This window comes from Hydrogenophaga sp. RAC07 (genome assembly GCF_001713375.1).
In the GTDB taxonomy this organism is placed as follows: Bacteria; Pseudomonadota; Gammaproteobacteria; order Burkholderiales; family Burkholderiaceae_C; genus Hydrogenophaga.
In genome coordinates this window covers 2,810,730-2,865,996 of sequence record NZ_CP016449.1, presented here as the reverse complement: position 1 = coordinate 2,865,996, position 55,267 = coordinate 2,810,730, and the positions used below count along the sequence as shown (strand labels likewise).

At 63.7% G+C, this 55,267-nt stretch carries 54 protein-coding genes, 1 tRNA gene and 2 pseudogenes (2 of these 57 only partly in view); 16 read left to right on the top strand and 41 right to left on the bottom strand.

The window, feature by feature from the left end:
• The 4 genes in view from BSY239_RS13360 to BSY239_RS13345 are tightly spaced (at most 46 nt apart) and all read right to left on the bottom strand, a layout consistent with a single transcriptional unit that may run on beyond the window.
• On the bottom strand, positions 1–723 hold the 5' portion of the coding sequence (locus tag BSY239_RS13360; protein WP_069048986.1) for a PDR/VanB family oxidoreductase. 249 nt of this gene lie to the left of the window's left edge; 723 of the gene's 972 nt are visible here — the first part of the coding sequence; its start codon is at positions 721–723; its stop codon lies off the left edge, out of view.
• 44 nt (positions 724–767) lie between these two features.
• Entirely contained in the window at positions 768–1,547 is a 780-nt protein-coding gene (locus tag BSY239_RS13355; RefSeq protein WP_056272130.1) for an SDR family NAD(P)-dependent oxidoreductase, read from the bottom strand.
• Positions 1,548–1,553: 6 nt separating this feature from the next.
• Positions 1,554–2,534, bottom strand: a complete 981-nt coding sequence (locus BSY239_RS13350) for a Bug family tripartite tricarboxylate transporter substrate binding protein (RefSeq protein ID WP_069047274.1) — start codon at positions 2,532–2,534, stop codon at positions 1,554–1,556.
• A gap of 46 nt (positions 2,535–2,580) precedes the next feature.
• The gene (locus BSY239_RS13345; protein WP_056272119.1) at positions 2,581–3,855 is read right to left on the bottom strand and encodes an aromatic ring-hydroxylating dioxygenase subunit alpha; all 1,275 of its coding nucleotides are present in this window, start codon (positions 3,853–3,855) and stop codon (positions 2,581–2,583) included.
• Between the two features lie 152 nt (positions 3,856–4,007).
• Between BSY239_RS13345 and BSY239_RS13340 the strand changes: the two genes are divergently transcribed.
• Complete coding sequence (locus BSY239_RS13340; RefSeq protein ID WP_069047273.1) at positions 4,008–4,757, top strand: IclR family transcriptional regulator; 750 nt, start codon at positions 4,008–4,010, stop codon at positions 4,755–4,757.
• Between the two features lie 36 nt (positions 4,758–4,793).
• Here BSY239_RS13340 and BSY239_RS13335 read toward each other — a convergent pair whose 3' ends face one another.
• From BSY239_RS13335 to BSY239_RS13295, 9 genes are all read right to left on the bottom strand, one after another.
• Positions 4,794–5,516 carry an ABC transporter ATP-binding protein gene (locus BSY239_RS13335; protein WP_416142256.1) on the bottom strand — a complete coding sequence of 241 codons (723 nt, stop codon included), beginning with the start codon at positions 5,514–5,516 and terminating at the stop codon, positions 4,794–4,796.
• The gene (locus tag BSY239_RS13330; protein ID WP_056272113.1) at positions 5,516–6,277 is read right to left on the bottom strand and encodes an ABC transporter ATP-binding protein; all 762 of its coding nucleotides are present in this window, start codon (positions 6,275–6,277) and stop codon (positions 5,516–5,518) included. Before BSY239_RS13330 ends, BSY239_RS13335 begins: the two co-directional genes overlap by 1 nt.
• Complete coding sequence (locus tag BSY239_RS13325) at positions 6,274–7,266, bottom strand: branched-chain amino acid ABC transporter permease (RefSeq protein WP_069047272.1); 993 nt, start codon at positions 7,264–7,266, stop codon at positions 6,274–6,276. Before BSY239_RS13325 ends, BSY239_RS13330 begins: the two co-directional genes overlap by 4 nt.
• The gene (locus tag BSY239_RS13320; protein ID WP_069047271.1) at positions 7,263–8,126 is read right to left on the bottom strand and encodes a branched-chain amino acid ABC transporter permease; all 864 of its coding nucleotides are present in this window, start codon (positions 8,124–8,126) and stop codon (positions 7,263–7,265) included. The genes BSY239_RS13325 and BSY239_RS13320 overlap by 4 nt, the downstream gene beginning before the upstream one ends.
• 87 nt (positions 8,127–8,213) lie before the next feature.
• Positions 8,214–9,401, bottom strand: a complete 1,188-nt coding sequence (locus BSY239_RS13315; protein WP_056272102.1) for an ABC transporter substrate-binding protein — start codon at positions 9,399–9,401, stop codon at positions 8,214–8,216.
• A 34-nt stretch (positions 9,402–9,435) separates the two neighbouring features.
• Complete coding sequence (locus tag BSY239_RS13310) at positions 9,436–10,470, bottom strand: aromatic ring-hydroxylating dioxygenase subunit alpha (protein ID WP_056272099.1); 1,035 nt, start codon at positions 10,468–10,470, stop codon at positions 9,436–9,438.
• A gap of 48 nt (positions 10,471–10,518) precedes the next feature.
• A complete protein-coding gene (locus tag BSY239_RS13305; protein ID WP_069047270.1) occupies positions 10,519–11,985 on the bottom strand; it encodes an aldehyde dehydrogenase family protein in 1,467 nt (488 codons plus the stop codon).
• Positions 11,986–11,993: 8 nt separating this feature from the next.
• Positions 11,994–12,776 carry an SDR family NAD(P)-dependent oxidoreductase gene (locus BSY239_RS13300; protein WP_069047269.1) on the bottom strand — a complete coding sequence of 261 codons (783 nt, stop codon included), beginning with the start codon at positions 12,774–12,776 and terminating at the stop codon, positions 11,994–11,996.
• A 9-nt stretch (positions 12,777–12,785) separates the two neighbouring features.
• Entirely contained in the window at positions 12,786–13,931 is a 1,146-nt protein-coding gene (locus BSY239_RS13295; RefSeq protein WP_236944067.1) for a TRAP transporter substrate-binding protein, read from the bottom strand.
• Positions 13,932–14,148: 217 nt separating this feature from the next.
• On the opposite strand from BSY239_RS13295, the pseudogene BSY239_RS13290 reads away from it, so the two are divergent.
• A pseudogene (locus BSY239_RS13290) lies at positions 14,149–14,451 on the top strand (ATP-binding protein); the annotation flags it as partial.
• A 45-nt stretch (positions 14,452–14,496) separates the two neighbouring features.
• Here BSY239_RS13290 and BSY239_RS13285 read toward each other — a convergent pair.
• The 10 genes from BSY239_RS13285 to BSY239_RS13240 all read right to left on the bottom strand — a co-directional run bounded on the left by BSY239_RS13285 (position 14,497) and on the right by BSY239_RS13240 (position 24,400).
• The gene (locus BSY239_RS13285; RefSeq protein ID WP_056272090.1) at positions 14,497–15,447 is read right to left on the bottom strand and encodes a PdxA family dehydrogenase; all 951 of its coding nucleotides are present in this window, start codon (positions 15,445–15,447) and stop codon (positions 14,497–14,499) included.
• Entirely contained in the window at positions 15,444–16,496 is a 1,053-nt protein-coding gene (locus tag BSY239_RS13280) for a TRAP transporter substrate-binding protein (protein ID WP_056272088.1), read from the bottom strand. Before BSY239_RS13280 ends, BSY239_RS13285 begins: the two co-directional genes overlap by 4 nt.
• A 75-nt stretch (positions 16,497–16,571) precedes the next feature.
• Entirely contained in the window at positions 16,572–18,020 is a 1,449-nt protein-coding gene (locus BSY239_RS13275; RefSeq protein WP_069047267.1) for an NAD-dependent succinate-semialdehyde dehydrogenase, read from the bottom strand.
• 14 nt (positions 18,021–18,034) lie between these two features.
• On the bottom strand, positions 18,035–18,790 hold the full coding sequence (locus tag BSY239_RS13270) for an SDR family NAD(P)-dependent oxidoreductase (RefSeq protein WP_056272082.1): 756 nt from the start codon (positions 18,788–18,790) through the stop codon (positions 18,035–18,037).
• 52 nt (positions 18,791–18,842) lie between these two features.
• Positions 18,843–20,018 carry an NAD(P)/FAD-dependent oxidoreductase gene (locus tag BSY239_RS13265; protein WP_056272078.1) on the bottom strand — a complete coding sequence of 392 codons (1,176 nt, stop codon included), beginning with the start codon at positions 20,016–20,018 and terminating at the stop codon, positions 18,843–18,845.
• Positions 20,018–20,341, bottom strand: a complete 324-nt coding sequence (locus BSY239_RS13260) for a 2Fe-2S iron-sulfur cluster-binding protein (protein ID WP_069047266.1) — start codon at positions 20,339–20,341, stop codon at positions 20,018–20,020. Before BSY239_RS13260 ends, BSY239_RS13265 begins: the two co-directional genes overlap by 1 nt.
• Positions 20,342–20,379: 38 nt before the next feature.
• Positions 20,380–21,600, bottom strand: coding sequence for a cytochrome P450 (locus BSY239_RS13255; RefSeq protein ID WP_056272071.1), 1,221 nt, complete (start codon positions 21,598–21,600; stop codon positions 20,380–20,382).
• 25 nt (positions 21,601–21,625) lie between these two features.
• Positions 21,626–22,660: a 2Fe-2S iron-sulfur cluster-binding protein gene (locus BSY239_RS13250; protein WP_236944066.1), complete on the bottom strand. Its 1,035-nt coding sequence runs from the start codon at positions 22,658–22,660 to the stop codon at positions 21,626–21,628.
• Between the two features lie 7 nt (positions 22,661–22,667).
• The gene (locus tag BSY239_RS13245; RefSeq protein WP_056272065.1) at positions 22,668–23,144 is read right to left on the bottom strand and encodes an aromatic-ring-hydroxylating dioxygenase subunit beta; all 477 of its coding nucleotides are present in this window, start codon (positions 23,142–23,144) and stop codon (positions 22,668–22,670) included.
• Complete coding sequence (locus BSY239_RS13240; protein ID WP_056272063.1) at positions 23,141–24,400, bottom strand: aromatic ring-hydroxylating oxygenase subunit alpha; 1,260 nt, start codon at positions 24,398–24,400, stop codon at positions 23,141–23,143. Before BSY239_RS13240 ends, BSY239_RS13245 begins: the two co-directional genes overlap by 4 nt.
• A gap of 152 nt (positions 24,401–24,552) precedes the next feature.
• Here BSY239_RS13240 and BSY239_RS13235 point away from each other — a divergent pair, with 152 nt between their 5' ends.
• On the top strand, positions 24,553–25,323 hold the full coding sequence (locus BSY239_RS13235) for an IclR family transcriptional regulator domain-containing protein (RefSeq protein ID WP_056272060.1): 771 nt from the start codon (positions 24,553–24,555) through the stop codon (positions 25,321–25,323).
• Positions 25,324–25,477: 154 nt separating this feature from the next.
• Here the strand turns inward: BSY239_RS13235 and BSY239_RS22100 are convergent, their stop codons facing one another.
• Positions 25,478–25,630, bottom strand: coding sequence for a DNA-binding protein (locus BSY239_RS22100; protein ID WP_082585723.1), 153 nt, complete (start codon positions 25,628–25,630; stop codon positions 25,478–25,480).
• A gap of 430 nt (positions 25,631–26,060) precedes the next feature.
• On the opposite strand from BSY239_RS22100, the gene greB reads away from it, so the two are divergent.
• Positions 26,061–26,624 carry a transcription elongation factor GreB gene (gene greB / locus BSY239_RS13230; protein ID WP_069047264.1) on the top strand — a complete coding sequence of 188 codons (564 nt, stop codon included), beginning with the start codon at positions 26,061–26,063 and terminating at the stop codon, positions 26,622–26,624.
• Here greB and BSY239_RS13225 read toward each other — a convergent pair whose 3' ends face one another.
• From BSY239_RS13225 to BSY239_RS13210, 4 genes are all read right to left on the bottom strand, one after another.
• The gene (locus tag BSY239_RS13225; RefSeq protein WP_069047263.1) at positions 26,625–28,883 is read right to left on the bottom strand and encodes a RelA/SpoT family protein; all 2,259 of its coding nucleotides are present in this window, start codon (positions 28,881–28,883) and stop codon (positions 26,625–26,627) included. It lies immediately after the preceding gene.
• Positions 28,884–29,028: 145 nt separating this feature from the next.
• The gene (rpoZ, locus tag BSY239_RS13220) at positions 29,029–29,232 is read right to left on the bottom strand and encodes a DNA-directed RNA polymerase subunit omega (RefSeq protein ID WP_069047262.1); all 204 of its coding nucleotides are present in this window, start codon (positions 29,230–29,232) and stop codon (positions 29,029–29,031) included.
• 28 nt (positions 29,233–29,260) lie between these two features.
• The gene (gmk, locus tag BSY239_RS13215; protein ID WP_069047261.1) at positions 29,261–29,881 is read right to left on the bottom strand and encodes a guanylate kinase; all 621 of its coding nucleotides are present in this window, start codon (positions 29,879–29,881) and stop codon (positions 29,261–29,263) included.
• 2 nt (positions 29,882–29,883) lie between these two features.
• Entirely contained in the window at positions 29,884–30,816 is a 933-nt protein-coding gene (locus BSY239_RS13210; protein WP_172823111.1) for a YicC/YloC family endoribonuclease, read from the bottom strand.
• A 60-nt stretch (positions 30,817–30,876) separates the two neighbouring features.
• On the opposite strand from BSY239_RS13210, the gene BSY239_RS13205 reads away from it, so the two are divergent.
• From BSY239_RS13205 to hemW, 5 genes are all read left to right on the top strand, one after another.
• Complete coding sequence (locus tag BSY239_RS13205) at positions 30,877–31,884, top strand: serine/threonine protein kinase (protein ID WP_069047259.1); 1,008 nt, start codon at positions 30,877–30,879, stop codon at positions 31,882–31,884.
• The gene (locus BSY239_RS13200; RefSeq protein WP_069047258.1) at positions 31,881–32,780 is read left to right on the top strand and encodes a PP2C family protein-serine/threonine phosphatase; all 900 of its coding nucleotides are present in this window, start codon (positions 31,881–31,883) and stop codon (positions 32,778–32,780) included. Before BSY239_RS13205 ends, BSY239_RS13200 begins: the two co-directional genes overlap by 4 nt.
• Positions 32,781–32,789: 9 nt before the next feature.
• A complete protein-coding gene (gene rph / locus BSY239_RS13195; RefSeq protein WP_069047257.1) occupies positions 32,790–33,527 on the top strand; it encodes a ribonuclease PH in 738 nt (245 codons plus the stop codon).
• Positions 33,524–34,147 carry an RdgB/HAM1 family non-canonical purine NTP pyrophosphatase gene (rdgB, locus tag BSY239_RS13190; RefSeq protein WP_069047256.1) on the top strand — a complete coding sequence of 208 codons (624 nt, stop codon included), beginning with the start codon at positions 33,524–33,526 and terminating at the stop codon, positions 34,145–34,147. The genes rph and rdgB overlap by 4 nt, the downstream gene beginning before the upstream one ends.
• A gap of 89 nt (positions 34,148–34,236) precedes the next feature.
• Positions 34,237–35,418, top strand: coding sequence for a radical SAM family heme chaperone HemW (gene hemW, locus BSY239_RS13185; protein WP_236944198.1), 1,182 nt, complete (start codon positions 34,237–34,239; stop codon positions 35,416–35,418).
• A gap of 12 nt (positions 35,419–35,430) precedes the next feature.
• Here hemW and BSY239_RS13180 read toward each other — a convergent pair whose 3' ends face one another.
• Positions 35,431–36,813 (bottom strand): heavy metal sensor histidine kinase, encoded by a 1,383-nt coding sequence (locus BSY239_RS13180; protein ID WP_083239968.1) that lies wholly within the window; start codon positions 36,811–36,813, stop codon positions 35,431–35,433.
• Complete coding sequence (locus BSY239_RS13175; RefSeq protein ID WP_069047254.1) at positions 36,810–37,490, bottom strand: heavy metal response regulator transcription factor; 681 nt, start codon at positions 37,488–37,490, stop codon at positions 36,810–36,812. The genes BSY239_RS13180 and BSY239_RS13175 overlap by 4 nt, the downstream gene beginning before the upstream one ends.
• A gap of 208 nt (positions 37,491–37,698) precedes the next feature.
• On the opposite strand from BSY239_RS13175, the gene BSY239_RS13170 reads away from it, so the two are divergent.
• Together BSY239_RS13170 and BSY239_RS13165 are read left to right on the top strand one after the other, a co-directional pair.
• On the top strand, positions 37,699–38,220 hold the full coding sequence (locus BSY239_RS13170; RefSeq protein WP_069047253.1) for a DUF4148 domain-containing protein: 522 nt from the start codon (positions 37,699–37,701) through the stop codon (positions 38,218–38,220).
• Positions 38,221–38,501: 281 nt separating this feature from the next.
• Positions 38,502–39,314: a hypothetical protein gene (locus tag BSY239_RS13165; RefSeq protein WP_069047252.1), complete on the top strand. Its 813-nt coding sequence runs from the start codon at positions 38,502–38,504 to the stop codon at positions 39,312–39,314.
• A gap of 3 nt (positions 39,315–39,317) precedes the next feature.
• On the opposite strand, the gene BSY239_RS22465 is transcribed toward BSY239_RS13165, so the two are convergent.
• The 10 genes from BSY239_RS22465 to BSY239_RS13125 all read right to left on the bottom strand — a co-directional run bounded on the left by BSY239_RS22465 (position 39,318) and on the right by BSY239_RS13125 (position 44,880).
• Entirely contained in the window at positions 39,318–39,626 is a 309-nt protein-coding gene (locus BSY239_RS22465; RefSeq protein WP_172823110.1) for a hypothetical protein, read from the bottom strand.
• 71 nt (positions 39,627–39,697) lie between these two features.
• Positions 39,698–40,036, bottom strand: a complete 339-nt coding sequence (locus tag BSY239_RS13160) for a hypothetical protein (protein ID WP_156775479.1) — start codon at positions 40,034–40,036, stop codon at positions 39,698–39,700.
• A 239-nt stretch (positions 40,037–40,275) separates the two neighbouring features.
• Positions 40,276–40,363, bottom strand: a tRNA-Ser gene (locus BSY239_RS13155).
• A gap of 24 nt (positions 40,364–40,387) precedes the next feature.
• Entirely contained in the window at positions 40,388–41,071 is a 684-nt protein-coding gene (gene ureG, locus BSY239_RS13150) for an urease accessory protein UreG (RefSeq protein WP_069047251.1), read from the bottom strand.
• Positions 41,068–41,787, bottom strand: a complete 720-nt coding sequence (locus BSY239_RS13145) for an urease accessory protein UreF (RefSeq protein ID WP_069047250.1) — start codon at positions 41,785–41,787, stop codon at positions 41,068–41,070. The genes ureG and BSY239_RS13145 overlap by 4 nt, the downstream gene beginning before the upstream one ends.
• Entirely contained in the window at positions 41,774–42,337 is a 564-nt protein-coding gene (gene ureE / locus BSY239_RS13140) for an urease accessory protein UreE (protein WP_083239967.1), read from the bottom strand. The genes BSY239_RS13145 and ureE overlap by 14 nt, the downstream gene beginning before the upstream one ends.
• An 11-nt stretch (positions 42,338–42,348) precedes the next feature.
• Positions 42,349–44,067 (bottom strand): urease subunit alpha, encoded by a 1,719-nt coding sequence (gene ureC, locus BSY239_RS13135; protein WP_069047249.1) that lies wholly within the window; start codon positions 44,065–44,067, stop codon positions 42,349–42,351.
• Between the two features lie 2 nt (positions 44,068–44,069).
• Positions 44,070–44,375, bottom strand: a complete 306-nt coding sequence (locus BSY239_RS13130) for an urease subunit beta (RefSeq protein WP_069047248.1) — start codon at positions 44,373–44,375, stop codon at positions 44,070–44,072.
• A gap of 11 nt (positions 44,376–44,386) precedes the next feature.
• A complete protein-coding gene (locus BSY239_RS22460) occupies positions 44,387–44,557 on the bottom strand; it encodes a hypothetical protein (RefSeq protein ID WP_156775478.1) in 171 nt (56 codons plus the stop codon).
• Positions 44,558–44,577: 20 nt separating this feature from the next.
• Positions 44,578–44,880: an urease subunit gamma gene (locus tag BSY239_RS13125; protein ID WP_069047247.1), complete on the bottom strand. Its 303-nt coding sequence runs from the start codon at positions 44,878–44,880 to the stop codon at positions 44,578–44,580.
• A 237-nt stretch (positions 44,881–45,117) separates the two neighbouring features.
• Between BSY239_RS13125 and BSY239_RS13120 the strand changes: the two are divergent.
• The 5 genes and pseudogenes from BSY239_RS13120 (at position 45,118) to BSY239_RS13100 (ending at position 54,131) form a co-directional block, all read left to right on the top strand.
• A pseudogene (locus BSY239_RS13120) lies at positions 45,118–48,546 on the top strand (hybrid sensor histidine kinase/response regulator).
• Positions 48,539–49,534: a response regulator transcription factor gene (locus tag BSY239_RS13115; RefSeq protein WP_069047246.1), complete on the top strand. Its 996-nt coding sequence runs from the start codon at positions 48,539–48,541 to the stop codon at positions 49,532–49,534. The pseudogene BSY239_RS13120 and the gene BSY239_RS13115 overlap by 8 nt, the downstream one beginning before the upstream one ends.
• Positions 49,535–49,826: 292 nt before the next feature.
• Positions 49,827–50,102: a DUF4242 domain-containing protein gene (locus BSY239_RS13110; RefSeq protein WP_069047245.1), complete on the top strand. Its 276-nt coding sequence runs from the start codon at positions 49,827–49,829 to the stop codon at positions 50,100–50,102.
• A 39-nt stretch (positions 50,103–50,141) separates the two neighbouring features.
• Positions 50,142–51,941, top strand: coding sequence for a BTAD domain-containing putative transcriptional regulator (locus BSY239_RS13105; protein WP_069047244.1), 1,800 nt, complete (start codon positions 50,142–50,144; stop codon positions 51,939–51,941).
• 426 nt (positions 51,942–52,367) lie between these two features.
• Positions 52,368–54,131 (top strand): AAA family ATPase, encoded by a 1,764-nt coding sequence (locus BSY239_RS13100; RefSeq protein ID WP_069047243.1) that lies wholly within the window; start codon positions 52,368–52,370, stop codon positions 54,129–54,131.
• Between the two features lie 289 nt (positions 54,132–54,420).
• On the opposite strand, the gene BSY239_RS13095 is transcribed toward BSY239_RS13100, so the two are convergent.
• Positions 54,421–55,267 carry the 3' portion of a tripartite tricarboxylate transporter substrate binding protein gene (locus BSY239_RS13095; RefSeq protein ID WP_069047242.1) on the bottom strand. It continues 122 nt past the right edge of the window, so the window shows 847 of its 969 coding nt (coding positions 123–969); the start codon falls outside the window, past its right edge — the gene reads right to left on this strand; the stop codon is at positions 54,421–54,423.

Here is a 55,267-nt window from a genome sequence, read left to right as displayed (position 1 = left end):
TTCTACGGTGCAGCCATTGGCGTTGAAGGGCGGCGTCCCCACAGGTTCCACGGCGGCGAACCGTTCCAGATGCACGTGGGTGTATCCCAGACCGTCGCACGCCTTCTGGAACGCGTCCAGCATGGGGCCGGGGCCGCAGCCATAGAAATGGGTATCGGCCGGATACGCTGCCAGCAGTGTTGGCAGGTCGGGAGACGCACCGACTTCGTCATCGAAGTGGTACCGCACTTTGAGCTGGCCTGACTCCATCGATTCCAGCACTTGCAAGAACGCAGCATCCCGGCGGGAACGAGCGAAATAGAGCAGCTCGGCAGATCGACCCAGCGAAGCCAGTCGATTGAGCATGCACAGCATAGGTGTGATGCCGATGCCACCTGCAACCAGCACGGACTGCTGAGCACGTTCTTCCATCGGAAAATTGTTGCGAGGCACCGAGATGTCCAGAACATCGCCCACGCGAACCTTCTCGTGGACATACTTCGACCCCCCACGGCTCTGACGATCCTTGAGAACGCCCACCACGTAGCGTTGCTTATCGGTGATCGGGTTCATCAGCGAGTAGCTGCGAACCAAGCCGTTTCCCAGATGAAGGTCGATATGTGAGCCAGCGGCATGAGGTGGGAAGACAGTGTCTGGTGTGGCTGGCCTAAATTCGACACTAACAACGCCGGGGGCTTCAAGCCTCATGTTGTAGACAAGTGCAGAAAGCTTGGATGTTGACATTGCGGAGTTGTAGACAAGAACCTTGGGGAACATGTCCCCAATAGCTACATGATGTGCAAGCCACCGTCGACCATCAGCGTGGTACCGGTGATGAAGGAGGCCTCGCTGGACGCTAGCCACACGATGGGCCAGGCAATCTCTTCCGGCGAGGCCCAGCGCCCGATCAGCGAAGTATCCTTGCGCTCGGTCCTGAGCTGCTCGACGCTCTTGCCCGAGCCCTGCGCGCGGCCGACGTGAAAATCCGTCAGCGTGGAACCGGGGCACACCGCGTTGGCGCGCACGCCGTGCGACGACTCCTCAAACGCGAGGCTGCGCGTGTAGGCCAGTTGCGCGGCCTTGGTCGCGTCGTACAGCGCCATGCCCTTGCGGCCGGTGACCGCGTAACACGACGAGACGTTGACGATGCTGCCCGCGCCCGATTGCCGCAGCGCCGGCAAGGCCGCGGCGCAGTAGTTGGACATGCCCACCAGGTTCACGCCCACCATGGCCTGCCACTCGGCGGGCGTGGCGTCGGCGGCGGCCGAGTAGTTGCGCATGGCGGCGTTGTTTACCAGGATGTCCAGGCCACCGAGCTGCGCGTTGCATTGCTGCACGGCGGCGCGCGCGGCGACCTCGTCGGCCACGTTGGCCGCCACGCACAGCACGCGCGCGCCGGGCAGGGCCTGCACGATGGCTTGGCGGGTGCGCTCCAGCGCCTGGGCGTCGGCATCCACCAGCAGCACGGCCGCGCCTTCGCGACAGAACAGCGTGGCCGCCGCGGCGCCAATGCCGGCACCGCCGCCCGTGATCAGCGCGGTCTTCTCAGCGAGTCGGGGTGCGCTCATGTCGGCTCACTCCGCCTTGGCGCCGGTGTCCTTGATGACCTTGCCCCAGCGCACGATCTCGGTGCCGATCCAGTCGCTGAACTGCTTGGGCGAGCTCGCGACGATTTCGAACTCCATCTCGTGCAGGCGCTTCTGGATGTCGGGCGAGTTGAGAATGCGCACCATCTCCTCGTGGTAGCGGTTGATGATGGCCGGCGGCGTGCCGGCCGGCGCGAGCAGACCGATCCACGAGGTGGCCTCGAAGTCCTTCAGCCCCGACTCGCTGAGAGTCGGGATGTCCGGTGTACTCGGAAAACGTTTCGGGCCGGTGGAGGCCAGCAGCTTGAGACGCCCCTCCTTCACGAAGCCCTGCACGTTGCCGGGCACGAAGAAGCCGGCCTGGATGTTGCCCGCGATCAGATCGGCCACGGCTGGCCCGGCGCCGCGGTAGGGAATGTGCGTCATGCGGAAGTTCGCCCCCGACTTCATCATTTCCATGGTGAGGTGCGAGGCGCTGCCCATGGCCACCGAGCCGTAGGCATACTTGGTCGGGTTGGCCCTGGCCTTGGCGATGAAGTCCTTCACATCGGTGATGCCGGTGGCCGGGTTCACCACCAGGTATTGCGGCGACTTCACCGCCAGCGTGATGGGCGCGAGATCCTTGGTAGGGTCGTACGGCATCTTGTCGAACAGGGTGACGTTGATCGCCAGCGGCCCGTTGTAGCCGATCAGCAGGGTGTGGCCGTCCGGCGCGGCGCGGCTCACCTCGTATGCACCGATGTTGCCCCCCGCACCAGGTTTGTTCTCGACCACAAATGGCTGGCCGAGCGCCTCCTGCAGCTTCGGCCCGATCAGGCGAGCGAGCACGTCGTTGGTGCTGCCGACGATGGGCACGATGATGCGCACCGGCTTGCTGGGCTTCCAGTCGGACGCGCCTTGCGCCCAGGCGGCAGTGGCCGCGCAGGCCGCGAGCGCGACAGCCGCCGCGAGTTTCAGGTGGGTTTTCATAGGTGTCTCCGGTGCTGTCTGTCGTGGGGTGGAAAAGTGAAGTCGCTCAAAGGCTGAAGACCGGTTTTTTCGTCGCGTCGGCGAGCTGCTCGCGTGCCCACGCAACGGGGTCCTGTTCCTTGGGCAGCAGCACTCCGGCGGGGCGCACGTGCTGTGCGCTTGGGTCCAGCGCGGGCGGGGTCTGGCCATCTGCCAAGCCGAGCGCGGCCTCATGCAACATGCGGCGCGCCATCACGATAGCCTTGTCAGTGGGCAGTAGCTTTTCGGCCTCGTGATTCTGGATCGTGCCCATGCTTTCCTGCAGCGAATAGTCCTGCGCGGAGAAGCCGAACACGCCGCTGTAAGAGCGGTCTTCGCGTTGCGCCACGCGGTCCATGCAGTAGTCGTTGTCGCGGTTTTGCTTGGGGATGAAGCTGCCGGGCGCTTCGTATTCGACATGAATGCCCTTACCTTCTTCCATCGCGGTGCGTTCTTCGTCGGTGAGGGGATGGGCAGGCTGCCAGTTGATGCTCCAAGCCCAGCAGCTATGGTCGTCGATCGGCACCCACACATGCCCGCCCAGCGCATGCTCGCCAAACGGCGCGATCAGCGTGAACCAGGGGAACAGCCACTGCGTGATGCGCCAGTAATACGAATCGGGTTCGCCGTTGCGGCGGCCGAACAGACTCAGGCCGAAGGGCGTCTGCTCGATCTCGAACTTCACGTTGCCGTCGGCCTTGATGTAGTCCAGCGCCTTCACTCCCTGGTGCATCGGGTCGGTATCCACCTCGTAGCGGTGCACGTAAGAGACGTGTGCGGTGTCGATGCCGCCTTCCATGGCCTGCAGCCAGTTGCTGTACTGCAGGCGCTTGGAGACATACACATGTTCGGGCGGCAGCGTGCACCACTCCAGCTCGGGCGGTGCGGGCTGCTGATCGGCCGGGCCCATGTAGGTCCACACGATGCCACCGCGCTCCACGCAAGGGTAGCCCTTTATGTGCATGCGCGCGCAAGCCTGAGGCGCGGACGGCACGTCCACACATTGCCCCATGCCGTCGAACTTCACGCCGTGGTAGGCGCAGCGGATGCCGTTGTGCTCGTTGCGGCCGAAGTACAGCGACACGCCTCGGTGCGAGCAGAATTCGCCGATCAGGCAAGCCTTGCCATCGCTATTGCGAAAGGCGAGCAGCTTCTCGCCCAGCAGTTGCACGCGCACCTGCGGCCCGTCGGCTTCGGGGATTTCGCTCGATGCCAGTGCCGGCACCCAGTAGCGGCGCATCAGGTTGCCCATGCGCGTGCCGGGACCGACGCGGGTGAGCGCTTCAGACATTTCCTTGTTCATAGACAGGTCTCCAAAATTGATCGGCATGTCCACTGCATGACATTACAGTCCATTTTACGGACCGATTGAGCTCTGTCAAGTTTTGAATAGTCAGTCCATCAAGTGGACTGGTGGGCGGGTACCATGATAGAAGTGCAACCTTGGGTGGAGTTATGGGACCAACTGAAAAACCGGGCGAGAGTGTCCGGGCCGTGGACAGAGCGCTGGAAATCCTCATGGCGTTCACGGCAACCGACCACCAACTGACAGCGGGTGAGCTGCTCAAGCGGGTAGACCTGAGCCGTCCAACCCTGTACAGGCTGTTGCGCACGCTGGAACACAGCGGGTTCATCGTGTCGTCCGGTGATCCTCAGCGCTTCGAATTAGGTCCCTCGGTGGCGCACCTTGCACACGTGTGGAGCTCCAGTCTTGACATAGCGACCCTGGCGCAACCGATGCTGCGCCGCTTGTGGGACCAGACGGGCGAGACTGTTGCCTTGCTTGTTCACCAGGGCAACAGTCGAATCTGTGTGGCCGAATTGCCCAGCGCACAGCCGCTCAGTTTCAAACGCGGCTTGGGCTATCGGGAAGACGTGACGTTGGGCGCTAGCGGGCGTGCCATCCTTGCCCATGTTCCCACACCCGAAAGCTATCTGAACAAGAGCGGAGAAACCGTCAATGTATCGGCCTATCTCGACAGGCTGCAGCAGATCCGGGAACAGGGGTATGCGATAAGCCGGGACGAATTGATCCAGGGCGCGGTGGCGGTTGCTGTGCCGTTTTTTCTGGGGAACGACAAAGTCATGGGGTCTTTGGCCGTTTTCGGTCCTGGTGTGCGCGTGGACCAAGCGCGTGTCAGCGTATTTGTTACGCTCCTCAAGGAAGAAGCACGGAAACTCTCGCAAGCACTTGGGCAGCGCTAGCTAGCTTCAAGGGGCCGGCCGGGGCGACACTGATTCTCATACACCCAAGTGCTGCTCCAGCAGTTCGGGCTTCGACAGGAGCTCTTCGGAACTGCCTTCAAAAACCACCTCGCCCTTGACCAGGATCACGTTGCGGTCGGTGATCTGGGTGACGTGTTTCCAGTTCTTGTCCACGATGATGCTGCTGATGCCGCTTTCGCGGATCAGGCCACAGATGCGCCAGATCTCGCGCGCAATCAGAGGCGCCAGGCCTTCCGTGGCTTCGTCGAGGATCAGCAGGTCGGGGTTGGTCATGAGCGCCCGGCCAATGGTGAGCATTTGCTGTTCGCCGCCGCTGAGTTGTTGCCCGCCGTGGTTGAGGCGTTCGGCCAGGCGCGGAAAGGTTTCGAGCACCCTGTCATAGGTCCAGTCGCGTTGACCCTTGGTGCCGGCACGCGCCGACATCACCAGGTTTTCCCTCACGCTCAGGTTGCCGAAGATGCCACGGCCCTCGGGCACGTAGGCCAGGCCCATGCGGGCGATCTCGAACGTGGGTGCGCCGGTCATGTCGCGGCCTTTCACATGCACCTGGCCGCCACTGGGCTTGACGATGCCCATGATGGATTTGAGCAGCGTGGACTTGCCCATGCCGTTGCGGCCCATCAAGCCAATGGTCTGGCCCTGGCCGACGGTGAAGTCAATGCCGCGCAGGATGTGGCTGGCGCCGTAGTGGGTGTTGAGACCCTTGGCCTCAACCAAGGCGTTCGTCAATGCGCTCATCAATGCTCCTCACCCAGGTAGGCTGCCTGCACGCCGGCATCGCCGCGCACGTCGGCCGGCGTCCCGCTGGCGATCACCTGGCCGTTCACCATCACGGTGAGCTGGTCGGCCAGGGTGAAGACCGCGTCCATGTCGTGTTCGACCAGCATGATGGCGTGGTCCTTTTTCAAGCGCAGCAGCAGCGCCACCATGCTCTCGGCCTCGGCCTGGCCCATGCCGGCCAGGGGTTCGTCGAGCAGCAGCACGGTGGGCTCGGTCGCCAGCGTCATGGCGATCTCCAACTGGCGCTGCTCGCCGTGGCTGGTGGTGCCGGCCACCACGCTGGCGCGATTTGACAGACCGGCGAGTTCGACCGCGCGCTCGCAGCGCTCGTTGACCGCGCCCATGGCGCTGGCCGAGGACACCCAGCGCAGCGGGTTCCACGGCACATGCCGTTCGCGCGATTGGGCCGCCAGTCGCACGTTGTCCCACACGGTGAAGGGCAGGAAGATGTTGGTCTTCTGGTAGCTGCGGCCCAGACCCAGGCGCGAGATCTTTTCGGGGCTTTTGCCCGCCGTCTCGACCCCGTTGAGCGTGATGCGGCCCGAGGTGGGAGGCAGGTCGCCCGAGAGCAGGTTGGTCAGTGTCGACTTGCCTGCGCCGTTGGGGCCGATGACGGCGTGGATGCGGTCGCGGTGCAGGTCCACCGACACATCATTGACGGCGGCCAGACCCCCGAAGCGCTTGGTCAGGTTGCGGGCGGAGAGCAGCAGTTCGTTCATGGGCGCTCCTTCGGGCTGGCGAAGCGCTGCACCAGACCCAGCAAGCCGCGCGGCGCCAGCACCACCACCAGCACGATGAACGTGCCCATGAGCAGCTGCCAGTGTTTGGTGAGGTCCTTGAAGAAGTGCATCACGTACTCGAACGCGAAGGCCCCCACGATGGCGCCAGCGAAATTGCCCATGCCCCCGAGGATGACCATCATGATGGCGTGTGCACTCATGTGGAAACCCATCAACTCGGGGTTCACATAACCGGTCTGCGCGGCCCACAGGAAGCCCGCCACGCCGGCCAGCGCCCCTGCTAGCGTGAAGGCCGTGAGTTTGTAGCCGAAGGTCCCAAAGCCCACCGCGCGCATGCGGTGCTCGTTCACGCGAATGCCCGCGAGCACCCGGCCAAAAGGAGAGAACAACAGGCGGCGCAGGAAGGCATAGACCAGCACGAGCAGCAGGAGCGTGAAGTAGAAGAAGGTTGTCTTGTTCTCGAGGTCGATGCCGCTCCAGCCGAACACCGAGGCGGTGGGGCGGAAGTTCACGTACACGCCGTCCGACCCCCCGAGCGCCTTGTTGTCGAAGAACAGGAAGAACACCATTTGGGCGAACGCCATGGTGACCATGATGAAGTAAATACCGTGGGTGCGAACCAAGAAGAAGCCGATGACGAGCGCGGCCAGTCCCGCGCCCAGCGCCGAGGCGGGCAGGGCCCACCACAGGCTGATGGGAGTGTCCGCCGGGGTGAGGAAAGCCAGCGCGTAGCCGGCAAGACCAAAGTAAGCCGCGTGTCCGAGCGACACAAGACCGGTAACGCCCTGCAGCAGATCCAGGCTCATGGCGAAGATCGCCAGGATCATCATCTGCGAGAGCATCTGCAGGTAGAAGTCGCTACCGGTGACGGGGATGAGTGGAAAGGCGGCGAGCGCGATGGCGCCCAGCACCAGAATGGCCTGGATGCTGCGCGGCAGCTTTTCGAGTTGGGCTTTGGGGGAGCTCATTGTTTGAAGAGCCCTTCGGGCTTGTAGAGCAGCACGGCGGCCATGAGCATGTAGACGGCCATGCCGGCAATCTGCGGCACCAGCACCTTGCCGAAGGTATCGACCAGGCCCACGAGCAGGGCGGCCACGAGCGCGCCACGCACCGAGCCGATGCCACCGATGACCACCACCACAAAACACATGATCAGCACCGAACTGCCCATGCCGGGGTAAACGCTCGCGATGGGCGAGGCGATCATGCCGGCAATGGCGGCCAGTGCCACGCCCAGCGCGAACACCACGCCGTGGATCAGGCGGATATTGATGCCCAGCGATTCGGTCATTTCGCGGTTGAACGCACCGGCGCGGATCTTCATGCCCAGGCGGGTCTTGGAAATCAGCAGATACAGACCCAGGGCGAGTGCGATGCACACGCCCGACATCACCAGCCGGTAGATCGGATATGAGAGGTTTTCGGTCAGCGGGATCGACCAGTTCAGCACCTCGGGCACCTGCACCGCGTGCACGTCGTCGCCCCAGAGGATGGAGCGCACCTCTTCAAAGATGTAGATCAGGCCGAAGGTCAGCAGCACCTGGTCGAGGTGGTCGCGGTGGTAGAAGTGCCGGAACAGCGACCACTCCAGCAGCCAACCCAGCGCCACGGCGATCACCGTGCCCAGCACGATGGCCAGCACCAGACTGTCGAACTGGCCGACCAGGAACCAGGCCAGATACGCGCCCAGCATGTAGAAGCTGCCGTGGGCCAGATTGACCACACCCATGATCCCGAAGATCAGCGTGAGGCCCGCGGCCAGCATGAACAGCAACAGGCCGTATTGCAGGCTGTTGAGCAACTGGATGAGGAAGTTGGCGAAATCCATGAGTTAAGGAACAAAAGGACGAAGAAAAGCGGCGGAACATCTTTTGGACGAACTCCGCCGCTGGAGGACAACCGGGGCGCGAAAGACTCAACCCATGCGGCAACCCGTGGCGGGATCGGCCACAGCCTTCTGAGCAATGCCGATCACCTTGTTGTCCTTGTTGACCACCTGGCGCAGGTAGATGTCCTGGATCGGGTTGTGGGCCTTGCTCATGGTCCATTTCCCGCGCGGACTGTCGATGGTGGCGCCTTCCAGCGCTGCGTACAGTGCCGGTTTGTTCGACAAGTCGCCTTTGACTGCGTTGGCACCCTTGACGAGCAGCAAGCCCGCGTCGTATCCCTGAACGGCATACACATCGGGCTGCGCCTTGAACGCCTTTACATAGTCGAGGCGGAACTGCTTGTTGCGCGGGATATCCAGCGAGTCGCTGTAGTGCAGCGTGGTGAGAACGCCCTCGGCAGCTTCGCCTGCTGCATCGAGCACGCCCTCGGTCAGGAAGCCCGAGCCGTACAGTGGGATCGTCTTGTTCAGGCCGGCCGCAGCGTAGTCGCGCAGGAACTTGGCTGCACCGCCACCGGCGAAGAAGCAGGCCACGGCGTCGGGCTTGTAAGACGCAATCTCGGTCAACAGCGACTGAAACTCCACGTTGGGAAAGGGCAGGCCGAGCTTCTTGATGATGGTGCCACCGGCTTCGGTGTAGCTCTTTTCGAAACCCTCAAAGGCCTCGTCGCCTGCGGCGTAGTTCCAGGTGATCCACACCGCCTTCTTGTGGCCTCGGTCGACCATGGCCTTGCCCAAAGCCAGGGTAGGCTGGGCGTTGGTGAAGCTGGTTCGAAACACATTGGGCGCACACTGGGCCCGGGTGGCCACGTGCACGCCGGCATTGGGAATGATGTTGAGAACTCCTGTATCGCGTGCGACCTTGTGAATGCCCATCTGCACGCCCGAGTGCACCGAACCCACCAGCACGTCGACCTTGTCACGCATTACCAGGCGGGTCGCGTTCTCGATGCCCTTGGCCGGATTGGATTCGTCATCGACCTTGAAGAACTCCACCTCGCGGCCACCGAGCTTGCCGCCGTTTTGCGCCAGCGCCAGCCGGAAGCCGTTTTCGACGGCGATACCGGGCTGGGCAAAGGTACCTGTGAACGGCAGCATCAGGCCAACCCGCAGATTGCTGGTTTGCGCCTGCGCCCACCGGGGCAACAAAATGCCGCTGGAGGCCGCGCCGATCAGCGCGGCTCCTCGTGTCAAAACAAAGCGCCGTGAGTTCATCTGTGTCTCCTGTTGTGGTGGGATCGGGAAAACATCAGGCAGCGGATTTTTCCGCAACCAGCAACCGATCGATGATGCGGCGGGCTTGCACGCCACCGCCATCGATGTTCAGGCTTAGTAGCTTGCGCCCGGCGTTGCGCTCCAGGTTCTGCTGCTGCATCTCCAGCATCTGGAGGTCCTCGGAGAAAACCTTGCTCAGGCTGGTGCGGATCTGCTCGCTCAACGCCTGGTCCTGCGCATTGAAGTTCCTGGCCATGCCCCAAAAGTACCAGGTCGAGGACTCGGTTTCAGGTGTTATGAAGTCGATGACTGTGCTGGAGGCTTTGACCTTGGGGTCTGCATTGAAGCCGCCCTTGCCCGCGTGCGCCACACCCACATCGATCAGCACATGGCTTGGCGGATAGAAGCGGCAGATTTGCCACCGGTCCACTGGAACATCGTCTGCCAGGTTGTTTCCGCGCAAGCCCGCACGCCAGAATGGCGGCGCCATGATGCCTTCCATGTAACGCTCGGTGATGGCGCAGTCTCCATCCATCCGCGTCTTGGGCGGCGACTCATCGATTTCCTTTTGACCAATTGAGTTCGGGTGCAAGTAAGTCTCGTGAGTCAGGTCCATGAGGTTGTCGATCATGAGCCGGTAATCGCATTTGACGTGGTACAGCCCACCGCTGTAGGCCCACTCGGGGTCATCGGCCCAGGCCAGATGGTGGATCTTGGAGGGGTCGGCCTCTTGCGCATCGCCAGGCCAGACCCAGATGAACCCGTAGCGCTCCACTACGGGATACGTCCGCACGGCGGGGAAGCCGCCCACGCGTTGGCATGGCATGGCAACCGTCTTGCCATCGCAACCCATTTCCAGACCGTGGTAGCCACAAACCAGTTTGCCGTTTTCAACCTTGCCCAGCGACAACGGAGCACCGCGGTGGGGGCAAAAGTCTTCGACAGCGGCCACCTTGTTGTCGGGGCCACGGAAAAACACGATGGACTCGCCGCAAATCTTGCGGCCAAGGGGCTTTCCATCGAGTTCGCTGGGCGTAGCGCCTACATACCACGTGTTTTTGGGAAACATGATTCGTTCTCTCCTATAAGTTCTAAGGATTCGGGCAGGCTTGTGGGGTCAGCCCTTGGGTGGCTCAAGCACACCTACGTTCTGATAGATGTGTTTGATCTCGGTGAAATCGATCAACGCGTCAAAGCCGTGGAGACGGCCCAAGCCACTGCGGCGATAGCCGCCGGTCTCCGCTTCAGCGCACAGCTTGTTGTGGTCGTTGATCCAAACGGTGCCGTTGCGCAGCGCTCGAGCGATACGCCAGGCGCGCGCGCCCTGCTCTGTCCAGACACTCGCGGACAACCCGAACTCGGTGTGATTGGCCCGCGCCACCGCTTCGGTTTCGGTTTCAAACTTTTCCAGCACGACCAAGGGGCCGAAAATCTCCTCTTGGACAAAAGATGCACTGGCATCCCGGTGCGCGACCAAGGTGGGCGAGACAAACCCGCCAAGCCGCAGGTTTCCGCCGAGACGCTGACCGCGCAGGATCACTTCGTCTGCGTCGTCCATCGCCTGCTCGATGCGACGTTGCACCAACTCAGTGGTAGAGAGATCGATCAAGGGACCCATCTGGGCGCCCGGGGTATTTCCGGGCGCCACTTTGATTGCCGCCAGTGCACTGGCCAGCGCTTTTTTCATCGCCTCATAGCGTGACGCGTGAACCAACACCCGGCGCGCCGCCGTGCATTGCTGACCAGAGATGACCGTCGCAGCGGCAGCCAGTTGAGGCGCGATGTGGTCGATATCGGCATCTTCAAAAACCAGGCAGCATGACTTGCCACCCAGTTCGAGCGACAGTTTCTTCATAGTGGGAGCAGCGGCGGCCATGATGCGCTGCCCCGTCAGGTTGGAGCCCGTGAAGCTGACCACATCCACCTCTGGCGAGGAGGTGAGCAACTGCGCCACGTCGTGGCCTTGCTCACTCACCAGGTTCACCACACCGGGCGGCAGTCCAGTCACGTCGGCCAGTTCCCTGATCACCGCAGCGGTGATGAGTGCGGACTGCGGTGCAGGCTTGACCACGCAAGTACAGCCAGCGGCCAACGCGGGGGTGATCGACCGGATAAGCAGGATCACGGGAGCGTTCCAAGGGACGATGATGCCGGCGACGCCGGCCGGCTCTTTCAGCATCGTGGAAAATACGCCGGGTTCCACCTCGAGCACGTGGCCTGGTATGTGCCGGGCCAGACCCGCGTAGTAACGGATCTCCGAGATGGCTCCCATCAGCTCACCCCGCGATTGCGCGATCACCTTGCCATTCTCTTGCGTTAGCAGTTGGGCCAGTGCTTCAGCCTTGTGTTCTAGCCGGCTTGCCCATTCGTTCATCACGTTCTGCCGCAGCCGCGGCGACTGGGCCCACGTGGGCTTTTCAAAGGCTCTGCGTGCAGCCGAAATGGCCGCCTCTGCGTCTGCCCGGGTGGCAGCGCTGAAGCAACCGATCTGGCTGCCGTTGGCCGGGTCCAGGCTGGGCACTTCGAGGCCCTGGCTGGCGGGCATCCACCGGCCATCGATCAAGAGTTCTGCTGTGGCGTGCATAGGAGTGCTCAATGTGTGACCGATCCGCCATCAACCACAATCACCTGACCGGTGACAAAGTCACTGTCGGCGCTGGCGAGGTAGATCAAGGTGCCGGTCAGGTCGTCGGGTACCTGATCACGCTTGATGCAGCGGGACGAAACGATGCCTGAAGCGATTGAGCCTTGCCAGTCGGGATTTGTGCTGACATTGGCGCTCAGGGTCAGGCCCGGCGCCAGTGTATTGACGCAGATATTGTCGTTACCCAATTCACGCGCCAGACAGCGCGCCATCGCCACCACGGCGCCCTTGGAGGTGACGTAGTGCAGGAAGAGCGGCGTGCCCTTGAAAACCGTGCCGGAGGCGATGTTGATGATCTTGCCGTAGCGCTGCTGACGCATCACGGGGCTGACCGCTCTGGCGCACTCGAAGGAGCCGCGCACGTTGACGGACATCACCTTGTCCCACTCGGTCGACTCGATCTGCTCGAACGGCTTGAGGGCAAGGTTGCCGAAAATTGCGGCGTTGTTGACCAGCACGTCAATGCGGCCGAACGCCTGAAGTGCGGACCCAACCATCTTCTCCACCGAATCGCGGGACGTCACGTCTGTGTGGACAAACACCGCCCGGCCACCCTTCTCAATGATCTGGTTGACCACCCCGGTGGCGTCCAGCACATCGGCACAGACCACGGAGGCACCTTCTTGAGCCAATGCACGAGCGTATGTCTCTCCGATACCTTGCGCCGCGCCGGTCACGATCGCAACCCGGTTGGCCAGCCGTGGGGTGTTTTCTTTGGGGAGTTGATTCATGGAGTGTCTTTATGTCTTGGTAGTTTTTGTGTGCTTTTCGATCAAGGCCCGGGCTGTTGACAAAAGATCGCGACCATCGAAGCCGCGGCTCTCCATGTCCTTGACCCATTCGACCTCTACCTGGCTTGCTGCGCGCCTGAACTCTTGGGCTTCGACCTGCCCGAAGTTATGGGTCACGTTGCCGCGTGCCTCCACCAACTTGCGGGCAGGGTCGTCGCCACATTGGTGGGCGCGCCCCAAGGACGCAGAAGCGGTTATGCCCGAGTTGGGGTCCAGCACCTTCCGGACATCTGGCGGCAGGGACTCGTACTTCCGTTTGTTTGTTGCCGTCACGAATGTCGTGGTGTAGAGCGCGCCACTGGCTGGATCGAACTGACTGTGAAACTTCGTTAATTCGTGCACCTTTACGGAGGGAACGACATCCCAAGGGATCACGCAACCGTCGAGAGGCCCCTTTTGCAGTGCGTCGGGAATCTTGGGCAGCGGCATGCCCACAGCATTGGCGCCGAGGTATCCCAGCATCTTCGTAGTTTGTCTGGTTGGACCGCGCATTTTCAGGCCGCGCAAGTCGTACGGAGCCTCGAAGAGGCGGTCGCGGGTGTGGAGCATCCCCGGCCTATGAACCTGCACTGCAATGGGATGCACTTCCTTGTATTCGTTGGACGCTTTTGTCTTGATGAACTCCCAGAAAGCCTTGGAAGTAGCCTCGGCGTTGGTCGTCATGAACGGCAGGACAAACACCTCGCTGCAAGGAAAGCCTCCAGGTGAATAGCCGGTCAGTGTCCAAACGATGTCAGCCACGCCATCCCGTGCCTGGTCGTATGGCTGCACAGGCGCGCCATCAAGCTGCATCGCGGGGTACGCCTCAAACCGGATGCGCCCATCTGATTCCCGTTGCACCTTTTCCATCCATACCTTGTTCATGCTGACCCATACGTTGGACATGGGAGACATGAAAGTGTGAAATCGCAAAGTGATCGACTGCTGAGCAAAGCCTGTCAGCGAGGGAGCGCCCAAGGCCATCCCTACTGCCAACTGAACGATGGTTCTGCGGTTGATCATTTGGTGAATTGAGGAGAAGGCGTGAGTACCTAGGAAGTGAGACTTGATCCAGTTCGCAATTCGGATTGTCCGTCTGGTGATTATGTTGTTCATTCTACGGTTATGTTCACTCCACGAAATCAGGGTAAACACTGGGGGCGTCGTGAGCGGTTACCTAAATGACCTTCGATGTTGTTAGGCTGGGTCGGCACGAAACATCCGGCGCTATCGCCAAATCCACAAGATCACGACGAGAACCGCAAGGACCCAGTCCTCATGTGCGCCACAGCCAAGCACCAGCGTGCAGGCCGTGGGATGTGTGGAGTCCTCGGACCTGCTCGTGCTAGATGACCAGTCTCTGGCCCGGCGCATCGCCGACATCAGCGACGAACTCCTCTATGCCATCGTTCACCAGCGCTACAACCTGCGCCGCGCCATCGTCATCACCTCAAATCTTTTGGTGCAGGACCTGAGCAAGTACCTGGCCGACGTCACCATGGCCACCACCATCCTTGATCGACTGATACACCGCTGCTCGACGCTGGGGTTCGAAGGCAAGAGCTACCGTCTGAAGCAGTCCGCCTCACGAATCGCGATCGCACCCGAACAGTCGGAATTCGAACGACCTTGTTAGCGCAGTTTGGGTTGACCATAGGAGGAGACTGGCAAATTTAAGAAGTCACTCGCTCAGCGTGGAGTTCAGCAGGTAAATCGTGCGAAGCAAGGCCTCGGGACTGGCAATTCCCTTGCCGGCGATGTCCATGGCACTTCCATGCCCGACACTGGACAGCACGACGTTGCCTCCCACGCTGAGGGCACTTGCGGCGTGGGGCGCCAGCAACTTGATTGGAATGTGACCCTGGTCGTGGAAGACGGCCACATAGAGATCGTGCTGCCTGTTTGCCAACAGCGTGTCTGCACCTGTGGGCCCACTGACATGGTGGCCTGCTGAGCGCAGCTGCGCCACCGCAGGCACCATCAAGCGAGCGTCCTCCGGTCCGAAAAGCTCACCTTCGGATGCGTGTGGATTGATACCGAACATGCCGATGCGAGGCGTTTCCACGCCCAGCCGCTGACACGCGACGATGCCTGCCTGAGTGGCGCGCACGATCAGGTCGGTGCTCAGACGATCAAGTGCTGTTTGAACGCTCTCGTGGAGCGTGACGTGCACGATGCGTAAGCCCGCCCCCACCAGCATCAAGAAAACGGAGTCGGCAGATTGGCCGCACACACGCGCCACAAGAGAGGGGTACCCGCTGAACGCTATACCTGCCTGCGTGATCGCTGTCTCGTGGTGAGGACAGGCGATCACGGCGTCGAACTCGCCAGCCTGCGCAGCCTGAATGGCCGCCGTGGCGCTGGCCACCGACGAGGCGCCAGCGGCCGCGTCGATGCGACCAGGTACAGCTGCAGCCGGATCGAGGGCGCCTACCTCGTTGCAACGAACACCATCTAGCATCCCGCTAAGGTTCAATTGCTCGGCGCAGCGGCGCAGCACCGAATTCGGGCCGAACAGCGTAATACGGTCGCGCTCAGACTCTGTCAGAGTGGCAAGTGCCTTTAGCGTGATCTCCGGTCCGATGCCGTTCGGATCGCCGATCGAGATGGCCAGGCGCGCAAGGCCGCTCATGCAGCCTTTGGTTTATGTTTGGCAATAAGCGCCTTTGCGCCAGCCAAGAGCTTGGCACCGTCCTGCCCGCGCTTGTCCATCTCCTGGACCCATTCGCTGGCGATGGTGCCAGTCAGTTTGACAAACTCGCTGGTTTCCGATTCGCTGAACACGTGTACCTTGTTGCCTCGATCGGTCGCCATCTTGCGGCTGATGGGGTCATGATCTTGTTGCACCTTGCCGAACCAAGCCGAGGTTTCCAGGCCCGAGTTGTCGTCGATCACCTTTTTGATATCCGGAGGCAACGATGTATATTTTCTTTTGTTCATCACCATCACAAACGCCGTGTTGTAAAGAGCTGGCTTGCCGGGCGCGAACTCGCTGTGGTGCTGAACAAGCTCATGCACCTTGACCGAAGGAATCACTTCCCAGGGCAAGGCTGCGCCGTCAATGACGCCTTTGGACAGCGCGTCTGGAATCTGTGGCAGCGGCATGCCTACCGCGGATGCTCCTGCTGCTGCGAGCAACTTAGTCGCTTGGCGGGTCGGCCCTCGCATCTTCAGGCCGCGCAGGTCGGAAGCGCTGTTGATGGCCTTGCTTTTCGAGTGCAGCACTCCTGGACCATGGGTATGAAAAGCGAGTGGTTGGACGTCCTTGAACTCATCGCTGGCGTGGGTTTCGAGGTACTCCCAGGCGGCACGCGACGCTCCGATGCCGTCCATGGTCATGAACGGCAGTTCGAACACTTCGGTCCGAGGGAATCGACCGGGGGTAAGTCCAGCCAAAGTCCATACGATATCGACAACACCATCCCGTGCCTGGTCGAAAAGTTGACTTGGTGAGCCCCCCAGCTGCATGGCAGGAAAGCCCTCGAAGCGGATACGTCCGCCCGAGTCGTTCTCCACTTTCGACATCCATGCCTTGTGTGCATTGAGATAGACATTCGAGGTCGGCGCCATGAAGGTATGGAACTTCAGGGTTACCACTTGCTGGGCGAAGACGCCAAGGGTGGGGGCTCCAAGGGAAGCGGCTGCCGCCGCCGATTTGATGAGGGTTCTGCGTTGCATCATGAGGTTGTCTCCTGGATTGAAGGGAAAGGCGGGTCCGGCCCCCTGGGCGGTGCTGGCTTCTTGTAGTACTGGTGATCAAGCAGGGCTTGCCTGCGAAACGAATTTAGTGACGAGGTAGCCGTCGAAGGTTTCGCTGCCGCCTTCGCTGCCGATGCCGCTGTCCTTCACGCCACCGAACGGCGTCTCGGCCAGCGTGATGCCGAAATGGTTCACGTTGACCATGCCCACCTCGAGGCCGTTGACCATGCGCTCCGAGGTCTTGATGGAGCCGGTGAAAACGAAACCGGTGAGGCCGAAGGGCAGGGCGTTGGCGCGCTTCAATACCTCGTCGGTGTCCTTGAAGCGCGTGATCGGCGCGACCGGACCGAAGGGTTCTTCGACCATCAGGCGCGCGTCGTCGGGAATGTCGGTGAGGATGGTGGGCGGGTAGAAGTAGCCAGGGCCAGCGAGCCGCGTGCCGCCGCTGGCCAGCTTCGCGCCACGCTCCAGCGCATCGGCCACCAAGCCTTCCATGGCATCGACCCTGCGCAGGTGCGCCAGGGGGCCCATCTGCGTGTCCTTGTCCATGCCGTCGCCCACCTTCAAGCCACCGTAGGCTTTCGTGAAGGTGTCGAGAAAGCGGTCGTACACCTTCTCCTGCACGAAGAAGCGGCTGGGTGCAATGCACAGCTGCCCCGCGTTGCGCGCCTTGAAACGCGTCAGCAGATGGGCCGCGTCGTCCACGTCGGCGTCGTCGAACACCACCACCGGCGAGTGCCCGCCCAGCTCCATGCTGATGCGCTTCATGTGCAGGCCGGCGAGCGACGCCAGCTGCTTGCCCACCGGCACCGAGCCGGTGAACGATACCTTGCGCGAGATCGGCGAGCGGATCAGGTGGTCCGACACCTCGGCCGGCACACCCCACACCACGTTGAGCACGCCCGGGGGCAGACCCGCGTCGTGGAACATGCGCGCGAGCGCGATCACCGCGCCCGGCGAATCCTCTGGCCCCTTCAGCACAAGCGTGCAACCCGCGCCGATCGCCGCCACCATCTTGCGGATGGCCTGGTTAAACGGAAAGTTCCAGGGCGTGAAGGCCACGCACACGCCCACGGGCTCGCGCAGCACCAGCTGGCGCACGTGGGGCAGGCGTGCGGGGATCACGCGGCCATAGATGCGGCGGCATTCTTCGGCGTGCCACTCTGCGTGTTCGGCACAGGTGGTCACCTCCAGCAGCGCCTCGCTCAGCGGCTTGCCCTGGTCGAGAGTGATCTGGCGGGCGACCTGCGGTGCGCGTTCGCGCGTGAGCTCGGCCACGCGGCGCAGCACCTTCGAGCGCTCGAGCGGCGAACTCTTGCGCCAGCTCTCGAAGGCGCGTTGCGCCGCGTTCAGTGCGCGGTCAAGGTCGTCGCGGCGCGCGTGCGGCAACGAGCCGATCACCTCGCCGTTGGCGGGGTTGATGATGTCCTGGTGTTGGCGGTCGCCGCCTTCGATGAATTCGCCATCGATGTAGAGGAAAGGCTTGCCGTATGCGGTGTCGGTCATGGTGAGTCAACCGATCAGATGAATACCGAGCCACCGTCGACGGCGATGGTCTGGCCGGTGATGAAGCCCGCGCCGTCGCTGGCTAGGAAGAGCAGGGCGCCCACCAGGTCTTCAGGCACCTGGTCGCGCTGCAGCGAGCGGCTGGTCTTGCGCACCACGTCGCCCATCTTGCTGTGCAGGTCGTTGTCGAGCACACCGTCGCTCAGCGTGAAGCCCGGGGCAATGGCGTTGACGGTGATGTCGTCCTTGCCGAGTTCGCGGGCTAGCGAGCGCGTGAACGCGATCACCGCGCCCTTGCTGGCCACGTAGTGCAGCATGTTGGGCGTGCCCTTGATCGGCGTGGTGGACGCGATGTTCACGATGCGGCCGAACCCGTTCTTGCGCATTTCGGGCACGACCGCTTTGGCGCACACGAAAGGCCCCAGGGTGTTGACCTCCATCACCCGCATCCACTCGGCGTCGCTGATCTGGTCGAACGGTTTGAGCGTGAGCGTGGTGAACAGGCCGGCGTTGTTCACCAGCACGTCGAGCCGGCCGAACGCCTTCACGGCCTGTTCGACCATGCCCGCCACGTCGGCGGGCTTGACCACATCGGTCTGCGTGCCGATGGCCTTCAGGCCCTGGGCACTGAGGCGTTCGGCCGCTTCGACGGCACCGCGCAGGTCGGCGATGACGACCTGGTGGCCCGCGCGCGCGAGGGCTTCGGAGAAGGCGAAACCGATGCCGCTGGCGCCGCCAGTGACCGCGATGACCCGGGATGCTGCTGTCATGTGTTGTCTCTTTCTGTGGGAAGGTGTGGATGTCGAATGGGACTGAGGGAGCTCAGGTCGGTGCTAGCACCGGCGCGAGGGCCGTGCGCGCGCGCATGTGGGCGGCAGGGTCGTTGAGGGATTCGACGGCGCTGAGTTGATCGCCGCGGTAGCGCAGCACCGAAAAGCGGCCGCTGGCCGGATCGCCCTCGATGTCGCTGCGGTCGCCCGGCGCGGCCAGGCCGGCCATCTGCAGCCGGCAAGGGCCTTGCTCGCTCCAGAACCAGGGCACCTTGGCGTACGGCAGGGGTTGACCGCACAGGCGCGCGGCGATGCAGCGCGCCTGGTCAACGGCGTTCTGTACCGACTCGATGCGCACGCGGGAGCCGCCATCGGCCGCGAACGGAAAGTTCGCGCAGTCGCCGAGCGCGGAGATGGCGGCGTCGCTGGTGAGCAGCAGCTCGTCGACCTCGATGCCATTGCCCACCGCCAGCCCGGCGTCGCGCGCCAGCTGGTCGTTGGGCGTGACGCCTACCGCGATCACGATGAGGTCGGCGACGATGCGGCCACCGCCGTGCAGGCGCAGGCCGGTGGCGCGGCCGTCCTCGCCTTCGATGGCGTCGAGCTGCGTGTTCAGGTGGAATTGCGTGCCCTGGGCTTCGTGGAAGGCTTGCAGGTGTCGCGCCATGGGCTCGGAGAGGGCGCGCAGCAGGGGCCGTGCCGTGGCCTCGATCACGTGCATCGGCAGGCCCTGGCCGCGCGCCACGGCCGCGAGTTCCAAGCCAATGAAGCCGGCGCCGACCACGGCCACCGAGCGCGCGCGGGCCAGTTGCTCTCGGATGCGCCGCGCGTCCTCCAGACCGCGCAGCACGTGCACGCCGGACAACCCCGCTCCGGGCACGCACAGGGTGCGCGCGGTCGCGCCGGTGGCCAGCACCAGGTGGTCGTAGGGCAGGGTCTGGCCGCTGGAGAGGTGCACGCCACGCGCCGCGCGGTCGATGCGCGCCACGCGCGTGCCGCCGAGCACGCGGGCATCGATGCGCTGGTAGAACGGGGGCGGGCGCAGCAGCAGGCCGGTGTCGTCCACCTTGCCTTGAAGGAAGGCCTTGGACAGCGGGGGGCGCTGGTAAGGCAGGCCGGGCTCGTCGCCGACCAGGGTGATGGGATCGGCATAACCCGAATCGCGCAGCGAGGCCGCGAGCTGGAAGCCGCCCTGCCCGGTGCCGACGATGACGGTGCCGTGGGCCATCAGACCTGCCGCTCCGGGATGTGCACGATCAGCTGGTCCACGCCGGGCGCCAGCGCGAGCTGGCAGCCCAAGCGGCTGTGTTCGCGGCGCTCGCCCGCGGCGCTGACCAGCATTTCGTCCTCGACGTCGCTGATGGGCGGCAGGAAGCCGATCGAGGCCGGGTCCACGTACACGTGGCAGGTGGCGCACATGGCGGAGCCGCCGCACTCGGCGACGATGCCGGGAATGCCGTGGCCGACAGCGGTCATCATGACGGTAGCGCCGGGACTGGCGGGCACGGCTTCTCGGGAGCCGTCGGGTTGTACGTAGACGATCTGGGGCATCGTGGGTTTCTCTCTTCTAGTTCGAATGGGGCGGGATGTCAGTGCACGGCGGCCAGCAGCGGCTCGACCGTCACGGGCATGCTCTTGAGCCCGCGCACCGTGTTGTTGAAGTGCTGGACCGGTTCGCCGTCGAGGCGGATCGAGGCCACGCGGCGGGCCAGTGCGGTGAGCACGATCTCGCCTTCGAGGCGCGCCATCATCTGGCCGGCGCAGCCATGAATGCCCGTGCCGAAGGCCATGTGGCCGGTGGCGCGGCGGGTGATGTCGAAGCGGTCGGCTTCGGGCCAGCGGCGCGGGTCGCGGTTGGCCGAGGCGATGAACACCACGATCTTCTGGCCCTGCTTCACGGTGATGCCGCCGAGTTCCACGTCCTGGGTGCTGGTGCGGTAGAAAGAGTGGAAGGTGCTGTCGTAGCGCAGTACCTCTTCGAGTGCCTGGCGCGCCAGCGAGGGGTCGTCGCGCAGCAGGGCCCATTGACCGGGGTTGCGCGCGAAGCTGGTGAAGGCGTTGCACAGGGTGAACACGGTGGTGTCCAGCCCGGCGGAGAGCAGGGTGCGAACCAGCATGCCGGCCTCGTCGTGGCCTATCTCGCCCGCGTCGGCGGCGGCGAACAGCTGGGCGCCCAGGCCGTCGGGCGTGAGCGCGTCGCGCTGGCAGACCTTGGCGATCCAGTTCACCGCTTCGCCCGAGCTGTTCATTCGGTCTTGGAAACGCTCGTTGATCGGGCCGAAGCCATTGAACACCATGTCACCGTAGGGCAGCAGGTGCTCGCGCCCCTCGGCGGGCAGGCCCACCGCGTCGCCGAAGGCCTTAATGGGAAAGGCCTCGCACAGTTCTTTGGCGGCGTCGAACGAGCCGCGTTCCACGAGCTCGTCGACCATGCGCGCGGCCACGTCCTCGAAAGTGGCGCGCAGGCGTCCGATCGATGCGGGCGAGAGCACGCGCGCCACCACCTTGCGGGTGCGGCTGTGGTGGGGCGGGTCTGCTTCGAGAATGATGCTGGGCTTGCGCCAGGGCGTCTCGGTGTGGAAGTTGGCAAGGCCCACGCCCGCGCTGGAACAGAAGATGTCGGGCTGAGACAGGATGCGCTGCACTTCGTCGTGGCGTGCGACCGCAAGCACGCCGTAGCGCTCCAGCCAGGCCCAGGGGCCGAGTTCGCGCAGCTGCTCGTAGTGGGGATAGGGGTTGGCCAGCACCTCGGTGGCGTACGGGTCGAAGTCGCTGGTGGGAACGTTGTCGTAGGGGTTGGGATGGGTCATGGAATGGCTCTTCTTCGGGTGTGCTTCAGTCGGTCAGCGCGGAGGTGCGGGGCTGGGCCACCACGAACGCGTCGCAGAAGAACGCATCGGGCGGCAGGCCGCGGGTTTCGACGAAATCGCTGCGCGCCGCGCTCACCATGGCAGGCGCGCCGCAGGCGTAGACCTGGTGGCCGGCAAGACTGTCGTGGTCTTGCAGCACGGCCTGGTGCACGAAGCCGGTGCGACCGCTCCAGCCGGCCTCGGGTTCGGAGAGCACGGGCACGAAGCGCAGGCCGGCCTGCTCTCCCCACCCGCGCGCCAGGTCGAGCAGGTACAGGTCCTTCTCGGTGCGCGCGCCCCAGTAGAGTGCGATCTCGCGTGCCTGGCCCCGGCGCAGGCCGTCCTCGACCATCGACTTGATGGGTGCGAAGCCGGTGCCGCTGGCGAGCATCACGATGGGCGCGGTGCTGCCCTCGCGCAGGTGAAAGTCGCCATGCGGCAGTTCGACCCGGAGGTGGTCACCCACCTTGAGGTCGTGCGCGAGCCAATGCGAGAACGCGCCGCCTTCCAGCATGCGGATATGCAGCTCGGCGCCATCGTTCTGGTGCGGCGGGTTGGCCATGGAGAAGCTGCGGCGCTGGCCGTCGGGCAGCAGCACCTGCAGGTACTGGCCGGCCTTGAACTTCACCTTCTCGCCCGCCGGAAAACGCAGCTTGAGGCGCGCCACGTCGCTGGCCAGAAAGTCGATGCGCATGACCCTGGCGGCGAGCTGGCGGCGCGCGTTCGGATCGGTTTTCTCGATCTGGCGCGGTTCGATCTCGATGTCGGTGAGCGGGCGCGCCTGGCAGAACAGCACCTGTCCGTGCGCGATCTCGTCCGCCGTGAGCGTATGCTCACCCGCCGCGCCGGGGTTCACCCGGCCCGAGACGACGCGGCCCTTGCAGCTCGCGCACACGCCCGAGTTGCACGAGAACGGCATCTCGTAGCCGGCCTGTCGCACTGCGTCGAGCACTGTCTGACCAGCGGCGCAGGGGATGGCGGTGGCCATCCCGGCGATGCGTATGAGGTGCGGGGTGCTCACGGCTTGCTCACAGGGGAATGGCCAGCAGCGTGTCGATGTTGTGGCTGTCGCAGACCACCACACGGCTGGCCAGGCGCAGGGTATCGCCTCCATCGATCACCAGCTCGTCGAGGTAGCGCCCGGTGGCGAAGAGGCTGGTCTCGCCGCCACGCATGATGCGCACCACCACAAACGGGGTTTCGCTGCGGCGCCCGCGCGGCGTGTCCTCCAGCAGGGAGGGCAGGCCCACCAGGTGGCGGTAACGTTGTTTCTCGTAGACGTTGGCGGTGCGCAGTGAGAGCACGCGGTCGTTGAGCATGGCGCGCGAGTCGGCGTAGATCAGGCTGGCTTCCATGCCTTGCGCATGGTTGTCGGCGGTGGTCACGCGGTAGAGGCAGTGTTCGGTGAAGAACTGCGTCCAGGCTTCGAGCTCGTCGTTGTCGATGCAGCGCGCGCAATGCGCGTTGAGCGCCAACGCGCTCGCGGTGTCGATCACCGCGTTCATGCATCCGCTCCCATGTGCAGGCGGTAGGCTTTCCAGAAGCCGCGCACGGACGCTTCCGTGGTGCGGCTGCTCTGCGAGCGCACGCTGTCGCCGCCCATCTCGACGATGGCTTCCTGCGCGCCAGCGGAGGCAATGCCGCGTTGCACAAAGCCGCCCACAGCGCCGTCCTCCATCGATACGAAGCCGGCCGGCCCGATCAGGTTGGACTGCTTGTGACGCATGGTGCGCAGCTCGGGTGTGTCGTCCTGGAAGCCGAGGTACACCCAATTCAGGGCGGTGGTCTCCAGGCCTTCGGGCAGCACCTGGCGTACCGCGATGGTGTTCTGTATCTGCGCCAGCACGAAGCCCGGAAATACCGAGAGGATCTGCAGCGTCACGCCATCGCCGAACTCGTCTATTCCTTTCAACAGCGTGGCGTCCTCGAGCTTGAAGTCGTCCTTCTCCGAACGCAGTTCCTCGGTCTTGTAGTCCTCGCTATTTTCGGCGATGGGGTCGATGGCGGAGAAGCTGATGTGGTTGCCGCCACATTCGCTCACCACCACGCCGCCCTTCTGCGAAAGGCGGTTGAGCCGGAACGTGGTGAAGAACACGTGCAGCAGGCTCGCGTGGTACGTGTCGCGCACGTTCTCCACGTAGAGCTTCCAGTTGTTGGGCAGCGTCTGCTTGAAGCGGCCGAGGATCTGCACCGGCTTGTGCAGCACGCGCGAGATGCCGCGCGCGATTTCCGGGCCGAGGTAGTCCTCCAGGTCGGGCACGTCGTCGCTCAGGCTGCCAAATACCAGGCCACAAAACACACTCGTTCTCAATTTGCGCGGACCATGACTCTTCATGCAGAAAGCAGGGTCCATGCCGCCTTCTCCGTTTACGCCGTTCTGGAACGCGATGCCCTTGAGGTTGCCCTGGCGGTCATAACGCCATGCGTGGTACACGCACTGGAAGTCACGCGCGGTGCCGCCGTCGTCCAGGACGATCAGTGCGCCGCGGTGCGAGCAGCGGTTCTCGAACGCGTACACCTCGCCGTCGCTGTCGCGCGCCACCACCACCGGCATGCGGCCGAGGAACGTCGTGCGGTAGCCGCCGGGTTGTGGCAACTCGGCTTCGAGACACAGGTAGTTCCAGGTCGCGCCTTCGAAGATGCGCTGTTGCTCGGCGTCGAGCACGGCCGGTTCCTGGTACAGGTGGTATGGCACGCGGGTGAGGTTCCCAGGTGGCCAGAAGGTTAGGGGTGCGCTATTCGCAGGGGCGGTGACGCTCATGATGCAGTGGGGTTCTTGCCTTGGAAGAATTCGGATACCGAACTTTTGACCGTTTGGTGAACCGCGACTGTATTTTTTGAGTTGATGAAGGTCAACAAAATCCGGCAAAATGTTCGAATACCGAACTTATTCAACTTCGAGTGGGGCCGCAAATGGACGATGAAGCGCGTGCAGTTGACAAGGAATACGTCATGGGTCTGGAGAAGGGCCTACTCCTGATCGAGGCCTTCGGCGTCAGCAATTCGCCTCTGACGCTGACCGAAGCGGCCGATATCACAGGCCACAGCAAGGCCTCGACTCGCCGCGCCCTGCTTACCCTCGTCAAGCTAGGCTACGCGCGAGCATCGGGGCGGCATTTTTTTCTCGAGCCGCGCACCTTGCGGCTGGTGCACGCCTACGTGAACTCTACGCCCCTGACCAAGGTGGCGCAGCCCATCCTGGAGATCACTAGTGAGCGCACGCGCGAGTCCGCGTCGCTGGCGGTGCTGGACTCGCAGTTTGTCGTTTTCGTTGCACGCTCAACTCAGCGGCGCAGCTTGTCTTTCGGACTCGGTATCGGCGCGCGATTGCCCGCCTATTGTTCTGCAACCGGGCGAGTGCTTCTCGCGGGTATGTCAGACGAGGAGGTTGAATTCCGCCTTCAGCGAATGAGTCGCCAGGCGATTACGCCGAAAACAAAGACTGACGTGGCGGCACTGATGAAGGAGGTGCAGGCTGCGCGCGAGTGCGGTTATTCGATGAGTGACGAAGAGCTGGAAATTGGCTTGCGTTCCATTGCCGTGCCGGTGCGCAATGGAAAGGGTGAGTTGCTGGGGGCTATGAGTCTTTCCGTGGCCACTTCGCGCATGTCACGCGACGATGTCGTGAACAAGTTGATGCCAGAACTTGAAGTGGCACGAAGGACGTTTGCACTGCAGTTGTAGAGCCCGCCTGTTGGCTTCCGTTGAAAACTGACCCCCGTAGAGCGGCAGAGATCAGTGGAACTCAACACGACGTATCCAGATCGTCCAAAGGGAATGATCAACTCGCGCAGAAAGGGGCTCTGACCGACCTTGCGGCACGTGAATGGTGAAGTCTTCAAGGTGGCGGCGCCGGCGCGGATCCGCGACCGAGGTGCGTGCGCACGCGCTCGATCGTGGGCCGCTTGCGTTGGGCAAGCACGCCGTCGGCCGCGGCCCAAACGTCATCGACTTGGACGCCCCGGGAGACTCTCGTACTTTTCGTTGGCATCGCCCTGCTCTCTGATATAAATTAGTGCCGATAAGATATATTTATCGACACCTATCTCCCTGACAGCTCACAAGGAGCGGGCGGATTTTTGTCGCTTCACAACACTCACCGGGCGCCTGCTCACGCTACAGAAAACGTTTGCGCCCCGGTCGCAGAAACTGATCGATGTGACTTCGCACGCAATTTCTCTGCGGGACTTTTGCGGGACTGGGCTCTGAAATACATGTCTAAACAGGGTAGTTTTGGTACAATGAGCGGTCGCAGAGTCTATATAAATCAACATCTTACAGATGATCTGGTAGCTACGAACCAAGGGGTCGTGGGTTCAATTCCTGCCAGCCGCACCAAACAAAAAACCCTGTAGCCACAAGCTGCAGGGTTTTTTCATTTCTGCCGCTGAAAAATCGCAAGCCAGCGGCGAAAGGCCACCATGAGTAAGGCATTCACCAAAGAGTCCGATCAGGACGAGGACGACGATCTCCCGTCACCCCCACCGGTGCCGGGCGGCAAGAACTACATCACCCGCGCCGGATACGACCGCTTGCGCGCCGAACTGTTCGCCCTGATCGACGACGAGCGGCCCAAGATCGTGGAAATCGTGCACTGGGCCGCCAGCAATGGTGACCGATCGGAAAACGGCGATTACCTCTACGGCAAGAAGCGCCTGCGCGAGATCGACCGGCGCATCCGCTTCCTCACGCGCCGCCTCGAAATTGCCGAGGTGGTCGACACATCGCTGCACCATGGAGGCGATCAGGTTTTCTTTGGTGCAACGCTGACCTATGCCGACGATGCAGGTGCCGAGACCACCGTCACCATCCTCGGGGTGGACGAAGCCGACAGCGCGCAGGGTCAGATCAGCTGGGTGTCGCCGGTGGCGCGCGCGCTGCTCAAGGCCAAGGTGGGCGAGGTGGTGCGCCTGGTCGTGCCTGGCGGCACGCAGGAGCTGGAAGTGCTGGCTGTGAGCTACCCGGCGCCCACCGGCAACGCCTGATCAGGCCTTGACGGGCTTGAAGCGCTGCGCCTTGATCACCGAGGTCGTGCGCTTGAGGCTGCGCAACACGTCGGCGAGGTGCTGGCGGTCGCGCACCGACACCGAGAATCGGATGTCGGTGGCGGTTTGAGCCGGCTCGTCACCCATGTCCACATGGGTGATGTCGGCTTCGGCGGACGCGATGCTGGAAGCCACGCGTGCCAGCACGCCCTTGCCGTTGGTCACGGTCACCACCACCGTGGTTTCGAACGAGCGCACCGGTTCGTCGGCCCACTCCACCTCCAGGAAGCGTTCGCTGTCGCGCAACAGCAGCCGCTTGCCGGTCGGGCAGTCTTCAGCGTGCACCACCAGGCCTTCGCCTCGGCCCAGATAACCCACGATGCGGTCGCCCGGGATGGGTTTGCAACACGGGGCGTACTGCACCGACAGGCCTTCGCTGCCGTCGAGTGTGACCACTCCTTGCGAGGCCGATTCGTCGCGACCACTGGCATATCGCTCGGTGCTGATCAACAGGGCGTCGGGCTTGAGCCCCATTTCCGACAACAGCACCGCGAGCTTCTTGCCGACCATGCTGGCAATGCGTTTGCCCATGCCGATGTCGGACAGCAATTCGTCTCGCGTCTTGTTGCCGGTGAAGCGCAACAGCTTTTCCCAGGTGCTCTGGTACTCGCCATCTTCGGCCGGCAGGGCGGCCAGACCTTCCGACCTGAGCGCCTGGCTCAGCATGCGCTCGCCCAGCTCGTGCGACTTTTCCTGCGCCACCGTTTTGAGGTGGTGACGGATCTTGGAGCGCGCGCGCCCGGTTTTCACGAACGACAGCCAGGCCGGGTTGGGTTCGGCGCTCTCGGCGGTGAAAATTTCAACCACGTCGCCGTTGGCCAGCTCGGTGCGCAGTGGCCGTTGCTCGCCATTGATGCGCGCCGACACCGTGTGGTTGCCCACGTCGCTGTGGATGGCGTAGGCAAAGTCCATCACCGTGGCGCCGCGCGGCAGCGCCATGATCTTGCTCTTGGGTGTGAACACATAGACCGCATCGGGGAACAGGTCGATCTTGATGTGGTCCCAGAATTCACCCGCGTCGTGCGTTTCCTGCTGGATGTCCAGCAGCGACTGCAGCCACTGCGTGCCCAGGCGTTGCGACATGTCGCTGCCGGGTTCGCTGGCCTTGTAGAGCCAGTGGGCAGCCACACCGGATTCGGCCACCACGTCCATGGCGTGCGTGCGCAGCTGGAATTCGATGTTGGTGCCGAACGGGCCGATCAAGGTGGTGTGCAGCGACTGGTAGCCATTGACCTTGGGGATCGCCACGTAATCGCGGAACTTGCCGGGCAGCGGTTTGTAGAGCTGGTGCAGCACACCGAGTCCGGTGTAGCAGTCGGTCAGCTCGGGCACGACGATGCGAAAGCCGTAGACATCGGTGACCTGCGAGAACGACAAGTGTTTGTTGTCCATCTTGCGGTAGACGGAGTACAGCGTCTTCTCGCGGCCCATGATGCGCACGTTCATGCCCTGTTGCGCGAAGACGGCTTCCACTTCCTTTTGCACGCGCGAAATCAGGTCGCGTCGGCGGTTGCGCGATTTGTTGAGCGCCTTGGACAGCACCTCGTAGCGCCAGGGGTGCAGGAAGCGGAACGCCAGATCCTGCAGTTCTCGGTAGGTGAAGTTCAGACCCAGCCGGTGGGCGATCGGTGCGTAGATTTCCAGCGTTTCGCTGCTGATGCGCTGCCACTTGCTGCGGGGCATGTCGCCCATGGTGCGCATGTTGTGGGTGCGGTCGGCCAGCTTGATCAGGATGACGCGCACGTCCTTGGCCATCGCCAGCAGCATCTTGCGAAACGACTCGGCCTGGTTCTGCTCGCGGGTGTCGAACTCCAGCTTCTCCAGCTTGGTGAGGCCGTCCACCAGGTCGGCCACCGGCGCGCCAAAGCGTTCCACCAGTTCCTCTTTGGTCACGCCGCAGTCTTCAATGGCGTCGTGCATCAGCGCCGACATGAGCGCCTGCGCGTCGAGTTTCCACTCGGCGCACTGGGCCGCCACCGCGATCGGGTGGGTGATGTACGGGTCGCCGTTCTTGCGCAATTGCCCCAAGTGCGCCTCATCGGCAAACCGGTAGGCCCGGCGGATGCTCTCGATGTCACCCGCGCTCAGGTAGTCGAGCTTGGCCAACAGTCCGGCAAAGCTGGCCGCGGCTGCGCTGGCGGCGGGATGCGCCTGGTCGTCAGAAGACAAAAAGGAGCCGGTGTCGGCTAGGGTGGGCATCCCGGTACTTTAGCCGGTGCTGACATTTGCCGCCGGGTGACACGCCCGCGTTGTGCCCAACGCTGTGTGGGATTGATGACAGCGCGGCGCGCAGGCGAAAAAAAACACCGCAGCGCGGTGTTCTTTTTCGAGGCCCAGGCTCTGGTCAGAGCGGAACCTTCTTGAGCATTTCCAGGCCGACTTTGCCTTCGGCAATTTCGCGCAGTGCGGTCACGCCAGGCTTGTTCTTGCTTTCGATTTTGGGTGCATGGCCCTGGCTCAGCATGCGCGCGCGGTAGGTTGCAGCCAACACGAGTTGAAAGCGGTTGGGGATTTTTTCCAGACAATCTTCGACGGTGATGCGTGCCATGGGCGGGCTCCAGTAAACGGGCTTGAGGTCAGAGGATGTTGAGCGCTTTGAAGGTATCGCCGCGGGCGATACGCTGGGCGGCGAACTTGAGCCGCTGGGCATGGACGATGGCCTTGAGGTCAAACAGGGCCCGCTCGAACAATTCATTGATTATAACGAAGTCGAATTCCCGGGCATGGGCCACCTCGGAGGCGGCGTTCTGCAGGCGCAGTTCGATCACCTCGGCGCTGTCCTCGGCCCGGCGCTCCAGGCGCGAGCGCAACTCTTCCCAACTGGGCGGCAGGATGAAGACCAGCACCGCGTTGGGAAAGATGCGTTTGACCTGGATCGCACCCTGGAAGTCGATCTCCAGCACCACGTCGGCACCTTGCGCCATGCGTTGCTCGATGGCCATCTTGGAGGTGCCGTAGCGGTTGCCGTGCACCATCGCCCACTCCAGGAACGACCCCTGGATGACCATGTGGTCAAAGGTCTCCTTGCTCACAAAGTAGTACTCGCGCCCGTGCAGCTCCTGGCCTCTGGGTGGGCGGGTGGTGTGCGAAACGGATGGCGCAACGCGCGAGTCGAGCTCCATCAAGGCCTTGACCAGGCTGGATTTGCCGGCCCCGCTGGGGGCTGCGACGACGAACAGGTTTCCGGGATATTCCATGCTCACTCGATGTTTTGTACCTGCTCGCGCATCTGTTCGATGAGCACTTTCATGTCCACCGAGATGCGCGTGAGCTCCAGGTTGGACGACTTCGATCCCAGCGTGTTGGCTTCGCGGTGCAACTCCTGAATCAGGAAGTCCAGCCGTTTGCCGACCTCGGCCCCCTTTTTGATCAGCCGTTCGATCTCGGTCAGGTGAGAGTCGAGCCGCGTCAGCTCTTCGGCCACATCGATGCGGATGGCAAATGCGGTGGCTTCGGTGAGAGCCCGGTCGTTGGCCATGTCGGACGTGACCGTGTTGCCAGTGACCGACGGACCGCCGGCGGCCAGGGCCTCGTTCCAGCGGTCGATGAAACGCTGGCGTTGTTGGGCCACCAGTTGGGGAATGAGCGGTTGCGCATCCTTGGCCAGTTGCCGCAATTGACCCAGGCGGTCCAGCAGCATGGCCGCCAGACGTTGGCCCTCGCGCTCGCGCGCTTCCATGAGGTTGTTGATGGCGACCTCCGCCAGCGACTGAAGCCCCTCGTTGAGCTCGCCGGGATTGCCCTGCTGGCGCGAGGTGAGACCCAGGACCTCGGCCACCGACAATGGCGCCGCGGTGGGCAACCAGGCGCGCACGTTGTCTTGCAGACCGACGAGCTTCTGGAGTTCGATTGCGCTGGGTGAACGTGGGGTAGCGTCGCTGCGGCCTTCGATCCACGCGCGAACCTCGACCTTGCCGCGCTTGAGGCGTGCTGTCAGCAGTTCGCGCAGCACCGGCTCTGAACCGCGAAGGTCGTCAGGCAGTTTGAACGTGAGGTCGAGAAATCGGCTGTTGACCGAGCGGATCTCCAGGCCCAGGCCCGGTTTTGGATCGCGCGCAGGCTCTGCGTTCGCGGCCGTGGCGGGCCCGCCCAGGTGGGCCGTTGCATAGCCGGTCATGCTGTAAACTGCCATTGCACTTTGCCCGTCAGGTTGAGTGGTCCAAAACGAGGCGTTCCGGAAACCATCCGAATTATGTCAAAGGTCAAACCCGCACCGCTCCCGCCGGACACCGTGATTGGTGGTTACCGCATTGTTCGCAAACTGGCAGCCGGGGGTTTTGGTGTTGTTTACCTCGCGGTGGACACCGAAGGCCAGCAGGTCGCCGTCAAGGAATACCTGCCTTCCTCGCTCGCTTCGCGTGGACCAGGTGAGTTGTTGCCTCAAGTGCAGCCCGAAAAACTCTCGCTCTACCGACTGGGCTTGAAGAGCTTCTTTGAAGAAGGTCGGGCACTCGCTCAGATTTCACACGCCTCCGTGGTGAGCGTTCTCAACTTCTTCCGCGAGAACGAGACCGTGTACATGGTCATGAACTTTCTGGAAGGCGCTTCGCTGCAGGAATTCATCATCACTGCGCGAGAGCAGAAGAAGCAGAAGGTTTTTCGCGAATCGACCATCCGTTCGCTGTACGACGAGGTCTTGCGTGGTCTGCGCATCGTGCACCAGCACAAGATGCTGCACCTCGACATCAAGCCCGCCAACATATTCGTGACCGACGACAACCGCTCGGTGTTGATCGACTTCGGCGCAGCTCGCGAGGTGTTGAGCAAGGAAGGCAACTTCATCCGCCCCATGTACACGCCCGGCTTCGCCGCGCCCGAGATGTACCGGCGCGACTCCAGCATGGGCCCCTGGACCGATATCTATGCGATCGGCGCATGCATTTACGCCAGCATGCAGGGTTATCCGCCCAACGATGCGCCACAACGTCTTGAAAAAGACCGCCTGTCGTTGGCGCTGTCCCGCCTGCGCGGCGTCTACTCCGACAACCTGATCGAGGTGGTCGAATGGTGCATGTCGCTGGATCCCTTGTCGCGTCCGCAATCGGTGTTTGCGCTGCAGAAAGAGCTCAGCCGCGAAACCGAGCGCAGTTACACCAAGCTCACCGTGGCCGAAAAAATGCGGCTGCAGTTTGACAACATCGTGTCGGACAACAAGAAATCCCTGCGGAAATCCACCAACGCCGGCACCAAGTTTCGATGAAATTTTCGGTCTATCAGATCAGCCGCCAAGGTGGGCGGGAGCGCAATGAAGACCGCATGGGCTATGCCTACACCCGGGAATCCGGCTTGTTTGTGCTGGCCGACGGCATGGGTGGACACCCCGAAGGTGCCATGGCCGCACAGCTGGCATTGCAGACTTTCTCAGCGTACTTCCAAAAGGCGGCCAATCCCACTGTGAGGGAGGTGCCTGAATTCCTCTCCAGCGCGCTGATGGCCGCGCACCACCAGATCATTCGTTACGCTGCCGAAAAGGGCATGCTCGACACACCCCGTACCACCCTGGTGGCGTCTGTCATGGAGCGGGGCCATGTGTACTGGGTGCACTGTGGCGACTCGCGCTTGTACGTGGTTCGCAACGGTGAAATGCTCACGCGCACACGCGACCACTCCTATATGGAGCAGCAAGCCCACCTGGGCCGCGCAACCGAGCACATCAACCGCAACATACTGTTCACCTGCCTGGGCTCGCCGGCCAAACCGGTGTTTGACCTGTCGGGCCCGGTGCAACTGATGCAGGGCGACCGCGTGCTGCTGTGCTCTGACGGGCTGTGGGGCACGGTGTCCGATGAGGAAATCACGGAAGAGTTGTCCAAGCGGCCGTTGGAGCAAGCCGTGCCCGAGCTGGTGGAGCTGGCGCTCAAACGTGGCGGCCCACGCTGCGACAACGTGACCGTGCTTGCCATGGAATGGGAGACGGCCGACGAATTCCAGAGCACCCGCGTGTCCACCGAGGACATCGAAGAAGGTGTGTTCGCCTCCACCATCCAGTCGGGCACACCCGACTCGACCATGGAAGATCTGGACGACGCGGCGATCGAACAATCGATCGCCGAAATCAACGAAGCGATTCGCCGCACGGCCGAACGCAACACCTGAGGTTTCCCCATGAGCGAAGTTTCCCGACCCGGCCAACGGGCCGTTGATGCCCTGCGCCCGGTGCGCATCACCCGCAGCTACACCATGCATGCCGAAGGCTCGGTGCTGATCGAGTTCGGTCACACCAAGGTGCTGTGCACCGCGTCGGTGGAAGAGAAGGTGCCGCCGCACAAACGCGGCAGCGGCGAAGGGTGGGTGACGGCCGAGTACGGCATGCTGCCGCGCGCCACGCACACCCGCAGTGACCGCGAAGCTGCGAAGGGCAAGCAGAGCGGCCGCACGCAGGAGATTCAGCGATTGATCGGCCGTTCATTGCGCGCGGTGTTCGATCTGAAAGCCTTGGGCGAACGCACCATTTCGTTGGACTGCGACGTGATCCAGGCCGACGGCGGCACGCGTACGGCGAGCATCACCGGCGCTTTCGTGGCCGCGCACGACGCCGTGGGCAAGCTGATCGCCGACGGCAAGATTGCCGCCTCACCCATCAAGGACCACGTGGCCGCGATTTCGGTCGGCATCTTGCAAGGCACGCCGCTGCTCGATCTGGAGTACGTGGAAGACTCGGCCTGCGACACCGACATGAACGTGGTGATGACCGGTGCCGGCCATTTTGTGGAAGTGCAGGGTACGGCCGAGGGCGTGGCGTTCACACGCCGCGAGATGGACGCGCTGCTGGCCTTGGCCGAAAAGGGCATTGGCGAACTCGTGACCTTGCAGAAGCAGACGCTGGGTATCAACAAGGCATGAAGCTGGTCCTGGCGTCCAACAACAAAGGCAAGCTTGCCGAGTTGCAGGCGCTGTTTGCGCCGCTGGGCATTGAGCTGGTGCGCCAGGCCGATCTGAACATTCCCGAAGCGCCCGAGCCACACCGCACCTTTGTGGAAAACGCGCTGGCCAAGGCGCGACACGCCGCGCAGGTCAGTGGTCTGCCGGCGCTGGCGGACGACGCCGGTTTGTGTGTGGAAGCCTTTGGCGGTTTGCCCGGTGTGGACACGGCTTTCTACGCCACGCAGTTCGGGTACGAGAAGGGTGACGACAACAACGTGCGTGCGTTGCTGGAGCAGATGCAGGGCATTCAGGACCGCCGCGCCGCGCTGGTGAGCACGCTGGTGGCCCTGCGCAGCGCCGACGACCCCGAGCCGCTGGTGGCCACGGGCCGCGCGCCCGGCCTCATCACCCAGCAGCCCATCGGGGCGAACGGATTCGGCTTTGACCCGGTCATGTATCTGCCGGCTTTTGGCAAGACCTTCGCCGAGCTGCCCACCGAGTTGAAAAATGCCAACAGCCACCGTGGGCGTGCAGCGCAACACATGCTGGCCTTGATGCGCGAGCGCTGGTTCGCGCCCGCGCCAGAGACCGCACCATGAGTGCCGACCAGCCGGTGGCGTGGCCCGGGGGGCTGCCCGGTCGCAAGGCGTCCACACCCGAAGCGCCCTGGAACGATGTGCGCCACTGGATGCGCCCCGGCACGCTGCAGTTGCACAGCTTGCCGCCGCTCTCGCTCTACATTCACCTGCCGTGGTGTTTGAAGAAGTGCCCCTACTGCGATTTCAATTCGCACGAATGGAGCGCCACGTCCGAGCCGGGTCAGCCGCTGCCCGAGGAGCGTTACCTGGACGCCTTGCGCGCCGACCTGGAAGCTTCGTTGCCCCTGATCTGGGGCCGCACGGTGCACAGCGTGTTCATCGGTGGCGGCACGCCCAGTCTGTTTTCACCCGCATCCGTCGACCGCCTGCTGGGCGATGTCCGTGCCTTGCTGCGGCTCGACGCCGACGCCGAGATCACGCTGGAAGCCAACCCGGGCACCTTCGAGAAAGACCGCTTCCGCGCGTTCCGTGAAGCGGGTGTGACGCGCCTTTCCATCGGTGTGCAGAGTTTCAACGACGTGCACCTCAAGGCGCTGGGTCGTGTACACGACCGGGACCAGGCCATGGCCGCGGTCGATGAAGCCGCACAGGCTTTCGACACCTTCAACCTCGACATCATGTACGCCCTGCCCGGGCAGACGCTGGCCGACTGTGAGGCCGACGTGCGCACCGCACTGTCGTTTTCGCCGCCGCACATCTCCATCTACCACCTCACGCTGGAGCCCAACACCTACTTTGCGAAGTACCCGCCGGCCCTGCCGCCCGAGGACGAAGCCTGGGACATGCTGGATCGCATCACCGAACTCACCGCCGAGGCGGGGCTGCAGCGGTACGAGGTGTCGGCCTATGCACGCGCCGGGCACCGCAGCTGGCACAACACGAACTACTGGCAGTTCGGCGACTACCTGGGCATTGGTGCGGGCGCGCACAGCAAGCTGAGTTTTGCCCACCGCGTGGGACGCCCGGTGCGGGTGCGCGAGCCGCGCCTGTACATGGAGCGTGCGCTGGCGGGCAATGCGGTGGTGAGTGCCGACGAGGTGCCGCGCAAGGCTTTGCCGTTCGAGTTCATGCTCAACGCCTTGCGGCTCAAGGAGGGCTTCAGCCTGCAGCAGTTCACGGAGCGCACGGGCTTGCCGCTCTCCAGCATCGAAGCCGGGCTTGCGCTCGCGGTGCAGAAAGGCCTGATCGAGCGCGATGCGGTCCGTGTGTGGCCCACCGATCGGGGCTTCGACTTCCTCAGCGACCTGCAGGAAATCTTTCTCGCGGACTGAAGCCGCCCTGCCTCAGGCGGTGTGCAGGCTGAAGCCCACACGCGTGGTGCGACCACTCGACTCCGCGGCCGGAAAACCATCGTGCATGCGCGCGATGGCCGCGACGATGGACAGGCCCAGGCCGTGGTGCGGCTTCTCCAGCTCGCAGCGCGACACGTCGGCGCGGAAGAAACGATCGAACAGGCGGGGCAGGTGCTCGGCTTCGATCGTGGGGCCGGTGTTTTCCACCCACAGCCGCACGCTGTCGCCGGCTTCGCGGGCGATGCGCACGCTCAGGGTGGAGCCCGCGTCGGCGTAGCGGATGGCGTTGCCCAGCAGGTTGGACATGGCGCGTTTGACCAGCGGTTCGTCCACCGACAAGGCGGTGTCGCCGATGATGGTCGCGGTCAGGCCGCGCTCTTCCATCGACGCCTCGTGAAACTCCACCACCTGCTGCACCAGCTCCGCCAGGCTCACCGCCGCACCCCGTCGCGCCTTCACACCACGGTCTGCCTGCGCGAGGAACAGCATGTCGTTGACGATGGCCGCCATGCGGTGCAGCTCTTCCAGGTTGGAGTGCAAGGTGTCTTCGAGCTCACCCGTGGTGCGTTCGCGGCTCAGCGCCACCTCGGTCTGGCCAATGAGGTTGGTCAGCGGCGTGCGCAGCTCGTGTGCCACGTCGGCATTGAAGCCTTCGAGCTGCACATAGGTGCGCTCCACGCGCTGCATCAGGCCGTTGAACTGGTCGATCAGCGGTTGCAGTTCCTCCACCGGTTCTGCCAGCGAGAGCCGCTGCCCCAGGCGGCGGGCGTCGATCGCCTTGGTTTGCGCCGCCAGATCGTTCAAGGGCCGCAGGCTGCAACGCACGCGCCAGAACGTGCCCCAGCCCACCAGCGCCGCGCCCGCCAGCACGGCGGCGATCAGCAGCAGCGCCATGCGCCGGGCGGTCTTGGCGTCTTGCGAACAGTCCAGGGTCAGCTGGCCCTGAAGAGGCCCGGCGCCGTTCGAGGTGTCGACCGTGAACGGCATGGCGCGCGACTCCGAGGTGGCCACGTCGAAGGTGGGCGCCTTGTCGCGGTAGAGCTCGCTGCCATCGGCACGGTTCACCTGCACGAAGGTGCCCGGGCGGCGTTCGGCCAGCCAGGCCAGCTTGGCCTTGACTTCGGCTTCACCGCCTTTGGCATTGGCTTCGCGCACCACATCCACCAGCACGGCGGAGTAACTGCGCAGCTCTTCCTCGTGCTTGGCGGTGAAAAGCATGGTGGTGGCGCCGTAGATGAACGCCAGCAACACCCCCAGCCCGATCACGGTCTGGATGGCCAGTAGCAGCGACAGGCGCCGACCGATGGAATAGGCACAAGGTGTCTCGGCGGGCGTGCTGCTCACGGGTGTGGTGTCCAGTGCCGTGGTGTTCATGCCCGCTCCTCCAGCACATAGCCCATGCCGCGCACGTTGTGCAGCAGCTTGGGTTTGAACGGGTCGTCCATCTTGGAGCGCAAGCGACGCACCGCCACCTCCACCACGTTGGTGTCCGAGTCGAAGTTCATGTCCCACACCTGCTCGGCGATGGTGGTGCGCGACAGGATCTGGCCCTTGCGCCGCGCCAGCAGCGCGAGCAGGGAGAACTCCTTGGCAGTGAGGTCCAGCCGCTGGCCCGCGCGCCAGGCCTTGCGGCCGAGCAGGTCCATCTCCAGATCGCACACCGCCATGCGCGTGTTGGCCGCGTCTGTTGCCGCCGGGCCGCGGCGCAGCAGCGCGCCCACGCGGGCGAGCAGCTCGGAGAAGGCAAAGGGTTTGACGAGGTAGTCGTCGGCCCCGGCTTCCAGGCCCTGCACGCGGTCTTCCACCCGGTCGCGCGCGGTGAGCATGAGCACCGGCGTGCCACGCTTCTGCCGCAGGGCCGACAGCACGCCGAAACCATCGATGCCCGGCAACATGATGTCGAGCACCACCAACTGGTAGTCACCTTCGAGCGCGAGGTAGCGGCCCTCGATGCCGTCGCGCGCAACGTCCACGGTGTAGCCGGCCTCGGACAGGCCGCGCTTGACGTAGTCAGCGATCTTGGCTTCGTCTTCAATGACCAGCACGCGCATGGCAGGAATCCGTGTGGGGTGGCAGGGCAGGGCAGGGGCTTGGCTACCCCCGGGCATGACCGCAATTGTCCCGGAAACCGCCCTTTTGCTGCATTACGAATTTGTCATTCTGGCGTTCGGGAAACGACACGTTCGGTTTTTAAAGTTCTTCCTGTGCCAAACACAGAGGCACACCAGTCTTCCCCCAACGCTCTCACAAGGAATCATCATGAAACTCTCCACCACCATCCTTTTGCCCCTGGTCTTCGCCGCCACCGCCGGCACCGCCATGGCCCAGAGTGCTCCGCTGACCCGTGCACAGGTGCAGGCCGAGCTGGCCGAAGCCGTTCGAACGGGCGACCTGCTGGCGGACACCGAGCGCGGTCTGAAACTCAACGAACTCTATCCCTCCAATTACCCGGCCCAGCCGAGCCAGGTGGGCAAGACCCGCGCACAGGTGAAAGCCGAACTGGCCGAAGCCGTCCGCACCGGCGACCTGGTGGCCGACATTGAAACCGGCTTGAAGCTGAACCAGATCAATCCCTCCAACTACCCCGCCCAGCAGACCCAGATGGGCAAGACCCGCGCACAGGTGATGGCTGAAACCGCCGAAGCGCGCCGCCTCGGTCTGCTGGATGTGAGCGAAAACGAATACCCCAAAATCGCCACGCCCGAGCAAGTCGAGCAGATTCGCCAGGCCGGCCTGCGCGCTGCCGACAGCATGAACGTCGGTCAACTGAACCGCCAGTGATGAAGCGCCCGGCCGCGGGGCGGCAGCTGTTCACGAGATGGCTCGCCCCGCCCGCAAACGAAGAATCCAGACCGCACGGGCCCCGGCCCTTGAACCCTCATCTGCGCAGATCACCAGCGGGCCTTCGGGCCCGTTGGTGTTTTTGCGCGCGTGCGTGAAGCAGTTCTCACTCTCTCGGGGCCCTTGGCGCGCCAGCGCACAGAAAGGCGAAACCCTACTCCGTACCATCATGAAAGTTCATCCACCGGATGAAAGTGGTCTGTTTTCACAGGGGAGCTCTCATGAAACGTTATGCAGCGTTGGCGGTGTCTTTGGTGGCCCTGGCGGGAGTGGTCAGCTGTGGTGGGGGCGGCGATGACGTTGTCGGCGCGCCGGCGGGGCCGTCTGCTGAGGGGTACTACGCGGGCTCTCTGGTCGTGACTGAATTCCCTGCCCAGCTTGGCAATCCGACGCTGCCCGGTAGCAGCACGGCGTTTCAAATGCTGGTGCTTGAGAACGGTCAGTTCTGGACCATTTACGGAACGCCCAACGGCACGTCTCTGGATGTAAAGGGCTTTGCGCAGGGCACGGGAACCTCCAACGGCAGCTTGTTCATTGCGGGCAGTGTGCGGAATTTCGCGAACCCACCCCCCGCCTTGGCCACGAATGCGGTGGCCAGTGCGAGCTACAACGCGTCGGCCAAGTCCATCAGCGGAACGATCACGGACTCGAGCACCACCTCAACGATCACCAGTGCTCCGCAGTCAGCGTATGACTACAACGCCGCCGCCGATCTGGCCAGCCTCGCGGGCTCCTGGACCGTGCGCGGCCAGGGCAACGATCAGCACACCCTTACGGTGAACTTGGATGGCAATTTCTCGGCAACCGTCGGTTCGGTTTCAGGTTGCCCTTTCTCCGGCCGTTTTGTCCCACGTGCCTCTGCCAAGAACGTATTCAACGTATCGGTCACCAATGGTGGCTCCCCTTGCCTGAACGAAGGCTTGCCTTCTGCGGGTGTTGCGTACCTGGTGGCGGCGGGCGCAGGATTTCAGTTGACCTTTGCCACACTGAGCGCCGATCGCCAGCTAGGGGCAGTGGTGTATGGCGTTCGCTAAAACTCAGTCAATACCCCCATCACAAATCCGCCCGCTCCACCGACACTGCCCATCCTGCGCGAGCCACGGATGGGCATGGCCCGAGCAGCCGGTCTGGCAGATGGCTTTTCGTGCCGCATCCAGGTTCGGTTCTTGACCTGGTTGGGCATGCGCAGGGTGTGACGCACGGGATCGGTGTGTGACGTTTACCACCGCCACAGTCATTCCCCACAGCACGCAGGTCCGCGCCACCACCAGTTGCCCGCGCAACCGCACCACCTCGCTGGTCAGGGCATTCAGCGCCACCTCTTTCTCCTGCATGAGTCTGGACATCCGGTCCTGAACGCCACCGAGGTGCCGGCACAACACAGCGTGTTCCAGCACCACGCCCTCCGGCCGCGCACTCATTGCACCAGCGATGCCGTGGAGTGCCACAGGCGCCGCTCGGGCAGCAGGTCGTCGGCGTTCAGGGCTGCTCGCTCGGCCGGCCCGTCGCCGGCCTTCAACAAAACGTCCCAGTGCTGGTGCATGCGTTGCACCACCGTGCGAAAGCTCGGTGACAAGCCCGGGTGCTGGCCCAGAAAAAACAGGTTGGAGCGGATCTTGCGCCCCATCAAGTCGCGCTGCGTGGCGCAGGCGCTCTGGGCGTGGCCCGTCATCAGTGCCAGCGTGCCCGCGAGCATGGCTTCGGCGCAGGGCATCACGTGTTCTTCGTCTTCGTGCAGTTCGGGTTCGGTGTTCACAGCGGTCTCCAGACAAGGGTGTGGATGTCGCGCCTGGGCGCGAGCGGTGCTGGCTGCCGGTCAGAACTGGCGGGTGGTGAAGGACCGAGGCTGGCTTGCTGGCCCCATGTTAAATGAGAATTGATCGCATTTGAAGAGGGCTCGCCGGATTGTTTGCAAGCGGGTGTTTCGGCTTGTTCTGCCGAGTGCCGAACGGGCAAGAAAAAAGGGCCTTGATTGCTCAAGGCCCTTGAATTCGTTGGCGGAGACGGTGAGATTCGAACTCACGGACCCTTGCGAGTCGGCAGTTTTCAAGACTGCTGGTTTAAACCGCTCACCCACGTCTCCGGATGCGGTTGCAACGCGTGGATTTTAGCCTGCGATGGCCGTGGCCTCGGGTCGTGATGGGAGCAGCATGCCGCGCGTCTCGATGAAGCGCACCACCTCGTCCACGCCGGCCAGCGTCTTGAGGTTGGTCATGACCCAGGGCCGGCGCGCGCTGTCGGGGCGCATGCGGGCGGTGTCGGCCTTCATCACCTCCAGGTCGGCGCCCACGTGCGGGGCCAGGTCGGTCTTGTTGATCACGAAGAGGTCGCTTTTGGTGATGCCGGGGCCACCCTTGCGCGGGATCTTTTCGCCCGCGGCCACGTCGATCACGTAGATGGTGAGGTCGCTGAGCTCGGGGCTGAAGGTGGCGGCGAGGTTGTCGCCGCCGCTTTCGATGAACACCACGTCGGCGTCGGGGAACTCGCCGAGCATGCGGTCGATGGCTTCGAGGTTGATGGAGGCGTCCTCGCGGATGGCGGTGTGCGGGCAGCCGCCCGTTTCCACGCCCATGATGCGTTCGGCCGGCAGTGCGCCGCTCACGGTGAGGATGCGTTGGTCTTCCTTGGTGTAGATGTCGTTGGTGATGGCGATCAGGTCGTAGCGCTCGCGCATGGCCTTGCACAGCATCTCCAGCAGCGTGGTCTTGCCCGAGCCGACGGGGCCGCCGATGCCCACGCGCAGCGGGGGCAGGTGTTTGCTGCGGCGGGGAATGTGGTGCAGGGGGGTCATGAGCGGAACAGGCGTGAGTATTGGGTTTCGTGGCGGGCTGAGTGAATGGCGAGCAGCGGAGTGAAGGCCTGGCGCTCATCGTCCTGCAATTGGATGGCGTGGTCGACCGCGGCCGGAATCTGCTGCGCCAGGCGCGCGAGCATGCGCTGGCCGGCGCTCTGGCCCAGCGGCACCGACTTGATGGACGCCTGCACCATGTTTTCGCACCAGCCGAAGGCGTAGCCGACCAGGCTGTCGTGCACGCTGGCCCCGGTGCTGGCGGCAGCACAGGCGCAGGCCACCGGGTAGGTGGGTGGGTCCAGGCGGGCACCGTGCAGTTGTTCAAACACACCCGTGCCCAGCTCGCCGAGCTGGCGCGCCCACTCCAGCAGCGAGCGGCCCATCTGCTCGCTTTGCAGGCGGAACTCCAAGGTCTCGCGGGTCTGCAGCACCCAGCGGTTGAGGGTGGTGATGCGGTCGAGATCGTTGGCGCGCCAGGCGGGAATGGCCTGCGCCACCACCGCCAGGTCGCTGCGCGCCAGCCCCAGGTGCAGCTGGTCGGTGAGCCAGGCGGCTGCGCTGTGTTCATCCGATACCAGGCCGGCGTCCACGGCCGATTCAAGCCCTTCGGAATACGAGAAACCACCCACCGGCAAAGCCGGTGATGCGAGCCAGAGGATCTGCAGCAGGCTGGCGGCCGAGCGGGGCGGCGCGTCGGCCACGTCAGCCGTGGTCATGGTTGTGGTGGTCGTGGTCGTGGCCGTGGTGGTGGTTGTGAGTGTCCTTCGCGCCATGCACATGGCTGTCACCACCCCCCGCGCCATGACCGCCATACGCGCCGGCCTCGGGCTCGAAGGGTTCACGCACCTCCACCACCGTGAGGTGCATGGCGCGCAGCATGTCGGCCAACACATGGTCGGGCTCGATCTTCAGGTGATCGGGACGCAGCTCGATGGGCACGTGGCGGTTGCCCAGGTGGTAGGCCGCGCGCATGAGGTCGAAGGCCTGCTCGTGGGCCGGGTGGTCGGGGCAGGCGGTGATGCGCAGCACCGCCTGGGGCGCGGCCACCACGCGCAGCAGCGAGCCGTCCTGCGTGACGAGCACGTCGCCGCCGCGCACCACGGTGCCGCGCGGCAGGAACACACCCACGTGGCGCTCGTCGGAGGCCACGGTGTCGAAGCGGCTCTTCTGGCGGACATCCCAGTCCAGTTCCAGGTGCGAGGCGCGCTGCACCATGGTGCGCGCGAGGCCCTGGCCCTGAGGGATGAGTTTGGAGGCTTGCAGCATGGGGACGTGATTCAGAACAGGAAGTAGCGTTGTGCCATCGCCAGGCGTGTGGCGGGCTCGCAGGTGAGCAGCACACCGTCGGCGCGCACCGCGTAGGTTTGTGGATCGATCTCCATCTTGGGCAAGAGGCTGTTGTGCACCATGGTGGCCTTGGTCACGCTGCGGCAGCCGCGCACCGCGTCCAGTGTCTTGCGCAGGCCGTAGCGCTCGCCCACACCGGCGGCCAGTGCGGCTTGCGAGACGAAGGTCAGGCTGCTTTTGGCCATGGCGCCGCCGAAGCTGGCAAACATGGGTCGGTAGTGCACAGGTTGGGGTGTGGGGATGGAGGCGTTCGGGTCGCCCATGGCGGCCAGCGCGATGCTGCCGCCTTTCAGGATGAGCGCGGGTTTCACCCCGAAGAACGCAGGCTTCCACACCACCAGGTCGGCCCACTTGCCGACCTCCAGCGAACCCACGATGTGCGAGATGCCGTGGGCGATGGCCGGGTTGATCGTGTACTTGGCGATGTAGCGTTTGACGCGGAAGTTGTCGTTGCGCGGGCCATCACCGGGCAGGCTGCCGCGCTGGCTTTTCATCTTGTCGGCCGCCTGCCAGGTGCGGATGATGACCTCGCCCACGCGTCCCATGGCCTGGCTGTCGCTGCTCATCATGCTGATGGCACCCATGTCGTGCAGGATGTCCTCGGCCGCGATCGTTTCGCGGCGGATGCGGCTTTCGGCAAAGGCCAGGTCTTCGGGAATGGCGGCGTCCAGGTGGTGGCACACCATGAGCATGTCCACATGCTCGTCCAGCGTGTTGACCGTGTAGGGCATGGTCGGGTTGGTGGAGCTGGGCAAAAAGTTGGCCTCGCCCACCACACGCAGGATGTCGGGTGCGTGGCCTCCGCCCGCGCCTTCGGTGTGAAAGGCGCAGAGGCTGCGGCCCTTGGTCGCGGCGATGGTGTCTTCCACGAAACCCGATTCGTTGAGCGTGTCGGAGTGGATCGCGACCTGCGTGTCGGTGGCTTCGGCGACGTCGAGGCAGTTGCTGATGGCACTCGGTGTGGTGCCCCAGTCTTCGTGCAATTTCAGGCCAATCACACCGGCGTTGATCTGCTCGTGCAGCGGAGCGGGTTGGCTGGCGTTGCCCTTGCCCAGAAAACCCAGGTTCATGGGCAGACCGTCGGCGGCCTGCAGCATGCGTTCGATGTGCCAGGGGCCGGGCGTGCAGGTGGTGGCGAAGGTGCCCGTGGCCGGGCCGGTACCGCCGCCGAGCATGGTGGTGATGCCCGAGGTGAGGGCTTCGTCCACCTGTTGCGGGCAGATGAAGTGGATGTGGCTGTCGATGCCGCCGGCGGTGACGATGTTGCCTTCGCAGCTGATGACCTCGGTGCCCGGGCCGATGATGATGTCCACACCGGGTTGCGTGTCGGGGTTGCCGGCCTTGCCGATGGCCACGATGCGCCCGTCTTTCAAACCGATGTCGGCCTTGACGATGCCCCAGTGGTCGACGATGACGGCGTTGGTCATCACCGTGTCCACGGCTCCCTCGGCGCGCGTTCTCTGCGATTGCGCCATGCCATCGCGGATGGTCTTGCCGCCACCGAACTTGACCTCTTCGCCGTAGCCACCAGCGGCCAGGGTGAAGTCCTTCTCGATCTCGATCATGAGACCGGTGTCGGCCAGGCGCAGGCGGTCGCCAACGGTGGGGCCGAACATGTTGGCGTAGGCGCTTCTTGAAATCGTGGCCATGCTCAGAGACTCCCTTGGGTCAGGCCACGAAAGCCATACACGACGCGGTCACCCGCGTAGTCCACCAGCTCCACCGTGCGTTGCTGGCCCGGCTCGAAACGCACCGCCGTGCCGCTTGCGATGTTCAGCCGCATGCCGCGGGCCGCGGTGCGGTCGAAGTCGAGCGCGCCATTGACTTCGGCAAAGTGGTAGTGCGAGCCGACCTGGATCGGTCGGTCGGCGCCGTTCTTCACCACCAGGGTGAGCGTGCGCCGGCCGGGGTTGAGGGCGTGCTCGCCCTCGTCGGTGAAGAGTTCGCCGGGAATCATGGTCCGTTCCTTCAGCGCTTGCCGCTGGACCACCACAGCGCAACGGCAATGGCGGCCACCACCCCCACGAAGCCGAGTGTGTCGGTGGCGTGCCAGTGGGAGCCGAACAGGCCATGGCCTTCGTGGGCCAGGGCGGGCGCGCAGAAGGCTGCTGCGGTGAGGAGGGCGGTGGCGAGGCGCATGGGGACTTTCGGTGAAGGAGTCAGGGAATGGGTTGGTGCACGGTGACGAGCTTGGTGCCGTCGGGGAAGCTGGCTTCCACCTGGATGTCCGGGATCATCTCGGCGATGCCCTCCATCACATCGGCGCGGGTCAACACGTTGCGCCCCTCGCTCATGAGCTGGGCCACGGTCTTGCCGTCGCGCGCGCCCTCCATCACGGCCGCGCTGATCAGCGCCACGGCCTCGGGGTAGTTGAGCTTCAAGCCGCGCGCCTGGCGCCGCTCGGCGAGCAGGGCGGCGGTGAAGATCAGCAGCTTGTCTTTTTCTCTGGGCGTGAGTTCCATGGTGGTGCGTGCGTTCCCGGTGGTGCTTGGGTGGTCTGGTCAGCAATTCCCGTGCCCCGAGCGGGCCCGGGTGGTGGCGTGGCACGAAAGCTGCAGAAATGCCGTGTGACAACCATACCCATTGTTCCCATCCGAACCGCTGCCGCGTCCACCGCAGGGCAGGAGCCCGGGCCGGACGCACCCCAGCGCATCACCCGCGTGCGCCGCGACTACAACAGCTGGGTCGGCAGCGAGACCATGGAGGACTACGCGCTGCGCTACACGCCGCAGCGCTTTCGCAAATGGAACGAATGGCGCGTGGCCAACACCGCCTTTGGCGCCGCGTCCTTCCTGATCCTGGAGGCCGTGGGCGCCACGCTGCTGGTGCAGTACGGTTTTGTGAACGCGGCGCTGGCCATCCTGTGCACCGGCCTGATCATCTTTTTCGCGGGCCTGCCCATCAGTGTGTACGCCGCGCGCTACGGGGTGGACATGGACCTGCTCACGCGCGGAGCGGGCTTTGGCTACATCGGCTCCACCATCACCTCGCTGATCTACGCCACCTTCACCTTCATCTTCTTCGCGCTCGAAGCGGCTGTGATGGCCTACGCGCTGGAGCTCGCGCTCGACATTCCGCCCGCCTGGGGTTACCTGATCTGCGCGGTGGTGGTCATTCCGCTGGTCACGCACGGCGTGTCGGTGATCAGCCGCTTCCAGGTCTGGACCCAGCCGCTGTGGCTGGTGATGATGGTGGTGCCTTTTGGGGCGGTGGCGGTCATGGCGCCCGAAACATTCACCAACGTGGTGCGATATGGGGGCGAATCCGGTGCGGGTGCGCTGTTTGATTGACACCTCTTTGGTGCGGCGCTGACCGTGGGCATCGCGCTCATCACGCAGATGGGCGAGCAGGCCGACTACCTGCGCTTCATGCCCGCCAAAGAGAAGGGCAAGGGCCTGCGCTGGTGGGCCGGTGTGCTGGCGGGCGGGCCGGGCTGGGTGCTGCTGGGCGTGGTGAAGATGCTAGGCGGCGCGCTGCTGGCGTACCTCGCCATCAGCCACATGGTGCCGCCCGACCGCGCGGTGGACCCGAACCAGATGTATCTGGCGGCCTACGAATACGTGTTCGCCGACTACGGCTGGGCGGTGGCGGCCACAGCACTTTTCGTGGTGGTGTCGCAACTCAAGATCAACGTGACCAACGCCTACGCCGGCTCGCTGGCCTGGAGCAATTTTTTCTCGCGCATCACCCACAGCCACCCCGGCCGTGTGGTGTGGGTGGTGTTCAACACCTTCATCGCTTTCATGCTGATGGAGATGAACGTGTTCCAGGCGCTGGGCCAGGTGCTGGGCGTGTACTCCAACATCGCGATCGCCTGGATCATGGCGGTGGTGGCGGACCTGGTGATCAACAAGCCGCTGGGCTGGAGCCCCAAGGGCATCGAGTTCAAGCGGGCGTATCTGTACGACATCAACCCGGTGGGCGTGGGCGCGATGGGGCTGGCCTCAGCCTTGTCCATCGTGGCGCACATGGGTTTGATGGGGCCCACGGCCGAGGCGTTTTCGGCGGTGATTGCCATGGTGACGGCTTTTGTGACGGCGCCCTTGATTGCGTGGGGCACACAGGGGCGGTATTACATTGCCAGACATTCAGAAATGCCTCGCGAATTCGATGTGGGTTTGGGCGCGGGCCCTCACCCCCGCCCTCTCCCAGAGGGAGAGGGAGCCAAGGCATTTCACGCCGTGCAGCGATGCGTGATCTGCGAGCGTGAATACGAGGGGCCGGACATGGCCCACTGCCCGGCCTACCAGGGCGCCATCTGTTCGCTCTGCTGCACGCTTGATGCGCGCTGTGGCGATCTCTGCAAACCGCACGCCAAGCTCTCCGAGCAGTGGATGGGCGCGCTGCGGCGCGTGTTGCCGCGTTCGATCTGGCCTTACCTGGAAGCGGGCCTCGCGCACTACCTGCTGCTGATGTTCGTGATGGCGCCGGTGCTCGCGGCGGTGCTCGGCTTGTTGTACCGCCAGGAGGTGCAGGGGCTGGCGCAGCGCATCGGTCTCTCGGCCAACGCCGGCTTGCTCGACGCGGCCTTGCGCTCGGGCTTCGTGCGGGTGTACGCCGTGTTGCTGCTGATCACGGCCACGGTGGCGTGGTGGCTGGTGCTGGCGCACAAGAGCCGCGAGGTGGCGCAGGAAGAGTCGAACCGGCAGACGCGCCTGCTGATGCAGGAGATCGAATCGCACCGCCTCACCGACGAAGCCCTGCAGCAGGCGCGCCTGGCGGCCGAACACGCCAACCAGGCCAAGACGCGCTACATCAGCACCATCAGCCACGAGCTGCGCACACCGCTCAACAGCATCCTGGGTTATGCGCAGCTCTTGCAGGAAGACACCGGCATGGCGCCGCACCGCGCGCAGGCCATCCGTGTGATCAACCGGGGTGGCGAACACCTGCTCTCGTTGATCGAGGGCACGTTGGATATCGCGCGCATCGAGTCCGGCAAGCTCGCGCTCGACGTGCGACCCATGGCCTTTGCCGGCGCCATGCGGGAGGTCGCCGGCATGTTTGAGCTGCAGGCCAGCGCCAAGGGCCTGCGCTTCGTGTTCGAGACCGGCAGCCGCCTGCCCGACACGGTGCGCGCCGACGAAAAACGCCTGCGCCAGATCCTCATCAACCTGCTGGGCAACGCGGTGAAGTTCACGCGGGTCGGCCAGGTGCGGCTGCGCGTGACGCATGCGCGCGAGATGGCGCAGTTCGAGGTGCACGACACCGGCCCCGGCATGCGCGCGCAAGACCTGGAGCGGGTGTTCGAGCCGTTCGCACGCGGGCAGAACGAGGCCGCCGCGCCTGGGCCGTCCACCGGCACCGGCCTGGGCCTCACCATTGCCAAGATGCTCACCGACCTCATGGGCGGCGAGATGACGGTGCGCAGCGCACCAGGCGAAGGTTCCGTGTTCACCGTGCGCCTGTTTCTGCCCGAGGTTCACGGTGCGGTGCTGCCGCGCCCGCTGGCCCTGCCCGTGCACATCGGCTACGAGGGTGCGCGCCGACGCGTGCTGGTGGTCGACAACGAAGAGGCCGACCGCGAACTGATCCAGCGCTGGCTGGCGCCGCTGGGGTTTGACGTGATGCTGGCCACCAGCGGCCTGGACGCGCTGACCTTGCTGGAACGCCTGCACCCGGGCGACGCCGGTGCGCCCGACGCCGTGTTCATGGACCTGGCCATGCCCGGCATCGACGGCTGGGAGACCATGCGCCGGCTGCGCGCCGGGGGCTGGGGCGCGGTGCCGCTGGCCATCGTGTCGGCCAACGCGTTCGACAAGGGCCTGGACAACGACCTGGATCACCGGCCCCAGGACTTCTTTGTGAAGCCGGTGCGCCGCGACGACCTGCTCGACTGGCTGGGCCAGCGCCTGCAACTGGTGTGGATCGAGGTGGCGGCGTCGGAAGGCGCATCACAGGCGCCGGCACCGACCCAAGCCCCGGGGCTGGACATCACCAGCGGCCGCGAGTTCGAGCCCTTGCTGGAACTCGTGCGCCTGGGTTACTACAAGGGCATCGTGCAGTGGCTCGACGAGTGGGTGCAGGACCACCCCGAGCAGGCGGGCTTTGCGCAGCAGCTGCGCACGCTCGCGCGCGAGTTCCGTTTTGACGCGATCGAGCAGCAACTGCTGCAGCGCCATGTCTGAGTTCACCCTGCAACAGACCGACCAGCTCATCGTGCTGATCGTCGACGATGTGCCCGATAACGTGGCGCCGTTGCACGACGCGCTGGACGACGCGGGCTACACCGTGCTGGTGGCGCTCGACGGCGAGAGCGCCATCCGCCGCGCCACGCAGGCCCTGCCCGACGTGGTGCTGCTGGACGCGGTGATGCCCGGCATCGATGGCTTTGAAGTGGCGCGCCGCCTCAAGGCGCAGCCGGCCACGGCGCACATCCCCATCATCTTCATGACCGGCCTGACCGAGACCGAACACCTGGTGGCCGCACTCGACGCCGGTGGTGCCGATTACGTGACCAAACCCATCAAGCCGCGCGAGGTGATGGCGCGCATGGGTGTGCACCTGCGCACCGCGCGCCATGTGCGCCAGGGCGCGGTGGAGCGCAGCCAGGCGCGCAACGCACTCGACGCGTTTGGCTACGCCACCATCACCGTGCGCGAGAGCGACGGCCGCCTGATGTGGCAGACGCCGCTGGCGCGCGACCTGCTGCGCAACTACTGCGGGACCGAATCACCCACCACACCGCCGGCGGTGCTGCAGTGGCTGCGCCGCCATCTGGGTGAAGCGAGCGAGCAGCGCGAACCACCCCGTCTCACGCTGGAAAACGGCCCGCGCCGGCTCACCTTCCGGCTGCACCAGCGCGTGGGCGATGAAGACGGTGATGCGGACGCCGGTGGCGACTGGCTCATCGTGATGCAGGAAACGTCGGACGCCAGCGTGCTTTCCAGCGTGGCCGGCGCCTTCGGCCTCACCGCGCGCGAGGCCGAGGTCCTGTACTGGGTGGTCAAGGGCAAGATCAACCGCGACATCGGCGACATCATCGGCGCCAGCCCCGCCACGGTGAAAAAACACCTGGAACGCATCTACGCCAAGCTCGGTGTGGAGACCCGCACGGCAGCGGCCGCCATGGCCATCAACCGCGTGCCGCTGCTGCAGCCGCAGCACGGAGGGTAGGAGGGTAGGAGGGCTGCGGTGCTTGCCGGCCGCATCCCACGGGCTGCCGCCGCTTTAGACTGCGAGCTGTCTTTCACGTGAGCCAGAAAGCGTGATCACATGCAGTACAAACCAGACCCTCAGGGATCGAAACTACGACTGGCTGCTGAACCTCGGTCACCAGACCGTGGCTACGAGGCGTCTACGCCGGTGCGTGCCGCTTTCGCAATGATGGCGGCCAGATGCTCAAACGCCCGCTCAAACGATGGACAGTCAAGCTGCAGGCTCCTTCAACCCTCCAGGAGTCACAACCATGCCGAAGTTTGTCATCGAACGCGCCATCCCGAATGTCGGCGCCATCAGCCCCGCTGATCTGCAGGCGATATCTCAGAAGTCTTGCGGTGTGCTCAGCGAGATGGGCCCCGATGTGCAATGGGTGCACAGCTACGTGACCGGCGACAAGATCTATTGCATCTACAACGCCACCAGCGAAGCGCTGGTTCGAGAACACGCGCGCCGCGGGGGATTCCCCGCAGACAGCGTGGCCCGCGTCGTCACCACGATCGATCCGATCACGGCCGAGGCGTGAGTTCTTCGGCCAAGGGCCGAGTGATGTCAAACTCGCACGATGGCCATGTTCATCCAGCTCCTGGGCGTGCCGCAATTCATGGGGCGCGACGGCACGCCCGTGGTGTTGCGCGGGCACAAGTCGTGGGGACTGCTGGCCTACCTGGTGACCCATGAGGGTCCAGCAAGTCGGCACCATCTGGCGCGTTTGTTGTTCGAGGACGCCGAAGATCCGCTCGCGGCTCTTCGGTGGAATCTCACCGAGCTTCGCCGCGCTTTGGGCCCCGACAGCCTCCGCGGCGAGTCCATCGTCCTGCGCCGGGATACCGATCTGATCATCGACAGCGATGTGCTTCGGCGCGGCAGCGCCGCCGAAGGCGTTCAGTTGCCCGGCCTGGGTCGCGAGTTGCTTGAAGGCATGGGCTTCGCCACCAGTCCCTCTTTCGAAGTCTGGCTGCAAGCCGAGCGCCGACGCATGCATGCCACTGCCCAGGCCGTGTTGCACGAGGCCACCCTCGCCCGCCTGGCGGATGGCTCGGTTGCGCAGGCGCTGAATCTGGCCAGCCGACTTGTGGCGCTTGATCCGCTTGAAGAGAACTCACAGGTGCTGTTGGTTCGCTGCCTGGCGAATGCAGGCGACGGCATCGGTGCTGCACGTCAGGTTGCCGCATGCCGCGAGCTTTTCCAGCGAGAGCTGGGCGTGTCCCCCGGACCGGCGTTGAGCGATGCCCTGCGCACCAACACCTCGACGGTGGTTGCCGGGCCGGCCACGGGGCGAGCGGGCGCTCTGGCCCTGCTGGAAGCCGGCGAGGCCGCGATCAGCGCTGGCGCACTGGATGCGGGATTGCAGTGTCTGCGCAGGTCGATCGACGACGCCAACACGACGGGTGATCCTGTCCTGCGGGCGAGGACCCGTGTGGCGCTTGGCAGCGCGTTGGTTCACGCCGCCAGGGGCCGCGATGCCGAAGGAGCGACCGCCCTTCACGAAGCGCTGGCTATCGGTGAAGTCGTGGCGCCATTGCAGGTTGCAGCGGCCTGTCGCGAGCTGGGCTATGTGGAGTTTCTGCTCGGTCGCTACGACCGGGCACTCAACTGGGTGGCCCGGACGGATCCGTTGGTCCCAGGTGAAGCTGCAGAACAAGCCCGCCTGGCCACGCTGAAAGGCTCCATCCTGAGCGACACGGCGCACTACGTGCCCGCAATGGAGCAACTCCTGCAGGCACAGTCTTTGGCCCTGGACGCTGCCGATGGCAAGCTGGGAATTTACGCCGATTCCATGGTCGCCCGCATCTTGGTGCTGACGGGACGATACGACGAGGCCGTGACCGTGCTGGACCGCTGCATCGACCAGTCACGCAAGATGTGGACGGCCTTTCTGCCCTGGCCACAGTCGTTTCGCGCCGAAGCCGATCTGCGTTTGGGGCGCATCGACGAGGCCGCGTATCGATTCGAAAACGCGTTTGCGTTGGGGTGTCAGTTGGCCGACCCCTGCTGGGAAGGCATTGCAGGGCGTGGCATGGGCCTGGTCGCCGCTGCGCGCGGCGATGTTCAGGGTGGCATCGCCATCCTGCTGGATACGCTGCAGCGCTGCATGCGGCTGCCCGATGCTTATGTCTGGGGCAGTGGTTACGTGCTCGACGGGCTGTGCGCCCTGGCGCTCGCCCATGACGATGAACGGGGACCGGCTTGGGTGAGCCAGCTCACAGTCATGTCCGCCCGCTCAGGCATGCGCGAGCTGGTGGCGCGCTCTCACTGGTACCGCGGCAGGCTGGGCGAGCCCGGAGCAATCGAAGGCGCCAGGCAACTTGCCACCCAGATCCGCAATCCGGTCCTGGACGCACATTTCTTGAGGGATGCCTGAGTCGAGCAGCGCCCTCGGTGAGATTTTCGTCAGCAGGGCGCCGCACACCAGCGCTTCATGATGGAGCTACCCCGTATCGCAGCATTTGATCTGCGCCTTAGATGGTGAGCTCGGCGCGCCACTGAGATGGTCGGTAGTCGCTGAATAGACGGCGATTCGGACTGGACAGCAGCTCAAGACTGAACTGAGACATTCGTACTCTGACCGAGGCTGTCAGTCATAGGTCTGGAAGGGGTCCTTCCGGTCAGCGTTCTAGATGGCTGGCTATCGCGGAAGACAAAGCTCGAAAGGCTTGGGTGTACGTCAACGCAATCGGCAGCGGAATTTCTGCCGCGTCCCGCCTTCGAGTACCGTGTCGGACTGTTTCCTTACCTCAACTTCTGAATGGTTCAGAGATTTGATGGGCTTTAAACGCACAATTTGCTCATGACCGAACTACTTCCAAACCTCGCTCTTGCTGGCTATCGCAGCTTCGGTAAACAGCATCAGTACTTTGATCGGTTTACGAAGATCAATATCCTGATCGGACGGAACAACTCAGGCAAGTCCAACGTTCTTCGGGTCATCAAAGAGGTGCTTCCGCAGATCGGCGAGCGCGGCGTACTGAAGCTTGAACCAGTCGCGGCGCACCTTCCAGACCATCCTCCATTGCAGGTCGGCATTGGAGAGGCCTTCATAGACAACGATTCGACAGGATTCAAACTTCCGCCCGAATCACAGCGACGCGGCGGACTTCCTAATGACCATCGCGGGCAGGCGATTGAAAGCCTGATGGCCGAACTGCTCGCTCGCAAAGCTAAGCATGACGGAACTACGCTCGCATGGTCATTCACGACCCTCCCGGACGGCAAGCCAGTGCATGACACCTGGGTGTCGGCGATGACTGATATGGAAGGGCCCAGGGTACAGAAACTATGGTCGCACCTAACAAATAGTGGCAATGGGGACAGAAAAGCTCACTGGGAGCCGCAGATTGTGGAGCGGTTTCCGCTGAAGATTCCGCACCGGACTGTCGAGCTGATCCCCGCCATTCGTCGCATTGGCGACTCAGGAGTGGAGCCGAATGGGTATGACGGAACAGGGATCATTAACAGACTCGCGCAACTTCAGAATCCGTCGGCTGAGAACCAAGATCAGAAACTCAGGTTTGAAGCCATCAACTCGTTCCTACGCGAGGTTACAGATAGACCAGATGCACGAATCGAGATCCCGTACGAACGGGACACAATACTTGTTCATATGGACAACAAAGTACTGCCGATTTCCTGCCTTGGCTCTGGCCTGCACGAAGTCATCATCCTTGCGGCTGCAGCGACCACGCTTAGCAACCAAATAGTTTGTATTGAAGAGCCTGAACTCCACCTAAACCCAATACTCCAGAAAAAGTTCATTCGGCATCTCGCTACGCGCACTGACAATCAATACTTCATTACCACACACTCCGCTGCGATCATGGATACACCTGACGCTGAGGTCTATCACGTGACACTAACGGACGGTAGTTCAAGGGTTGAGAGGGTTACCACCGATGCCACACGGGCTGCTGTTTGCGAGGACCTTGGGTATCACCCATCCGATCTTCTCTTGGCCAATTGCATCATATGGGTAGAAGGTCCGTCCGATCGCCTATACGTGAACTGGTGGCTTCGCACCATCGATTCCGCTCTCATCGAAGGTATTCATTTCAGCGTCATGTTCTACGGGGGCAAACTTGCGGCCCACATTTCAAACGCCGAGACGTCGGAGGGAGTGACCGAGTTTATTCAGCTAAGGCGATTGAATCGCCGTGGCGTAATTCTGATTGATAGTGACAAAGCATCATCACACGCGCGAATTAACGAAACGAAGAAGCGACTGCGCGACGAATTTGATCAAGGCCCCGGCTTCGCATGGATAACAAGTGGGCGAGAGGTCGAGAATTATTTGCCGATTGATGCTGTTGCCTCCGCGGTCTCTGAGACGATTCCTTCTGCGACGCGACTAGGTGGCGGCGATCGCTATGAAAATCTTTTGAAGATTCGACGGGCCTCCGGATCGGATGATCAGGCCTCAAAAGTTGAAGTGGCGAAGTGGATAACGGTCGAGACTGAACCGGATTTGCAGCTTCTAGACCTGCGTGAGCAGCTATCAAGACTAGTCGACTTCATCCGTAAGTCGAATCCGATCGGCGGCATACGGCCGAGTGCCTAGCTCAACCCCAATACGCTTCCGCACTCGGTGTTAGCCCAAAATTTGAACTGCCGCTCCAACCATTTCCCAGGTGCCGCTCTCGGCTAACTGCGGACATGTTTGGAGAGATGGCGAAGGACAGCTTCCGCTGCATAGCTGACCTCTATCGATCCAGTACGACCAACTGCACTGGGTCGAAAGGGGCGCCCAAGTTTGTGGGGGCGGCCACCCCATCCCCTCAGGTGCCACCAGGCGTGGTACGGCTTGAACCAAGCCCTACAGTCCATCCCATTACCCACCGTTCTCCAACTCACTCGGTGATGTTGTTGGCCTTGATGAAGGCCGACCAGGTGGTCATCTGCTTTTCCACAAAGGGCTTGAACACCTCGGGGCCGCCGCCCACCAGATCGATGCCCTGGGCTTCGAGCTTTTTGGCCACGTCGGGGTTCTTCAGCGCGGCGGCCACGGCGGCGTGGATGCGGCTGGTGATGGCGGGCGGCATCTTGGCCGGGCCGATCACGCCCCACCAGGCGGGCGCGTCAAAACCGGGGAAGCCGCTCTCGGCGATGGTGGGCACGTTGGGCATGTCCTTGGAGCGTTTGCTCGTGCTCACCGCCAGTGGCGTCACGTTGCCCGAGTCGGCGTGCGGCTTGATCAGGAACAGCGAACCCACGGCCAGTGGCACGTGGCCGGCAATGGCGTCGTTCATCAGCGGGCCGCCGCCCTTGTAGGGCACATGGGTCCAGTCGAAGCCGGCGTTCTTGGCCATCTGCGCGATGGCCAGGTGGCCCAGGCTGCCGGTGCCGATGGTGCCGTAGCTGGTGGTCTTCTTCGCCTTGGCTTCGCTCACCAGCTGGGCAAAGCTGGTGATGGGCGAACCCTTGGTGGCCGCCAGCACCATGGGCGCGGTGCCGATCAGGGTGATGTGCTCCAGATCCTTCAGGGTGTCGAAGGCCATGTTGGGCTTGAGCGCCGGGTTCACTGCATGGGTGTCGAAGACCACGCCGAAGGTGTAGCCGTCGGGCGCGGCCTTGGCAATCGCCGCCGTGCCGATCACGCCCGAGGCGCCGCCGATGTTCTCCACGATCACCGACTGGTTGAGCTGCACGCGCAGCGCCTCGGCCAGGATGCGCGAGACCTGATCCACCGAGCCGCCC

Bases quoted from the DNA above. Each gene is read 5' to 3' on its own strand.
- BSY239_RS13355 (WP_056272130.1), bottom strand. From the start codon at position 1,547: ATGAGCGCACCCCGACTCGCTGAGAAGACCGCGCTGATCACGGGCGGC.
- BSY239_RS13350 (WP_069047274.1), bottom strand. From the start codon at position 2,534: ATGAAAACCCACCTGAAACTCGCGGCGGCTGTCGCGCTCGCGGCCTGC.
- BSY239_RS13345 (WP_056272119.1), bottom strand. From the start codon at position 3,855: ATGAACAAGGAAATGTCTGAAGCGCTCACCCGCGTCGGTCCCGGCACG.
- BSY239_RS13340 (WP_069047273.1), top strand. From the start codon at position 4,008: ATGGGACCAACTGAAAAACCGGGCGAGAGTGTCCGGGCCGTGGACAGA.
- BSY239_RS13335 (WP_416142256.1), bottom strand. From the start codon at position 5,516: ATGAGCGCATTGACGAACGCCTTGGTTGAGGCCAAGGGTCTCAACACC.
- BSY239_RS13330 (WP_056272113.1), bottom strand. From the start codon at position 6,277: ATGAACGAACTGCTGCTCTCCGCCCGCAACCTGACCAAGCGCTTCGGG.
- BSY239_RS13325 (WP_069047272.1), bottom strand. From the start codon at position 7,266: ATGAGCTCCCCCAAAGCCCAACTCGAAAAGCTGCCGCGCAGCATCCAG.
- BSY239_RS13320 (WP_069047271.1), bottom strand. From the start codon at position 8,126: ATGGATTTCGCCAACTTCCTCATCCAGTTGCTCAACAGCCTGCAATAC.
- BSY239_RS13315 (WP_056272102.1), bottom strand. From the start codon at position 9,401: ATGAACTCACGGCGCTTTGTTTTGACACGAGGAGCCGCGCTGATCGGC.
- BSY239_RS13310 (WP_056272099.1), bottom strand. From the start codon at position 10,470: ATGTTTCCCAAAAACACGTGGTATGTAGGCGCTACGCCCAGCGAACTC.
- BSY239_RS13305 (WP_069047270.1), bottom strand. From the start codon at position 11,985: ATGCACGCCACAGCAGAACTCTTGATCGATGGCCGGTGGATGCCCGCC.
- BSY239_RS13300 (WP_069047269.1), bottom strand. From the start codon at position 12,776: ATGAATCAACTCCCCAAAGAAAACACCCCACGGCTGGCCAACCGGGTT.
- BSY239_RS13295 (WP_236944067.1), bottom strand. From the start codon at position 13,931: ATGAACAACATAATCACCAGACGGACAATCCGAATTGCGAACTGGATC.
- BSY239_RS13285 (WP_056272090.1), bottom strand. From the start codon at position 15,447: ATGAGCGGCCTTGCGCGCCTGGCCATCTCGATCGGCGATCCGAACGGC.
- BSY239_RS13280 (WP_056272088.1), bottom strand. From the start codon at position 16,496: ATGATGCAACGCAGAACCCTCATCAAATCGGCGGCGGCAGCCGCTTCC.
- BSY239_RS13275 (WP_069047267.1), bottom strand. From the start codon at position 18,020: ATGACCGACACCGCATACGGCAAGCCTTTCCTCTACATCGATGGCGAA.
- BSY239_RS13270 (WP_056272082.1), bottom strand. From the start codon at position 18,790: ATGACAGCAGCATCCCGGGTCATCGCGGTCACTGGCGGCGCCAGCGGC.
- BSY239_RS13265 (WP_056272078.1), bottom strand. From the start codon at position 20,018: ATGGCCCACGGCACCGTCATCGTCGGCACCGGGCAGGGCGGCTTCCAG.
- BSY239_RS13260 (WP_069047266.1), bottom strand. From the start codon at position 20,341: ATGCCCCAGATCGTCTACGTACAACCCGACGGCTCCCGAGAAGCCGTG.
- BSY239_RS13255 (WP_056272071.1), bottom strand. From the start codon at position 21,600: ATGACCCATCCCAACCCCTACGACAACGTTCCCACCAGCGACTTCGAC.
- BSY239_RS13245 (WP_056272065.1), bottom strand. From the start codon at position 23,144: ATGAACGCGGTGATCGACACCGCGAGCGCGTTGGCGCTCAACGCGCAT.
- BSY239_RS13240 (WP_056272063.1), bottom strand. From the start codon at position 24,400: ATGAGCGTCACCGCCCCTGCGAATAGCGCACCCCTAACCTTCTGGCCA.
- BSY239_RS13235 (WP_056272060.1), top strand. From the start codon at position 24,553: ATGGACGATGAAGCGCGTGCAGTTGACAAGGAATACGTCATGGGTCTG.
- BSY239_RS22100 (WP_082585723.1), bottom strand. From the start codon at position 25,630: ATGCCAACGAAAAGTACGAGAGTCTCCCGGGGCGTCCAAGTCGATGAC.
- greB (WP_069047264.1), top strand. From the start codon at position 26,061: ATGAGTAAGGCATTCACCAAAGAGTCCGATCAGGACGAGGACGACGAT.
- BSY239_RS13225 (WP_069047263.1), bottom strand. From the start codon at position 28,883: ATGCCCACCCTAGCCGACACCGGCTCCTTTTTGTCTTCTGACGACCAG.
- rpoZ (WP_069047262.1), bottom strand. From the start codon at position 29,232: ATGGCACGCATCACCGTCGAAGATTGTCTGGAAAAAATCCCCAACCGC.
- gmk (WP_069047261.1), bottom strand. From the start codon at position 29,881: ATGGAATATCCCGGAAACCTGTTCGTCGTCGCAGCCCCCAGCGGGGCC.
- BSY239_RS13210 (WP_172823111.1), bottom strand. From the start codon at position 30,816: ATGGCAGTTTACAGCATGACCGGCTATGCAACGGCCCACCTGGGCGGG.
- BSY239_RS13205 (WP_069047259.1), top strand. From the start codon at position 30,877: ATGTCAAAGGTCAAACCCGCACCGCTCCCGCCGGACACCGTGATTGGT.
- BSY239_RS13200 (WP_069047258.1), top strand. From the start codon at position 31,881: ATGAAATTTTCGGTCTATCAGATCAGCCGCCAAGGTGGGCGGGAGCGC.
- rph (WP_069047257.1), top strand. From the start codon at position 32,790: ATGAGCGAAGTTTCCCGACCCGGCCAACGGGCCGTTGATGCCCTGCGC.
- rdgB (WP_069047256.1), top strand. From the start codon at position 33,524: ATGAAGCTGGTCCTGGCGTCCAACAACAAAGGCAAGCTTGCCGAGTTG.
- hemW (WP_236944198.1), top strand. From the start codon at position 34,237: ATGCGCCCCGGCACGCTGCAGTTGCACAGCTTGCCGCCGCTCTCGCTC.
- BSY239_RS13180 (WP_083239968.1), bottom strand. From the start codon at position 36,813: ATGAACACCACGGCACTGGACACCACACCCGTGAGCAGCACGCCCGCC.
- BSY239_RS13175 (WP_069047254.1), bottom strand. From the start codon at position 37,490: ATGCGCGTGCTGGTCATTGAAGACGAAGCCAAGATCGCTGACTACGTC.
- BSY239_RS13170 (WP_069047253.1), top strand. From the start codon at position 37,699: ATGAAACTCTCCACCACCATCCTTTTGCCCCTGGTCTTCGCCGCCACC.
- BSY239_RS13165 (WP_069047252.1), top strand. From the start codon at position 38,502: ATGAAACGTTATGCAGCGTTGGCGGTGTCTTTGGTGGCCCTGGCGGGA.
- BSY239_RS22465 (WP_172823110.1), bottom strand. From the start codon at position 39,626: ATGTCCAGACTCATGCAGGAGAAAGAGGTGGCGCTGAATGCCCTGACC.
- ureG (WP_069047251.1), bottom strand. From the start codon at position 41,071: ATGACCCCCCTGCACCACATTCCCCGCCGCAGCAAACACCTGCCCCCG.
- BSY239_RS13145 (WP_069047250.1), bottom strand. From the start codon at position 41,787: ATGACCACGGCTGACGTGGCCGACGCGCCGCCCCGCTCGGCCGCCAGC.
- ureE (WP_083239967.1), bottom strand. From the start codon at position 42,337: ATGCTGCAAGCCTCCAAACTCATCCCTCAGGGCCAGGGCCTCGCGCGC.
- ureC (WP_069047249.1), bottom strand. From the start codon at position 44,067: ATGGCCACGATTTCAAGAAGCGCCTACGCCAACATGTTCGGCCCCACC.
- BSY239_RS13130 (WP_069047248.1), bottom strand. From the start codon at position 44,375: ATGATTCCCGGCGAACTCTTCACCGACGAGGGCGAGCACGCCCTCAAC.
- BSY239_RS22460 (WP_156775478.1), bottom strand. From the start codon at position 44,557: ATGCGCCTCGCCACCGCCCTCCTCACCGCAGCAGCCTTCTGCGCGCCC.
- BSY239_RS13125 (WP_069047247.1), bottom strand. From the start codon at position 44,880: ATGGAACTCACGCCCAGAGAAAAAGACAAGCTGCTGATCTTCACCGCC.
- BSY239_RS13115 (WP_069047246.1), top strand. From the start codon at position 48,539: ATGTCTGAGTTCACCCTGCAACAGACCGACCAGCTCATCGTGCTGATC.
- BSY239_RS13110 (WP_069047245.1), top strand. From the start codon at position 49,827: ATGCCGAAGTTTGTCATCGAACGCGCCATCCCGAATGTCGGCGCCATC.
- BSY239_RS13105 (WP_069047244.1), top strand. From the start codon at position 50,142: ATGGCCATGTTCATCCAGCTCCTGGGCGTGCCGCAATTCATGGGGCGC.
- BSY239_RS13100 (WP_069047243.1), top strand. From the start codon at position 52,368: ATGACCGAACTACTTCCAAACCTCGCTCTTGCTGGCTATCGCAGCTTC.